A 57,671-nucleotide genomic window follows, 5' to 3' on the forward strand; every position below is an offset into this window, starting at 1 on the left:
TTGACGGTAACAACCAGTAAGCCAGACCGTCAATCAGCTCCTCAGAGTGCGCCATTGCCTACATTCCCGTTCACCGAAGCGGATCCAATCCAACATCCTGGTCCTCCGCCGAAGACTTCGGAGGTGGTGATCGTCGGTGGCGGTGTCATAGGCGTAACGACGGCCCTCTTCCTTGCCTCCCGCAACATTCCGGTGACGCTGTTGGAAAAAGGCCGCGTTGCCGCCGAACAGTCCTCGCGAAACTGGGGCTGGATCAGAAAGCAGGGACGAGACGCGGATGAGCTGCCGATCGTCATTGAGGCGTCCCGTCTGTGGCGGCAACTGGCCGATGAATGCGGCGAAGACATCGGGCTGAACCAGACAGGCGTGACCTACCTGGCGAACTCCGACAAGGACATGGCCAAGTTCGAAGAATTCATGAAGATCGCCGCGATCCATAAGCTCGACACCCGCCTTTTGGACGCCGACGAAACCGCAAAACTCATCAGCGGCATGTCGCGCAGGTTCAAGGGCGCGATGACGACGCCCTCCGACATGCGCGCCGAGCCCTGGTTGGCGGTGCGGGCGCTGGCCAGGCTTGCCGTGCGAAAAGGCGCCAGGATCGTCGAGAATTGCGCGGCGCGCACTCTCGAAATCTCGGCCGGAAGGATCAAGGGCGTGTGGACCGAAGCGGGATATATCGGGGCCTCCAGCGTGCTGGTCGCGGGCGGCGCCTGGTCATCCCTCTTCTTGCGAAGACACGGCGTGGCCATCCCCCAGCTCAGCGTCAGGGTGACCACAGCTGCGACAGAACCCATGCCTGAGGTCTATTCAGGTGCGGCGGCCGACGACCATATCGCTTTCCGGCGCAGACAGGATGGCGGATACACGCTCGCCGCGGGCGGCAGCCACTTGCTTTACCTTGGGCCTGACGCATTCCGGCACGCCACCCAGTATCTTCCCGCCCTCAGGGACAATCCGTTCGGAACGCGCTATTTCCCCTTCGCTCCATCGGGCTACCCCGATGGCTGGTCGACGCCGCGCGATTGGGCGCCGGATTCAGAAAGTCCTTTCGAGAGAATGCGCGTGCTCAACCCGGCCCCCGAGCCGGCAAAGCTTCGCTCGATCCAGCGCAATTTCACACAGCTTTTCCCCCGGTTCGAGACGGTTCGCCTGAAGGTCGGCTGGGGCGGTATGATCGACGCCATGCCCGATGTCGTCCCCGTCGTCGATCAGGTGCAAGCAATCGGCGGTCTTTTCGTCGCGACGGGAATGAGCGGCCACGGATTCGGCATCGGACCTGGTATCGGCCGCGTCGTCTCCGACATGATCCAGGGAAATGAAACCGGGCACGATCTCAGCCGTTTCCGGCTGTCGCGTTTCTATGATGGAAGCCCTGTCCGGCTAGGTCCGGCTCTTTAAATGGGCAACCGTTTGTTCGCATCTCGGCAATCAGCATAGCCGACTGCCTGGACTCACTCCTTCGCTGCTCCGGCCGCCTTGATGTCCAGCAAACCATAGCCGAAGTCATTGTCGCGCCCCTTAGGCCCGAGATCCTTGGCCGTGGCCGCCAGCGCTTTCTCGATATCGTCGGCCGTGCGGTCGGGCGCGGCGTGGATCAGATTGGCGATGGCGCCGGACACGATTGCGGCGGCGAAGGACGTGCCGGTCACCACACCCGACCCCGCGCCGCTTGGCGCCACCATCTCGACGCCCGGCGCCGAGATGAAGACATAGGCGCCGCGATTGGCCTGCGGCATCAGCCCGTCCTTGGCGTCGGTGGCGGTCACCGCGATCACGCCGTCAAAGGCGGCCGGATAGCCATAGGGCGCCTTCGGTCCATTGTTGCCGGCGGCAGCCACCAGCACCATGCCGAGTGCCCGGGCATTGCGGCAGGCGGCGCCGAGCAGGTCGTTCTTCGGCCCGACGAAGCTCATATTGATGATGCGCACATGCTGCTCGGCCGCCCAGTCGAGCGCCGAGAGGATGACGTCCATGGTCGACTTGCCGCCTTCGAAGGCGCGCGCGTGATAGATCCTGGCGCCCGGCGCCATGCCTTCCAGCGGACCGACGCCGGCGATCAGCCCGTCGACAGAGGTGCCGTGGTCGCGCTTCTCGATCGGCACATTGGGCATGGCGTCGTATTGGCCGGCAATCACGCTGGCGAGCGCGGGATTGGTGTCGTCGATGCCGGTGTCGATGACGGCGATGCGCACATTCTCGCCGCTCGCCTCTTTCGAATCGAGCGCGATGCGGTCGAAGGCATAGTTCACGATGCCGGCCGCCTGCTGCAGCGTGTAGATATGGTTGGGCTCGCGGCGCCGCGTGCGGCCGTCGGCGGCAAGCTGCGCCAGCACCACGCCGACAGGCCGCCCGTCGGTGATGCCGAAGCGCACCAAAGTGGTGCCGAGCAGCCACGACTGGCGCTGCGAGCGCACCTGCAGGCCGAAGGAATTGGCGATCTGCTGCACGACGCCAGCGCCGCCGTCGACCGTCACCAGCACCTCGTCGGGCACGAACTCGCCGGCGATCGCGCGCGGCGGCTCCGCCAGGTTGAGACCTTGCGGCACTGTGACCGGCCCGCTTGGCGCCGGAGCGGGTGGCGGCGTGTTGTTCGAACCTTCCGACGACGATGTTCCGTTGGACGGTGCCGGCGTTTGCGGGGCCGTGGGCGCCGGCGAGTTCGGAAAGAGATCGACGATCAGCGCCGGCAGGAACACCGCGCCGCCCGTGGCCGGGCCCGGCGTCCCGGCGCCGTTCTTGGTGCCGCCATCCTTATCGCAGCCGCCGCCGGTCGCCTTTAGGCAATCGAGCTGTTTTTGCGTCAGATTGGGGTCGTTGGTCTGTGCGAATGCGGGCGCGGCGACAAAGGCCGCCGCGAGGATCACAGCATGAAGAATGACTCTCGGCCTCGACGCAATTCCGGGCGGAAGGCTACGGCGAAGTCGCCGAGCCCGACCGCGGCGCACGTTTCCTGTAAGCGGGTTAGCCGCCATCGGCCGGTTTCCTTCCCTGCACCACAGCCTCCGCGAAAGGCTGGGCGGCAATAAGGCCGACAAGCTTGTCGTAATCGGCCGCCGTGCTGGCGGGGATCGTCAGGTGGAACACGCCGTCGGCGGTCGGGCCGCCGGCGATCTTCAACCCGTTCTGGCCGAGGAAGGCGGCGATATCGGCCATCTTCGCATCCGGCTTGAACTTCACCAGCGCGAAAGGCAGCTTCGCCAGATCGTCCTGGGCGCCGGCGACTTCGAAGTCGTTGCCCTTGCCGCCCGGCTGTTCGAAGGACTGCACGATGACCAGCGCAAGCAGCGCCGCGGCAGCCGCCCAGGCGACGCCGGCAGGCATTGCCGTCACCCGGCCGAAGACTTTTGCCAGCCAGGATTGGCCGGGCGCGCGCACCGGCCCGGCCTCGGCGTCGAGCGCCCTGGTAAAACGGCTGAGCGCATCGGCGGGCGGGCGGATCGCTTCATTGGCGGCGGCGGTGCCGGAGAACTCGGCCTCGGCCTCGCCAAGGGCGGCAAGCGCCGCTGGATCGGTGGCCAGCCATTCCTCGACGGCCTCCAGCTCGGCGCCTTCCAGCGAGCCGTTCAGATAGAACGGCAGCAGCGTCTCCATCGCGTCGCGGCGCGACATCTTTTCAGCGGCGCTCATGGCCAACCCCTGTCGTAACCGGCGGCCTTGAGGGCTTCGCCGAGTTTCTTGCGGGCGTAGAACATCCTGGTCTTGACGGTGGCGACCGGAATGCCGAGCACCTCGCCGATCTCGCTCACCGACTGACCGTGGTAATAGGCAAGGTCGATCACCGTGCGGTGTTCCTCGGCCAAGGCATCGACGAAGCGGCGCAAGGCTGCGGCTTTGTCTTCCTTCATGGTGACGACTTCGGGCGTGTCGGCGCCGTCGGGAACCTGGGCCGCATCGTCGTCGTCGATCCAGTCTTCCTTCCTCTTGCGCAGCATGGAGAGCGCCTTGAAGCGGGCGATGCCGAGCAGCCATGTCGAGACTTCGGAGCGGCCCTCGAAGCCGGGCGCCTGTTTCCACAGTTCGAGAAAAACCTCGTTCGCGATATCGTCGGCCATCATTTCCGATCCCGTCTGGCGCGCCACGAAGCGGTAGATCCGCGCGTGGTGACGCATGAACAGGAGCCGAACGGCAGCCCGGTCGCCCTTCGCGACCCGGTCGACGAGCGCGCGATCGGTTTCCGTCGTCGCATTCATGGCCGGTCGAGCCGCCTGGCTCCTCGAAGCTCTGTCGCTGATCGGTCCAAAAAGGTTCACCCTCCGCCAAGGATTTCTTGGAGGCTAACTGAAGAAAGTGAGTGTTGCCAGAGGGCAGGGTTTCTCCTTCTCCCCTTGTTGTGGGAGAAGGTGGATCGGCGCGATAGCGCCGAGACGATGAGGGGTGTTCCAGCGGAGTGAGACGTCGGCTTTCCCTGGAGCCCCCTCATCCGTCGCCTTCGGCGACACCTTCTCCCACAACAAGGGGAGAAGGCAAGGCCGCGCCTCACCCCAAAAACGCCTTGGCCCCCATCGTCTCCGGTATCGTCACCCCAAGCCGGCTCAGCACTGTCGGTGCGAGCTGCAGCTGGTCGAGCAGCGTGTCGGCCTCAGGCCCCTTCGCGGGTCCGAAATAATAGAGCGCGAAATCCTGCATCTCATCGTCATGGCCGCCATGGTGGCCACGATCGGTCTGGCCATGGTCGGCCGTCACGATCACTTCATAGCCGGCTTGGCGCCATTGCGGCAGGAAGGCGGCGAGCATGCCGTCCATCGCGTAGCAGGCATGATCCATCTCGTGGCAGTCATGGCCGAAGCGATGGCCCATCGAGTCCAGCGTGCAGGTGTGCAGGATGCCGTAATCGATGCCATGGCGTTTGTTCAGCATCGTCAGCGTCGCGAACAGGTCGACGTCGCTTGGCGTCATCTGGTTCTTGAGATTGTAGCCGGTCATGGTGTGGAAGCGGCCATGCGTGATCGGCCCGCCCGGCTCGTCGAACTCCATGTCCTCGATAAGGTCGAACGGATACGAACGGAAGAATTCCGACCAGTAGGAATGGGTCACGGCGCCTGTCTTGCCGCCGGCCTTGCTCACTTCCGAAAAAATGTCCGGCTGCGTGACGCGAAAGCGGTTCTCGTTGGTAAGAATGCCGTGCACCTGAGGCGTGACACCGGTGTGAATCGAGGCGTAGCAGCAGGCGGACGTCGACGGCAGCACGGAGCGCATCTTCCACACCTGCGCCTCGCCCGACTGCGCCCAGCCCTCCAGATTGCCCATCAGGCGGCGCCAGTTCCGGTAGGGCACGCCGTCGAGGATGATGAGCAGCAGTTTGGATTTGAGCGGCACGGGACGTCCCTGTGGTTGTTTTTCGAAACGGAAGCGCCGTGCATCGCGCGGACACCCGGCGCTGCTTTGGATAGCCTGATATCAGGCGTTCAGCCAGCACTCGCAGAGCGCGTAGCCGTCCGTCATCTCGCCATTGGGGTTCTTCACCCAGCCACCCACCTTCTTGGTGTTAGCGGCGACGCTCCTCCGTGCGGAAAGCCGCTTAACAGTTCTGCGGGAATTCAGTCAGTTTCCAGCGCTTTCCATGCGCCGTCCCTTGATGGCCTTCTCCAGCCAGCCGATCTCCATTTCGGGAACGGAGGACAACAGAAGGTCGGTGTAAGCGTCGAAGGGCGGCGTCAGAACCTTGCTCTTGGAGCCGTAGCGCACCACCTCGCCGCGATACATCACCGCGATCGAATCGGCGATCGACTTCACTGTCGCGAGGTCGTGGGTGATGAAGAGGTAGGCCACCTTCTCGATCTGCTGCAAGTTGAGCAAGAGCTTGAGGATGCCGTGGGCGACCAGCGGATCGAGCGCCGAGGTCACCTCGTCGCAGATGATCAGCTTCGGCTTGGCGGCGAGCGAGCGGGCGATGCAGACGCGCTGCTTCTGGCCGCCGGAAAGCTCGGCCGGATAGCGATCGATGAAACCCTTGCCCATCTCGATTTCGTCGAGCAGCTCAGCGACGCGCTTGTCGCGTTCGCGGCCCCTCATTCCGAAATAGAACTCCAGCGGCCGGCCGATGATGGTGCCCACCGTCTGGCGCGGATTCATCGCCACGTCGGCCATCTGGTAGATCATCTGCAGCTGGCGCAGATCCTCCTTCGGTCGGTCGGCGAGCCTGTTGGCAAGCGTGCGGCCGTCGAAGACGACGCCACCTTGCTCGGGCGGCAAGAGACCGGTGATGGCGCGCGCCAGCGTCGATTTGCCGGAACCGCTCTCGCCGACCACGGCCAGCGTCTGGCCCGGAAAGATGTCGACCGAAACGTTCTTCAGCACCTTGACGTGGCCGCCGCCATAGGCGGCCGTCACGTTCTTCACCGACAGCATCGGCGCCGTGCCCGGCTGCTGTTCCTGGTGTTCGATCTCATGCACCGAGACCAGGGCGTTGGTGTATTCCTGGCGCGGCTCCTTGATGATCTGGCGGGTGCCGCCCCATTCGACCAGCCGCCCGTGACGCAGCACCATGATCTCGTCGGACACCTGCGCCACGACGGCCAGGTCGTGGGTGATGTAAAGGGCCGCGACATGCGTGTCGCGGATGGCATCCTTGATCGCTGACAGCACGTCGATCTGCGTCGTCACGTCGAGGGCCGTCGTCGGCTCGTCGAAGACGATCAGGTCCGGCTCCGAGCACAGCGCCATCGCCGTCATCACACGCTGCAGCTGGCCGCCCGACACCTGGTGCGGGAAGCGTTGGCCGATCGTTTCGGGATTGGGCAGGCTGAGCTTCCTGAACAGGGCGACGGCGCGTTTCTCGGCCTCGGCGCGGGTCGCGGTGCCGTGCAGGAGCGTAGCCTCCACCACCTGGTCCATCAGCCGGTGCGCCGGATTGAAGGCCGCCGCAGCCGACTGGGCGACATAACAGACTTCGCGGCCGCGCAGCTTGCGCAGGCCTTCCTTGCCGCCTTTCAGTATGTCGCGGCCGTTGAGGATGACCTCGCCGCCGGTAATCCGAACGCCGCCGCGGCCATAGCCCATCGACGACAGGCCGATGGTCGACTTGCCGGCGCCGGACTCGCCGATCAGCCCAAGCACCTTCCCCTTTTCCAGCGTCAGCGAGACGTCGTGGACAAGCGTAATGGTCCTCGGTGCTTCACCCGGCGGATAGACCGTCGCTTCGATGCGCAGGTTGCGGATGTCGAGGAGAGGACCGGACTTTGCTTTGCCGTCAACCATCAGCCGCGTCCTCCCTTCAGGCTTGTCGTGCGATTGAGCACCCAGTCGGCGACGAGATTGACCGAGATCGCAAGTGCCGCGATCGCCGCCGCCGGGATGAGCGCCGCCGGAATGCCGAACACGATGCCGTCCTTGTTCTCCTTGACCATGCCGCCCCAGTCGGCATCCGGCGGCTGCACGCCGAGGCCGAGGAAGGACAGTGTCGACAGGAACAGCACGGCATAAATGAAGCGCAGTCCGAGTTCCGAGACCAGCGGCGACAGCGCATTGGGCAGGATCTCGCGGAAGATGATCCAGCCGCTGCCTTCGCCACGCAGCTTCGCCGCCTCGACATAGTCCATGACGTTGATATCGACGGCGACCGCGCGCGACAGTCGGTAGACGCGGGTCGAATCGAGGATGCCCATGACCAGGATCAGCGTCACCAGGTTCGACGGCAGCACCGAAAGCACGACGAGGCCCATGATCAGCGTCGGAATCGACATGAGGAGGTCGACGAGCCGCGACAGGATCGTGTCGTACCAGCCGCCGAATACCGCCGCCGAAAAGCCGAGAATGGCGCCGAGCGAGAAAGACAGTGCCGTCGCCAGCACCGCGATGAACAGCGTGATGCGGGCGCCGTAGATCATGCGCGACAACAGATCGCGGCCGAGATTGTCGGTGCCCAGCCAGTGCGCGGCCGACATCGGCTCCCACACGTCGCCGACGATCTCGGCGTTGCCGTGCGGCGCGATCAAGGGCGCGAAGATTGCCGCCAGCACGAACAGCGCGGTCAGCACCAGGCCGGCCAGCGATGGCAGGGGGATGCGTCTGATATCGAGCATATCGGCCGCCCCCTACCTCGGATGCCTGAGTCGCGGATTGGCGACGATCGCCGCAATGTCCGCGACGATGTTGAGGGTGATATAAACGGCGGCGAAGATCAGGCCGACCGCCTGGACGACCGGCACGTCGCGCTTGGTGACGTGGTCGACCAGATATTGCCCCATGCCTGGATAGACAAAGATCACCTCGACCACGACGACGCCGACCACCAGATAGGCAAGGTTGAGCATGACGACATTGATGATCGGCGCGATCGCGTTCGGGAAGGCATGCTTGCGGATAACGGCAGCGGCCGACAGCCCCTTGAGTTCCGCCGTCTCGACATAGGCCGACTGCATGACGTTCAGGATCGCCGCGCGCGTCATGCGCATCATGTGGGCGAGCACCACCAGAGTCAGCGCCGCCGCAGGCAGCGCGATGGCCTGCAGGCGCTCACCCAAAGACATTCCGTCATAGACGGTCGAGATGGCCGGGAACCACTGGTGCTGGACCGCGAAGTAGAAGACGAGCAGATAGCCGATGAAGAACTCCGGGAAGGAGGTCGAGGCAAGCGCCACGCCGGAGATCAGCTTGTCGACCCAGCCATTGCGGTAGCGCACCGCGATCAGCCCAAACGTGATCGCCAGCGGGATAGCCACGATGGCCGCCCAGAAGGCCAGGAACAGCGTGTTCCACAGCCGTTCCTTGATCGATGTCGCGATGTCCTGGCCGCTCGACATGGCTGTGCCGAGGTCGCCGGTCAGCACGCCGCCCAGCCAGTGGAAGTAACGGATATAGGCAGGCTGGTTGAGCCCGAGCTGCTCGCGCAGATTGGCCAGCGACTCCGGGGTCGCCGATTGTCCAAGGATGGCTTGCGCGACGTCGCCGGGCAGAATCTGCGTGCCGGCGAAGATCAGGACCGAAACGGCCAGCAGAAGGAGGATGCCCAGCGCAATGCGCTGGGCCACCAGTTTCACGATGGGTGAGGACATCTCCGCAAGGCCGTGCTCAGGCTTCGAGCCAGCACTTCGCCAGCGCGTAGCCGTTGCAAAGCTCCTGATGCGGATCCTCCACCCAGCCCGCCACCTTGGGGCCTGTCGCGTCGATGAACTGATTGAACATCGGCAGGATCAGGCCGCCTTCGTCGCGCACCATGACGGCCATGTCGTGGTACATTGCCTTGCGCTTGGCCTCGTCGAGCTCGGCGCGCGCGGCCAGCACCATCTTGTCGAAGTCCGGGCGCTTGAAACGCGTGTCGTTCCAGTCGGCGGTCGACAGATAGGCGGTCGAGTACATCTGGTCCTGTGTAGACCGGCCGCCCCAATAGGAGGCGCAGAAGGGCTGCTTGTTCCAGACTTCGTTCCAATAGCCGTCGCCGGGCTCTCGCTTGAGCTCGATCTTGATGCCGGCTTTGGCGGCGCTCTGCTGGAAAAGCTGGGATGCATCGACAGCGCCGGGGAAGGCGACATCCGAGGTCCTGAGCAGCACGGCGCCGTCATGGCCGGACTTCTTGTAGTGGAATTTGGCCTTGTCCGGATCGTACTTGCGCTGCTCGATCTCGGTGAATAGCGGGTACGAGGCATTGATCGGGAAATCGTTGCCGAGCGAGCCGTAGCCGCGCAGCACTTTTTTCAACATCTCCTCGCGGTCGATCGCCAGCTTCAACGCCATCCTGAGATCGTTGTTGTCGAACGGTGCCGTGTTGCAATGCATGATGAACACGTAATGGCCCGGACCGGAGTGGTTGCGGATGGTGACGCCAGGCACGCGCTTGATCAGATCGACGATCTTCGGCTCGACGCGGTTGATCATGTTGACCTGGCCGCCCTGCAGGGCCGCCGTGCGCGCCGTCGCATCGTTGATGACGATGATTTCGATCTGGTCGGCGTGGCCCATCTTGTCGCCCTGCCAGTAATTGGCGAAGCGTTCGCCGCCATGGCGCACGCCGGGCTCATTGACCTTGACCTTGTACGGACCGGCGCCGATGCCCGCATCGGCCTTGTCCTTGCCGCCGTTCGGCTGCACGATCAGGTGATAGTCGCTGAGGAGGTAGGGGAGGTCGGCGTTGGGCTCCTTCAGCGTCAGCACGACTTCCTTGCCGTTGACCTTGATGGTGTCGATGCCCTTCATGTAGCCCAGCGCTCCGGACTTGGACTTCTCGTCCGAATGGCGCTCGAGCGTGGCAGCGACGTCTTGTGCGGTAACGGTCTTGCCGTTGTGGAATTCGATGCCGTCGCGGATTTTCAGCGTCCAGACCTTGGCGTCGTCCGAAGAGCCGATCTCCTCGGCGATGCGGTTCTCCAGCTTGCCGTCGGGCGAGAGCTCCACGATCAATTCGCCCCACATCTTGCCGAAAGCAAAGGGCACCTGGGTCATGAACAGGGCCGGATCGAGGCTGTTGGTGGATTCACCGCCGACCAGGCCGGCCTTCAGCGTGCCGCCCTTGACCGGGCCGGCGGCGCGCACGGCGCTGGAGAGCAGCGAGTTGGCAAAGGTGGCGGTAACGCCGAGCGCGGCGGCGCGACCGAGGAAGTCGCGACGGCTAAGTTTTCCGGCCGCGACTCGCCGGCTGAGATAGTCGAGTTCGTTAGACATTATGGTTCCTCACTCTGGGTATCCGACCTTATGGTCGTTTCTTGCTATTGGAGGAGATAATGACCGTAAGGGAAAGCGGCAGGCAAGACCGAATGCGACATACCGTGGCGTAAATCGTACGTCGCAATTGGACCAATCTTGCTTCGGCTCAAACCATGGAGCGGGGAATCGTCTGCTCGAAGTCGCGTTCGAAGACCAGCTTTTCGCCCTCATAGGCCTCGATTCTGGCGCTGACGATGAAGTTTGCGGCGTCCGATCGCATCCCGGCAAAGGTTTCGGTCCGCACCGACCATTCATTGCGCGACAATGTTTGCGTCCAATGCGTGGCCCCGGTGGCCGACAGCGGGTCGTCGGGATGGATCGTCCATGTCTCGCGCACGATGCTGCCATTGACCAGTCCGTGGTCGAGGTCACGCACCGCGCCGAAATCGTCGGTTATGGAAAGCGTGACCAGGCCGGTCTTCTCGTCGCGGTCGACATGGCGTTCGGAATTCGCCGGCCGGATCGTCTCGGTCGCCCACGGCGTCGCGCCTTCCGGCTCTGGGAACGAAGCTTCATTGCCTTTCGCCGGTGGGCGCAGCGGCAGCTTTAGCGTCGCCTGCGCGAGATCAAGCCGCACCGGCTCCGGCGAAGGCCAGATCATCGGCCAGTAGGCGGTCGAAACGGCGACGCGCAATTTGTGGCCGGCCGGCACCCGGTAGGCGCACTGGTCGAGCACGACGCGCGCCGAAACCGACTCGCCGGGAACCAACGGTTCGGGAAATTCGTGCGAGCTGCGGTGGGTCAGATTGAGCACGCCATAGGAGATCAGCTCCGAGGCACCGTCCGGATGCACGTCGCAAAGCCGCACCGCGACGTTGGCCTGCGGCCGATCGGAGGCAAGCCGGACCTCGATCTCCGGCGCCCCGACGATGTCGATCGCCTCGCCGAGCTGTTGGTCGAAGCACACCGACAGCGCATCGTCGGGGCGCTGGTCGCCCGGCAGTTCCGGCCCGAAGGTGAAGGGAAAATATTCGCCGCCGGCAAGGCCGCAGGTCTGCGGTGAAGCGACGATCGAGGGCTTGGCGCCGTCGGGAATGAGTCCGATCGCCTCGATCTTGACGTTCGGCGACGGCCATTGCTGCTCCGCCACCCAGCGGCCCGGCCGTTCCGGGTGCCAGCGCGCCGGCCGCACGCTGTCCATGACATAGGCGCGGTAATCCGGATCGGCCTCGACGCCGGTCTCCGCCCCCTTCAGCCAGCGGTCCCACCAGCGCAGCGCCTCCTGCAGGAAGCCGATCGCCGGCTTGGGTCCGGCGTAGTGCGGGTATTTGTGGATCCAGGGACCGACGATACCTTTGACTGGCGACTGGATGTTGGTGACCAGATTGGAAATCGTGTTGCGGTAGCCGTCATGCCAGCCGCCGATCGACAGCACGGCCGCTTTCACCGCCGAAAAATCCTCGCAGATCGAGCCGCGTTTCCAATAGACGTCGCGATGCTGGTGGTTGAGCCAGAGCGGCAGAAGGAAGGGCTGGTTCTCCAGCCGGCTAAGCCACAGGTCCCGCCAGCGATTGCCGCCGGCGATCGCGGGATCCGGCGGCCGCGACGAATAGGACAGCATCGTCGAGGCCCAGCCGAAATTTTCCAAGAGCAGGCAGCCGCCCTTATAATGGATGTCGTCGGCATAGCGGTCGACCGTCGAGCACAGGCTGATCACCGCCTTCAGTGCCGGCGGCTGCTTCGCCGCCACCTGCAGGCAGTTGAAGCCACCCCAGGAAATGCCCATCATGCCGACGTTGCCGTTGCACCAGGGCTGCGCGGCCGCCCAGGCGATGACGTCGCAGGCGTCCTGCAATTCCTGCTCGGAATATTCGTCGTCCATCAGCCCTTCGGAATCGCCGTTGCCGCGCATGTCTACGCGGATCGAGGCGTAGCCGTGGCCGGCGAAATAGGGATGGGTGAGCTGATCGCGAAAGATGGTGCCGTCGCGCTTGCGATAAGGCAGGTGCTCGAGGATCGCGGGTACCGGATCGTCGGTGGCGTCCTCCGGCATCCACACGCGCGCCGACAGCCGGCAACCGTCCGGCATGACGATGCCCATATCCGGAAACTCGACGACTTTGCGGGGAAATTCGGTGATGGTTTTCATGGGTCGCATAACGCTCCGCGGCGTCGCGACTTTCAATCGCCATTCGCGACTGGAGCATCAAAAAATGCGACCTGGGTCGTTAGCGCAATTCGTCGAGCAATTCGGGATGTTTCTCGAGCAGCGTCATCAACTGAATGGTCGGCCCACTCGGCTCGATGAGGCCTCTTTCATATTTGTCAAAAGCATTCTCTCCGACCTTGAACAGGGAACCCGCCTCGCGCTGCGACAGCTTTAGCTTTGCGCGCATGCGCCGGATAGTTTCTGGCGCCGGCACGCCGTCGATCTTTTCCTTGAGAATGCGCAGAGCGGCATCGACGGCAGCCATGTCGTCCCCGACATGCACGCTCTCGCCATCCGAAGCTGGATAATAGCCGGGCAGGTCGACCGTCATGCTCTCGCCCTTGTAGGTCACGGCGAATGGACGAACCCCGCGCGTCAGCGTCTCTCCCGTTTCCGGGGAGGTCATCGTTTCAGGCCTCTCTTTTCTTGCCATGGCTATTTCTCCTTGAATGCCACAACCGTGAATTCAGTCACGACATCCGCCTGAAATTTCACATAGAGGATCAGATCGCGCGCTGGGACATGGTAAACATCTTGCCAGACCCGATGATCCGCGAACGTCGTCATCGATTTTACGAACATCTTTGGTGTCATGGTGCCAATCACCTCGACGACACTCGTGCGATCGAAGCCGAGACCAATGGCATCGCGCAGCGCTGATATCGTGATCGCCAGCGTGTCGGCAGACCCAAACGTCGTCTTGATCGCACCAAGATCGTAAGTGGGCCTGCGTTTCTCCATAACCCAATATGCCACCATAAAGGTGGCAATTCAAGATCGGGAAAGCCGCGTCAGTTCAGCGGGATGTCGTTGTCGGCCTTGCTTGCCTGATAGGCATCCGACAGCTCGTCATAACGCGCCGCAATCCTGCCGATCCTCGCCTCCAGCCGCTTGCGCTCAGCCTCGGGCAAAGCCCTGACCAGCCGGCGTATGGAAAAGCTCTTCCAATAGGCGTTCTCGGCATTGTAGCCGCCTGGATCCAGGGTGAAGACCTCTTTCAGGATTTTCAGATCATGCGGGATGGCAAAACTGTCGCGCGAATCCTCGTGGCTGAAGAGATAGTAGAAATTGTCGAAACCGGTCCAGGTGATCGCCGACAGGCAGAGCGAGCAGGGCTCGTGCGTGGCGACGAACAGCGCATCCTTGGTGTCGACGCGCTCCGCCTTGGGCATCTCGTAGAAGCGCTTCAGGCAGTGCACCTCGCCATGCCAGAGCGGATTTTCCATCTCGTTGTTCGTCTCGGCCAGCACCAGCGCCCGGTCGTCCTTCCTGAGGATCGCGGCGCCGAACAGCTTGTTGCCATGGGCAACGCCTTGCACCGTCTTCGGCACGATGTCGTGCTCAATCACATCGAGCAGGCGGTCGATCATTGAAATGTCAGTCATGGGAATCGCGAGCTTTCAGGGAAGGTGGATCTCGTAAGGATGCGAGAAATAAAACTCTTCGAGATTGGAGCCGTCGCCGCCGCGGTCGACGATGAGGAAATCCTGTTCCTCGCCGATCGGCGTCAGCACGCCGTGCCACAGGTTGCGGCGGTAGTTGATGCCTTGTCCGGGGCCGGCGAGAAAGGCATGCGGTTCACTCGGGCCGTCATTCGTGTCATGGCAGACGACCACCAGGAACGGCCGCGGCGACAGCGGGATGAAGGCCTGGCTGCCGAGCGGATGGCGCTCGACCATGGTGAGCTTCAGCGGCATCTCGTAGGGCGTGCCGCGCACCATCGAGATCAGCACGCGCGCGTTCTGGCCCGCAGCCTCGGCGGTGGCGAGGTCGTGATAGCGCATCGCCTTGCCGCCATTGATCGGGTAGCGGTTGTCGCCGCCCATGTCGATGACATCGCCGAACGGCGCGAAGTTCTCACGGGTCAGCGGTCGGGCGACGATGCGGCTCACCGCGCCTTGCCCCCAAGATAGCCGCCAAGCCTGGCATGCCTGTTGACGTCCTTATAGAGCAGGTAGCGGAAATTGCCGGGGCCGCCGGCATAGCAGGCCTGCGGGCAGAAGGCGCGCAGCCACATGAAATCGCCGGCCTCGACCTCGACCCAGTCCTGGTTGAGGCGGTAGACCGCCTTGCCTTCCAGCACATAGAGCCCGTGCTCCATGACATGGGTCTCTGCGAACGGGATGACCGCACCGGGCTTCAGCGTCACGATGGTGACATGCATGTCGTGGCGCATATCGGCTGGGTCGACGAAGCGCGTCGTTGCCCAGCGCCCTTCGGTGCCCGGCATCGGGCTTGGCGCCACGTCCTGGTCGCTCGAGAAGAAGGCTTCCGGCGCGTCGAGGCCGTCGACAGCCTCATAGGCCTTGCGGATCCAGTGGAAGCGAACGGTGCTGCCGCTCTCGTTGCGCACCGTCCAGCCGTTCGACGGCGGCAGGAAGGCAAAGCCGCCGGGGGCAAGCACATATTTTTTGCCGGCAAACGAAACGGTGAGCTCGCCCTCGACGACGAACAGCACGCCCTCGGCGCCGGCGTCGAGTTCGGGCCGGTCGCTGCCGCCCCCGGGCAGGACCTCGACTACATATTGCGAGAAGGTCTCGGCGAACCCCGAGAGCGGCCTTGCGATGATCCAGGCCCTCGTCTTGTCCCAGAAGGGCAGCGGGCTGGTGACGATGTCCTGCATCACGCCCTTGGGAATGATCGCATAGGCCTCGGTGAAGACGGCGCGGCCGGTCAACAGCTCGTTCTGGCCGGGATGGCCGCCCTGCGGCGCGTAATAGGTTCGCTCGGCGGTCTTGATCATATCCATGGGGATCCCTGGCGTTATTGCGGGAGCATGTCTTTCAGGCGAAGCAGCGCGATGCGTTCGACCTGTTTGCAGGCGGTTTCCAACTCGGTGCCGCGGCTGTTGCCGATCCGCGCCTCGAACTCCGCCAGGATTTCGTCCTTGGTCTTGCCCTTGACCGCGATGATGAAGGGGAAGCCGAAGGTGGTGACATAGGCGGCGTTGAGTTTCGAGAACAGCTCGCGCTCCTTGTCGGTCAGCGCGTCGAGCCCGGCGGAAGCCTGCTCCTTCGCCGATTCCGGCGTCAGCCGCTTGGCCGCCGCCAGCTTGCCGGCGAGGTCCGGATGGGCGTTGAGCACGGAAAGCCGTTCGGCCTCCGTCGCCGCGCGGAAGACGCGGCAGAGCGCGTTATGCAGGCCGCCGGCGCTGTCATGCGCGGGTCCAAGCTCCAGCTCGTAGGCGCGCTCGGCGATCCAGGGCGAATGCTCGAACACGCCGCCGAAGGCATGCACGAATTCCTCGAACCCCATCCGCGACGGCCGCAGCGCCGGTGCCTCGTAGGGGTGCGTTTCGCGCCAGTGTTTGGCGATGTCGATGCGCCGTGTCAGCCACACCTTGTCGTGCGATTTCACATAGTCGACGAAGCGCTTCAATGCCGCCACTCGTCCAGGACGGCCGACCAGTCGGCAATGCAGGCCGATATTCATCATGCGCGGCCGCCCTGCCTTGCCCTCGGCGTAGAGCGTGTCGAAGCTGTCCTTCAGATAGGCGAAGAACTGGTCGCCGGAGTTGAAGCCTTGCGGCGTCGCGAAGCGCATGTCGTTGGCGTCGAGCGTGTAAGGGATGATGAGCTGCGGCTTCTCCAGTCCGTCGCGGTCGAACCAGTAGGGCAGCTCGTCGTCATAGGTGTCGGAAACGTAGTCGAAGCCGCCTTCCTCGGCGACGAGCCGCACGGTGTTCACCGAAGTGCGGCCGGTATACCAGCCGGTCGGCCGCGCGCCGGTCACTTCGTAATGCAGCTTGATGGTCTCTTCGAGATCGCGCTTCTCGTCTTCGGCCGCGTGGTCGCGATAATCGATCCATTTCAGGCCATGCGAGGCGATTTCCCAGCCGGCCTCCTGCATCGCCGCGACCTGGTCGGGCGAACGCGCGAGTGCGGTGGCGACGCCATAGCAGGTCACCGGCACCTGTGCTTCGGTGAACAGCCGATAGAGCCGCCAGAAGCCGGCCCGGGCGCCGTATTCGTAGATCGATTCCATGTTCCAGTGGCGCTGACCGACCCATGGCGCCGCGCCGACGATCTCCGACAGGAAGGCCTCTGAAGCCTTGTCGCCATGCAGCACGCAGTTCTCGCCGCCTTCTTCGTAATTGACGACGAACTGCACCGCGACATGCGCGCCGCCGGGCCATTTCGGATCCGGCGGATTGGCCCCGTAACCGCGCATGTCTCGTTCGTAACGCATTGCCGCTCCTGCCCGATTGCTGCATCGAAGATATCGAAAGGAGTGCTGCTGCATTCCCCCGAAAATTTTTGAAAGTGCTTTTTGCCGCACTCCGCTCGACCCGGGCTTATGCATCGCCTTTAATTGGCGCACAATTGACCTGAAACTGAACCGGGATGGGAGGCGGCCAGTGGCAGAAACGTCGAAAGCCGATGGCGGGCGCCTGACGACCCATGTGCTGGACACCGCGACCGGTCTGCCGGCAAAGGGTCTGTCGATCGGGCTTTTCCGCATCGAGGGCCAGAGCCGCACGCATCTCAAGACCGTCGCCACCAACGACGATGGCCGCTGCGATGCGCCGCTGCTTGCCGGCGCCGATTTCCGCACCGGCGAGTATGAGCTGGTCTTCGCCGCCGGCGATTATCTGCGCGGCCAGGGCATCAAACTGCCTGAGCCCGCTTTCCTGGACATCGTGCCGATCCGCTTCGGCATGGCGGAAGCGCGGCACTACCATGTCCCGCTCTTGATTTCGCCCTATGGCTACTCGACCTATCGGGGGAGCTGAGACATGCCAGAGATCCGCAACGAGATACGCTTCATCCTGAACGGCGCCGACGTGGCGCTGACCGATGTCGCGCCCGATGCGACCCTGCTCGACTGGCTGCGGCTCAACCGCTCGCTGCGCGGCACCAAGGAAGGTTGCGCAGAGGGCGACTGCGGCGCCTGCACGGTGCTGGTAGGCAAGCTCTCCGCCGAAGGTCTCGTCTATGAGACCGTGAATGCCTGCATCCGCTTCATGGGCTCGCTCGACGGCACCCATGTCGTCACGGTGGAGCATCTGGGCGGCGACGGCGAAAAACTGCATCCGGTGCAGCAGGCGATGGTCGATTACCACGGCTCGCAATGCGGCTTCTGCACGCCGGGCTTCATCATGTCGCTCTACGGTCTTTGGATGAGGACGCCCAATCCGTCGAACGCGGCGATCGAAAAGGCGCTGCAGGGCAATCTCTGCCGCTGCACCGGCTATGAGGCGATCATGCGCGCCGCGCATGCCATTTCGAGCTATGGCAAGGCGGCTGAGGATCCGCTGGCCGCGGAGCGCGAGGACATCACCGCACGGCTGAAGGCGTTGCGCGATGGCGCCAGGGTCGAGATCGGGTCGGGCAAGGCGCGACTGATCGTGCCGGCCGACGTCGACGATTTCGCCGCTTTGCTTGAAAAGGAGCCGGGCGCCACTATCGTCGCCGGTTCTACCGATGTCGGTCTCTGGGTTACCAAGCATATGCGCGACATCTCGCCGGCGATCTTCATCGGCGGCCTCGACGGCCTGCGCGCTATGTCGGAGAAAGACGGCGTGATCACGATCGGCGCCGGCGTCACCTACACCGAGGCCTTCGAGACGCTGTCGAAGAGCATCCCGGCATTGGGACCGCTGGTCGACCGCATCGGCGGCGAGCAGGTGCGCAACATGGGCACGATCGGCGGCAACATCGCCAACGGCTCGCCGATCGGCGACACTCCGCCACCGCTGATCGCGCTCGGCGCTCGGCTCACCCTGCGCAAGGGCAAAGAGCGCCGCACCATCCCGCTCGAAACCTTCTTCATCGCCTATGGCAAGCAGGATCGTCAGCCGGGCGAATTCGTTGAAGCAGTGCATGTTCCGGTGCCGGCGAGCGGCGAAAAGTTTGCCGTATACAAGGTCACCAAGCGGCGCGACGAAGACATCACGGCGACGCTCGGGGCATTCTATTTGACCTTGGCCAAGGACGGCAAGGTTGCCGACATCCGCATCGCCTATGGCGGCATGGCGGCGACGCCGAAGCGCGCCGCGGCGGTCGAGAAGGCGCTCATCGGCAAGGTCTGGAACGAAGCGACGGTGAAGGCCGCGATGGCCGAATATGCCAGGCATTTCACCCCGCTGACCGACATGCGCGCGACCGCCGAATACCGGGCGCTGGCGGCGAGGAACCTTCTGCTGCGCTTCTATATCGAGACGACGGGAACGAAGGCGCCGTTCCAGGTCTCGCGCAACGAGGCCGCCTGATGCGCCAGCAATCCAACATATCAAGGCAAAGCGCCGGACCGTCGCGGGTAGTCCCCTTCTCCCCCTTCACGGGGAGAAGATGCCGGCAGGCAGATGAGGGGCAGCGCCGTCGCCGATCGTTTTTCGCAAGTTCGTCAATATCGGCGCTGCCCCTCATCCGACCCTTCGGGCCACCTTCTCCCCGTGAACGGGGAGAAGGGAAGGAGGCTAAATGAACAAGCACGCCACTCCCAATCTTAAGGCGGAAAAGATCGTCGGAGGTGTCGCCACCGACCAGCGGCACGATTCCGCGCACAAGCATGTCAGCGGCGCCGCCGTCTATATCGACGACATGCCGGAGCCTGCCGGCACGCTGCATATCGGCCTCGGCCTCTCCACGGTCGCGCATGGCGCGTTGAAAAGCATCGACCTGTCGGCGGTGCGGTCGGCGCCGGGCGTGGTGGATGTGCTGACCTATGCCGATGTGCCCGGCGAGAACGATGTTTCGCCGAGCAACATGCATGATGATCCGGTGCTTGCCGAAGGCAAGGTCGAGTTCTACGGCCAGCCGATCTTCGCCGTGGTTGCCGAGACGCGCGAGGAAGCGCGCCGCGCCGCGCGGCTCGCCAAGATCGAATATGACGAGCTTCCGGCCGTCATCGACATCTGGAACCTCGACCCGGTCAACGACAAGCAGGTCACCACGCCGCTCATCCTGAAGCGCGGCGATGCGGCTGCGGCGATTGCCGCCGCGCCGCGCCGCATCAAGAACCGCATGTGGCTCGGCGGCCAGGACCATTTCTATCTCGAAGGCCAGGTCTCGCTGGCGATCCCCGGCGAGGACGACGAAGTGATCGTCTATTGCTCGACGCAGGGGCCGAGCGAGACGCAGCATCTGGTCGCCCATGCGCTCGGCGTGCCGAGCCATGCGGTCACGGTCGAAGTGCGCCGCATGGGCGGCGGCTTCGGCGGCAAGGAAACCCAGGCCAACCAGTGCGCCGCGATCGCCGCCATTGCCGCCAAGAAGCTCAAGCGTGCGGTAAAGATCCGGCTCGACCGCGACGAGGACATGACCGCCACCGGCAAGCGGCATGACTTCGCCATCGACTACGAGGTCGGCTTCGACGACGAAGGCAACATCCTGGGCGTAGACTTCACCTACGCGCTGCGCTGCGGCTTCTCGGCCGACCTATCGGGTCCGGTCGGCGACCGCGCGCTGTTCCACTGCGACAACGCTTATTTCTATCCGGCGGTGCATGCGAAATCGGCGCCGCTCTACACCAACACCGTCTCCAACACCGCCTTCCGCGGCTTCGGCGGGCCGCAGGGCATGGTCGGTGCGGAGCGCGTCATTGACGAGGTGGCCTTCGCCGTCGGCAAGGATCCGCTCGAAATCCGCAAGCTCAATTTCTACGATCCGATGGAGGCGGTCGGCGAGCGCAGCGTCACGCCGTACCACCAGAAGGTCGAGGATTGCATCATCCAGCGCATCGTGGCCGAGTTGGAGGAAAGCGCGAATTATGCGCGACGCCGCCGTGAGATCAGCGCCTTCAACAATAACAGCCGCTTCATCAAGCGCGGCCTGGCGCTGACGCCGGTGAAGTTCGGCATTTCCTTCACCAAGACGGAGGCCAATCAGGCCGGCGCGCTGGTGCATGTCTATGCCGACGGCTCGGTGCATATGAACCACGGCGGCACCGAGATGGGCCAGGGCCTGCATCTCAAGGTGGCGCAGGTCGTGGCCGAAGAGTTCCAGATCGACCTCGACCGGGTCAAGATCACCGCCACCACCACCGCCAAGGTGCCGAACACCTCGCCGACGGCCGCGTCTTCCGGCGCCGACCTCAACGGCATGGCGGCGCAGGACGCCGCCCGCCAGATCCGCAAGCGGCTTGCCGATTTCGCCGCCGACAAATATCAGGTGCCGCATGACCAGGTCGTGTTCCTGCCCAACCGGGTGCGCATCGGCAATCAGGAAGTGGCTTTCAACGACTTGGTCAAGCAGGCCTATATCAACCGTATCCAGCTCTCGGCGGCCGGCTTCTACAAGACGCCGAAGATCCATTGGGACCGCAGCAAGGGCCGCGGCCATGCCTTCTACTATTACGCCTATGGCGCAGCCTGCTCGGAGGTCTCGGTCGACACGCTGACCGGCGAATATGTCGTCGAGCGCACCGATATCCTGCACGACGCCGGCCGTTCGCTGAATCGGGCGATCGACCTCGGCCAGGTCGAGGGCGGCTTCATCCAGGGCATGGGCTGGCTGACGACGGAGGAGCTGTGGTGGGACAATAGCGGCCGGCTGCGCACGCATGCGCCGTCGACCTACAAGATCCCGCTCGCGTCTGACCGGCCAAAGATCTTCAACGTCAAGCTGACCGACTGGTCGTCGGCCTATGAGCCGACCATCCACCGCTCCAAGGCTGTCGGCGAGCCGCCGCTGCCCCACGGCATGTCGGTGCTGCATGCGCTGTCGGACGCGGTTGCGAGCGTCGCGGATCACAAGATCTGTCCACGTCTCGATGCTCCGGCGACGCCGGAACGCGTGCTGATGGCGATCGAGCGATTGAAGCGGGAAGCGGTGAAGCCGGCGTAAAACGTGCAATTCGGGCCGAAAAACACTATATTTCGGCGCTAGAGCATGATCCCGAAAAGTGGGAACCGGGTTTCGGAGAAAGATCTCGCTCCAATAAAGAGTTAGATCGTGAGGGCGATTCAACGAAACGCCATCACGATCTGGGAATGCAGACGATGGACTCGAACGCGCAAAGCCTGAAGGCATTTCTCGGCCAAACTGGCCGGGTCGCTCTCGTCGAAGTGGCGGCCACCAAGGGCTCGACTCCGCGAGAGGCCGGCGCCTTCATGCTTGTCTCGGCATCGGCCATTTTCGGCACGATCGGCGGCGGCCAGCTCGAATACATGGCGACCGACAAGGCGCGGCAGATGCTCTCCCCCCGTGAGGGGGAGATGGCCGCGAAGCGGCCAGAGGGGGACGCCACAGAAGGCACCGCCAAAGCGCGGAGTACTGCGCGGGCGACCCCACCCGGCGGCTCCGCCGCCACCCTCCCCTCGAGGGGGAGGGGAGCCGGCATCGAGGTTGATGAAGTCTGCGCCAGGCTTGACGTCCCGCTCGGGCCAGAAATCGGCCAATGCTGCGGCGGCCGCGTCGAGGTGCTGATCCGCCTCATCGATGCTTCGCTGGAGCAGCAACTGATCGCCAAGGCTGAATCGGAAGAAGCGCATCTGCCGCATGCCTATCTCTTCGGCGGCGGCCATGTCGGCCAGGCGCTGGCCGCGTCGCTGGCGCTCCTGCCCATCCACGTCGTCGTGGTCGAGACCCGATCCGAAGCGCTGGAAGGTATGCCGGAAACGGTCGAGACGCGGCTGACGCCAATGCCCGAGGCCGCGGTGCGCGAGGCGCCGGCCGGATCGGCCTTCGCTATCCTGACCCATGATCATGCGCTGGATTTCCTGATCGTCGCCGAGGCGCTGAAGCGCGACGACAGCGCCTATGTCGGCATGATCGGCTCGAAGACCAAAAAGGCAACCTTCAGGAACTGGTTCCTGAAATCCGCCGAGGGCAGCGAAGCGCAGTTCGGCCGGCTTATCTCGCCGATCGGCGGCAATGCGGTGAAGGACAAGCGCCCGCCGGTGATCGCAGCACTTGCTGCCGCCGAGATCATGACGGCGCTGGTGTCGCACGCCGCGGAAGCGCCAAGCTCAGCCAGCGCTGACAAGGCGATGGCCGGCTGATTCAACCGGCCGGGCAAGGAAAGCCTGGCTATTCCTTTTCCTGCGTGTGCGCCTCGAGGAACCACAGTAATTTGTCGAGCGAGCGCGAATAGGCGGTAAAGATGTCCGCTGTATCGCGATCGCCGGCGTCGTCGGCTTCGTCGATCGCTTCGCGGGTCAGCTTGGCGGCCGTGGCATAGCGGTCGATCAGCGCCGCGAGATGATCCTTGGTCTTGTGGATGTCGGTCGGATAAGGCTTCAGCCTCGTCGCCTTCGACACCTCCTGCGAGGTGCCATGCGCGGTGCCGCCGAGCTGCACGGCGCGTTCTGCGATGATGTCGACATGGCCATCGATCTCCTCGCGGAATTCGTCCAGCATCTCATGGATGGCGATGAACTGCGGGCCCTTGACGTTCCAATGCGCCTGCTTGATGATCAGCGCCAGGTCGATGGCGTCGGCAAGCCTGGCGTTGAGCAGATCGATCGATTCCTTCTTGGCATCAGATTTGAGGTCGTTCTTGGTGGCGATGGCGTCCATGGTCGGCTCCTGTCGCGGCTGCATCGATTGGCTGAGAGCTGAAGGCGGCCCGAACGACCGCCAACCGTCAGAACGGCGATCGGTCGAATTTCGTTCCCCATCGGATTGAATAGCATCATCCTGATGCAGGTGTGACTGGCGCTCACCGCTGCTCGCCGCTTTCTTCATTTCCCAAAGCGGCCCGAAACGTGTTTGTTGCGCCTCACGGGACAACGAGGCCAGGAACATGGACGTATTCAGGAGCGCAGCCTTTTCGGACGGGAACACCGGCGGCAACCCCGCCGGCGTGGTGATCGGCGAGACGCTGCCCGACGCCGCCGACATGCAGCGCGTCGCGGCTGAAGTCGGCTTTTCCGAAACCGCCTTCGCGGCGCCCGAGGGCGACAGCTGGCGCGTGCGTTACTTTTCGCCGGAGTCGGAAGTGCCGTTCTGCGGCCATGCCACGATCGCGCTCGGCGCGGCGCTGGTCGGAAAATTCGGCGATGGCATCTTCAAGCTGGCCCTCAACCAGGCCGACATTACCGTCGAGGGGTTTCGCGATGGCGCCAACTTTGCCGCCGCCCTGCAGTCGCCACCGACGCGCAGCAAGCCCGCTTCGTCGAAACTGGTCGGCGAAGTGCTCGCCTTGTTCGGTTATCAGCGGAGCGATCTCGATCCCGCCATTCCACCGGCGCTCATCCATGGCGGCGCCGATCATCTCGTGCTGGCGCTGAAGTCGCGCGCGGCGTTGGCCGCCATGGCCTATGACTTGAAGCAAGGCCAGTCCTTCATGCGGCGCGAAGGCCTGGTCACCATCCTGCTTGCCTATGCAGAGACACCGCGCCTCTTTCACACGCGCAATCCCTTCGCGTCCGGCGGTGTCTATGAGGACCCGGCGACGGGTGCCGCGACCGCTGCCTTTGCGGGCTATCTGCGTGATCTCGGCTGGCCCCATGGCGGCGCCATCGACATCGTCCAGGGCGAGGATATGGGGATGCGCTCGCGCCTTCATGCCGATATTCCACCGGCGCCCGGCAGCTCGATCAGGGTGTCGGGCACGGCGCGGCTGATGGATTGATCCGAAGCCATTCCAGGAAAAGTGCGGCTAGACTCGGCGCCTCCGCCGTAGCCTTCCGCCCGGAATTGCGAAAACCAAACTCTAGACGGGCGGCTTCCTCGGCCTGCGCTCCGCTTCGCGTCGCTCGCCCGTGGATGACGACGTTACGGAGACTTCGGCCGATCCCGCCGCAACGCTGGTACCCCTTACTTCCCAGCCAAGATATCCTTGATCAGCCGCTGGCAGCGCTCGGCCATGAAGTCGAGCAGCAGCCGCACCTTCGGGTCCTGCAGCTTCTTGTGCGGATAAACGGCGGCGAATTGCACCGGTGTCGGCGGCGCCTGGGGCAGGATCACCTTCAGCCGCCGGTCGCGGATGAAGGGCTCGACCTCGAAGCGCGGCTTGTTGATGATGCCGCGCCCCGACAGCGCCCAACCGGTCAGCACGTCGCCGTCGTCGGTGTCGTAAGGGCCATGCACCTCGAATTTCTGCACGCCACCGGGCGTCTGCAGCGTCCAGACGAATTCGCGCGCGCCGGCATAGCGCAGCATCAGGCAGTCATGCTTCTTGCCGACCAGCTCCTGCGGCTCCGCCGGTTCGCCGCGCGATTCCAGATATTTCGGCGCCGCCACCAGCACGCGCTCGCATTCCATGATGCCGCGCATCCTGAGGCTGGAATCCTCGATGATGCCGAGCCGGAAGGCGACGTCGATGCCTTCCTTCATGATGTCGACATTGTGGTCGGAGAGTCTCAGCCGCACCTCGATATCGGGGTATTTGTCATGGAAATCCGGAATGCCGGAAGCGATCAGGCGGCGGCCGAGGCCGAGCGGTGCCGTAACCCTGATCGTGCCGCGCGGTTGGCCGGAAAGTGCTGCAACCGCGGCTTCCGCCTCGGTGATCGCATCCAGCACCTGCTTGGCGCCGGTGTAGAACACCGTGCCGTGCTCGGTCGGCATCAACTGACGGGTCGTGCGGTTGAACAACCTGACGCCCAGATGCTTTTCCAACTCCTTGATGCGGTTGGAGGCGACCGCCGGCGAAATGCGCATGTCGCGCCCCGCGGCCGACAGATTGCCGAGCTCGACGACACGGACGAAGACGGCAATGTTGTCGAGATAGGCCATGCGGTTTCGTGGCTCTTAGATGGCTGCGCGGAGGTGCTTGGAGATCCAGGTGATGGCCTGCAAACGCCGGGGCTCCTGCGCTTCCGGTGCTCGCGTATTTCAAATACGCTCCGCTCCGGTTGTCGAAACCCGTGTTTTCGGCTCGGCCTGACCTGAATCCACACACACCTTAGGCAACCCTAGTATTTTCCATTTTTTTTTGAAAGTCATCGCGCACCTCGCCTCTTTTCGTTTGCGCGCCAGACCGTAAAGTCGCTCTCATCGGCAGGGACGAGTGCAATGACGGATTTCGCGATTTTCTGGGACTGGCTGAGCTTCGCCGTCCGCTGGCTGCATGTCATCACCGGCATCGCCTGGATCGGCTCGTCCTTCTATTTCGTCGCCCTCGACCTCGGCCTGCGACAGCGTCCCGGCCTGCCCGCCGGCGCCTTCGGCGAGGAGTGGCAGGTGCATGGCGGCGGCTTCTACCATATCCAGAAATATCTGGTCGCTCCGGCCGAGATGCCCGAGCACCTCACCTGGTTCAAATGGGAATCCTATGCCACCTGGCTGTCAGGCTTCGCCATGCTCTGCGTGGTCTATTACGCCGGGGCCGACCTCTTCCTGATCGATCCCAACGTGCTCAACATCTCGGTGCCGGTCGGCATTCTCTTGTCGCTGGCCACCATCGGCGTCGGCTGGATCGTCTATGACCTGCTCTGCCGCTCGTCGCTCGGCAAAAGCGACACCGGGCTGATGCTGGTGCTCTATTGCGTGCTGGTGTTCATCGCCTGGGGGCTGACGCATCTCTTCACCGGCCGCGCCGCCTTCCTGCATCTCGGCGCCATCACCGCCACGATCATGTCGGCCAATGTCTTCATGGTCATCATCCCCAACCAGAAGATCGTCGTCGCCGACCTGATCGCCGGCCGCAAGCCGGACCCGAAATACGGCAAGATTGCCAAGCAGCGCTCGCTGCATAACAACTACCTGACCTTGCCGGTCCTGTTCCTGATGCTGTCGAACCACTATCCGCTGGCCTTCGGCACCCAGTTCAACTGGGTCATTGCTTCGCTGGTCTTCATCATCGGCGTTCTGATCCGGCACTATTTCAACACCGTGCATGCAAGGAAGGGTAACCCGACCTGGACCTGGCTCGGCGCCGCCGTGCTGTTCATGATCATCATCTGGCTGTCGACCGTGCCGAAGGTGCTGACCGGCGAGCCGAAGACCTCCGCCGCCTCCGCCGCAGCGCAGGTCTACATCGCCTCGGCGCATTTCCCGGCCGTGCGCGACACCGTGCTCGGCCGCTGCTCGATGTGCCACACGCAAGAGCCGGTCTATGAAGGCATCTACCATGCGCCGAAGGGCGTGCTGCTCGACACCGACGAGCGCATCGCCGAGCATGCGCGCGAGATCTATATCCAGGCCGGCCGGGCGCATGCCATGCCGCCCGCCAACGTCACCCAGATCACCGACCAGGAAAGGGCCCTTCTGGTCGCCTGGTTCGAAGGCGCCGGAAAGTAAGCATGACAGCGAAAATTCTGCGCGGCCGCACGCTCTCCTTCCTGCGTTGGCCCGAAGCGGTCGACGACCATTCCGCCTGGCGCTACGAGGATGATGGCGGACTGCTGATCGACAACGGCAAGATCGCCGCAACCGGCTCCTATGCCGAGGTCTCGAAGAAGGCGGCCGCCGGCGTCGAGACGATCGACCATCGTCCGCATCTGATCCTGCCGGGTTTCCTCGACGCGCACGTTCATGTGCCGCAGATGCAGATCATCGCCTCCTACGGCGCCGAGCTGCTCGACTGGCTGAACAAATACACCTTTCCGGAAGAGTCGAAATTCCAGAACGCGCAGCATGGCCGCCGCATCGCCAGGGTCTTCCTCGACGAGATGCTGCGCCAGGGCACGACGACCGTCGTTGCCTATTGCTCGGTGCACAAGTCTTCAGCCGAGGCTTTCTTCGCCGAGTCGCATGAGCGCAACATGCTCAACATCGCCGGCAAGGTGATGATGGACCGCAACGCGCCGGACGGCGTGCTCGACACGCCGCAGACAGGCTATGACGATACCAAGGCGCTGATCGCCGAATGGCACGGCAAGGGCCGCCAGCTCTATGCCATTACGCCGCGATTCGCCATCACCTCTACGCCCGAGCAGATGGAGGTGGCCGGCGTGCTCTGCCGTGAGCATCCCGATCTCCACATGCAGACGCATCTGTCGGAAAACCACGCCGAGATCGCTTTCACCCAGGAGCTTTACCCCTGGTCGCGCGACTACGCCGATGTCTATGAGCATTACGGCCTGCTCGGCAAGAAGAGCCTGTTCGGCCATTGCATCCATCTGTCGGAACGCGAGGCGGATGCGCTGTCGCAATCGGGCTCGGTCGCGGTGTTTTGCCCGACTTCCAATCTCTTCCTCGGCTCCGGCCTGTTCGACTATCAGCGCTACCGCCGGCGCGAAAAGCCGCTCAGGATCGCCGCCGCGACCGATGTCGGCGGCGGCACCAACTATTCGATGCTGCGCACCATGGACGAGGGCTACAAGGTGATCGCGCTGAACGGCGAGAAGCTCAACCCGTTCCAGTCCTTCTGGCAGCTGACGCGCGGCAATGCCGAGGCGCTTTCCGTGGCCGACAGGGTCGGCACGCTGGAGGAAGGCACCGATGCCGACATCGTCGTGCTCGATGCTCATGCGACGCCGGGGATGCGGCTCAGGATGGAGACCGTGGAGACGCTGGCGGAAGAGCTCTTCCTGCTGCAAACGCTGGGCGACGACCGCGCCGTGCGCGAGGTCTATGTGGCCGGGCGGCCGGCAAAGAGCGCGATTGTGGCTGGGTGACCCCCTCACCCGGATTGCTGACCGAATTGCGAACGGCAATTCGGGACAATCCGACCTCTCCCCGAGGGGAGAGGAGGGCCGCCGAGCCTGGCGCCCATCTCTTCACCCGACCGGGGAGAAGGTGGCCGCGAAGCGGCCGGATGAGGGGGCCTCCGCGACGAATGCTTGACCGGACAGAGGTTGTCGTACAAACGACGGTGTCGATTTTCGGAGAACGAGACATGGCCACCGCCGACGACATCGCTCTGATCAAGAAACAGGAAGCCACGCTGGTCTTTGCGGCTTTCGATGAGGCCGTCGCCTTCAAGATAGGTTCCGCCATCAGGGACCGGGCGCTGAGGGAAAACCTGCCGATCATCGTCGACATCAGGACCTTCGACCGGCCGCTCTTCTATGCCGCAATGCCGGGTTCCAATGCGTCAAATCCCGATTGGGCGCGGCGCAAGATCAACGTCGTGAAGCGCTATCTGAGAAGCACCTATCGCCTGGTGCTGGAGCAGCAGCGCCCGGACCGCACGTTCAAGGTCGGCGAAGCGCTCGACATTGCCGATTATGTGCTGGCCGGCGGCGGCTTTCCGGTCACGGTGAAGGGCGCCGGCGTGATCGGCGTCATCGCGGTCTCCGGCTTGCCGGAGCGCGAGGACCATGGCGTCGTGGTCGACGCGCTGTGCGCCCATCTTGGCATCGATGCGTGCGGGCTTGCGCTGCCGCCGGAAGAAAAATGACCGACCCGAAAAGCTTCCTCACATCGATCTTCAACGCCGCCGTCGCCGCCGCCGACCCGGAAAAGACGATCCGCAATCATTTGCCGGCGAAGCCGAAGGGCCGCACCGTCGTCATCGGCGCGGGAAAGGGCTCGGCGCAGATGGCCGCCGCCTTCGAGAAGGTCTGGGATGGCCCCATCGATGGGCTAGTCGTCACCCGCTACGGCTATGGCGCCAGATGCGAGCGCATCGAGATCATCGAAGCGGCGCACCCGGTGCCGGATGCCGCCGGTCTCGAGGCGTCGCGCCGGCTGCTGGAGAAAGTGCGTGGGCTGACTTCGGACGACCTGGTCGTGGCGCTGATTTCCGGCGGCGGCTCGGCCCTGCTGCCGTCGCCGGCTCCGGGGCTGACGCTTGCCGACGAGATCGCCGTCAACGAGGCGCTGCTTGCCTCCGGCGCGCCAATCGCGGCGATGAACACCATCCGCAAGCATGTCTCGACCATCAAGGGTGGACGCCTGGCCGCCGCCGCTCATCCGGCCCGGGTCGTATCGCTGGTCGTGTCCGATATCCCGGGCGACAATCCGGCGCTGGTCGCATCAGGACCGACCGTTCCCGACACCGGCAGCCGCGCGGATGCGCTGGCCTCGATCGCCGCCTACGGCATGAAGCTGCCGGCCTCGGTCATGGCGCATATCCAGTCTCCGGCCGCGGACGCGCCGCGCCTCGACGATCCACGCTTCGGCGGCAACGAAGTGCACCTGACCGCCTCGGCCGGCGTCTCTCTGGAAGCCGCCGCCGCCGAAGCGAAGCGGCAAGGCATCGAGGCCGCCATCCTTTCGGATGCCATCGAAGGCGAAGCGCGTGAGGTCGGCGGCGTGCACGCCGCGATCGCCCGCGAGGTGGCGACGCGCAATCGCCCCTTCGCCAAGCCGGTGCTGATCCTGTCCGGCGGCGAGACGACGGTGACATTGCGGGCAAAGGGCAAAGGCGGCCGCAATTCCGAATTCCTGCTCGCCTTCGCCATCGGCATCGACGGCGTGAATGGCATCGATGCCTTGGCTGCCGACACCGATGGCATCGACGGCTCGGAGAACAATGCCGGCGCCTTCGCGGACGGCTCGACCGTGGCGCGCATGCGCGCAGCAGGCGTCGACGCCAAGGCGATGCTTGCCGGCAACAATGCCTGGACGGCCTTCAGTGCCGTCGGGGATCTGTTCGTGCCCGGGCCAACAGGCACGAATGTGAATGATCTGAGGGCGATTCTAGTCCGTTAGACGACGACGCCGTGTCATCTACGCGAGCGTAGGCGCTGCCCCCTCATCCGCCCTGTGGGCACCTTCTCCCCGTGAACGCGAGAAGGCGATAGCCGCGCCGCGCTGGCGATTGGCGAAGCGCTGCGCGACAGCTTTTTCTCCCTGTCACTGTACGGGGAGAAATGCCCGGCAGGGCAATGAGGGGCAGCGCGAACGATCGCCGCTTAATCGGCATGGCATGAGTGATCGAAAGAGAAGCGGCTAGCACTCCCCCATCAAGCAGCCATCAGCTGCTTCACCTTCCGCATATCCTGCAAAAACCGCTCCTTCTCGGCCTCCTTGTCCTCCCGATCGCGGATGCGCAGGATGAAGGACGGGTGGATGGTCACGAACACGCGCAAGCCATCCTCGCGCTCGATCACATCGCCGCGCATCTTGGTGATCGGCACCGCCTTGCCGAGCAGCGACTGCGCCGCCGTCGCGCCGAGCGCCACCACGAGGTTCGGCTTGACGAGATCGAGCTCCTTGTCCAGCCACCAGCGGCAGGCCTGGATTTCGCCGGCATTGGGCTTCGAATGGATGCGCCGCTTGCCGCGCGGTTCGAATTTGAAGTGCTTCACCGCATTGGTCACATAGACCTTGCGGCGATCGATCTCGGCGTCGCCCAGTATGCTGTCGAACACCTTGCCTGCCGGCCCGACGAACGGCTTGCCGGCCAGATCCTCCTGGTCGCCCGGCTGCTCACCGACGAAGATCACATCGGCATTCTCCGGTCCCTCGCCCAAGACGGTCTGCGTTGCGTCATGCCAAAGCGGGCAGCGGCGGCAGCCTTTCGCCTCTTCGCGCAACTCCGGAATATCGTCGGCTTCAGGCGCCACCACATCGGCCGGCTCGGGCGTCGGCCAATGCTTGGCCTTCACCTTGGCATGGTGCGGTGCTGGGGTGGTTGGCATCCGGTCGATCATCTCTGACGCGGCTCTGTCTGCTCCTGCTATCCAATCTGGAATGAGCGAGGCCTCGGGAAGGTTCCGCCAATATTTCTTCGGCGTCCGATGTCGGCAAAACGTGATCGTCCCGCCTGCCGGGCGCTGCCTCAAACCTCGTGCAGGTAGAGATGATAGTCCAACTCGCTGACGGTCCGCGCGACGCGCAGATATTCAGCCTGCTTGATCGCCACGAAGGTCCGGTGCAGGTCGGGGCCGAGCGCCGACTTCAGGAAATCGGAGCCTCTGGCCGCCTCGATCGCAGCGCGCCAGTCGGCCGGCATGCTCGACTTCTCCGCTGCCTGCTCGTAGCCGTTGCCGGTCGTCTCGGGGCCAGAGTCCAGACCCTCATCCAGGCCTTTGACGATCCCGGCCAGAACCGTTGCGGCGACAAGGTAGGGGTTGGCGTCAACGCCCGACGGCCGATGCTCGATGCGGCGGTTCTTGGCGTCGCCCGCCGGTACACGCAGCGCCACCGAGCGGTTGTTGACGCCCCAACTGGGCGCGACGGGCGCGTAGGATTGCGAGACGAAGCGGCGCCATGAATTGGCGTGCGGCGCAAACACCAGCATCGATTCCGCCATGGTGTGGATCAGGCCGCCAAGCGCGTTGAGCAGCTTTGGCGACCATTTCTCGCCGGCGCCCTCGGTGAAGACATTGCGGCCGGCATCGTCCTGCAGCGAGACGTGGAAATGCATGCCGGAGCCCGCATAGGCCTCGATGGGCTTGGCCATGAAGCAGGCGGTGACACCGTGCCGGCGCGCCTGCGCCCTGACGAGCCGCTTCAGCATGACGAGGTCGTCGGCCGCCCGCATCACGTCCTTGCGGTAGTTCAGCGTCAGCTCGTATTGGCCGGGCGCGTATTCGGAAATCACGGTTTCGGCCGGAATGCCTTGCGCCTTGGCCGCGGCGTAGATGTCGGAAAACAGCGGCTCCATGCCATGCAGATGGTCGACCGAATAGACCTCGGTCTTGGCCGAGCGGCGGCCGTCGAGCACCGCGCGGGCAGGCTGAACCTTGCCATCCGCATCGCGCTCGTTGGACAGCAGGAAAAACTCAAGCTCGAAAGCGCCCGCCGGATGCAGGCCGCGCGCCGCCAGCAATTCCACCTGCCTTGCTAGCACCAGCCGCGGGTCGGAGGTCATTGGCTGGCCGTCGAGATGGTGCATCGACATCAGCACCTGGCCGCGCGGCGGCTTGGTGCCGAAGAGCGGCACAAGGGTGCCGGGGATCGGCCATGCCCTGAGGTCGCCGTCGCCGGTGTCCCACACCAGTCCGGTTTCGTGCACATCCTCGCCGGTGATGTCGAGGCCGAGGATCGAGATCGGCAGGTGCCGGCCGTTCTCGAAAATGCCCATCAACTCGTGCCGGCGCACGATCTTGCCGCGGCCGATTCCGTTGGCGTCGGTGAGCACGATGTCGAACGCCTCGATCTCGGGATGTGCGTCGAGAAAGGCTCTCGCCTCGGCGGGCTTCGAGCCGGAAGGCGAGTTTGTTACAGCGCTTGGGTTGTCCATGTTTGCCAATCTTTCAACTACTTGTCTCACGCCGCAAGCTTGCCCGCAACCGCGGCGAAAGCGGCGATCAGCCGGCTCACTTGCGCTGAAGTCGTTGCCGGCGAGATCAGCATCATGTTGTGGAACGGCGCGATCAGCACGCCGCGATTGACCAGCGCGACGTGGATGGCGGCTTCGAGCTCCGGCGCATGCGCCTTCTCCGCCTCGCCGCCATTCCCGAGCGGCCCGGGCGCGCAGATGAATTCGACGCGCGCGCCGACCCGCGCGACATGCCAGGGCAGCTTCTTTCGCTGGATGACGGCGGAGAGTCCCGCATCGAGGCGGCGCGCCAGCCGGTCCATATGGGCGTAGGCCTCCTCCGTCATCACCTCTTCCAGCGTGGCGCGCATTGCCGCGAATTGCAGCGGATTGGCCGACAGCGTCGTGCCCATGCCGGAATAGCCGGGCTCCTTCGCCCGGTTGTAGGCGCCGTAACGCGTGGCGACCTCTTCGCTCATGCCCCAGATGCTTGCCGGCACGCCACCCGCAACCGGCTTGCCAAGCACGAACAGGTCCGGGGCCAGCCCGTGCTTCTTGGTATAGCCGCCGGGGCCGGTGGAGATGGTGTGCGTTTCGTCGATCAGAAGCAGCGTGCCGGCCGCGCGGGTCAGGCGCCGCAGCGCGTCGTGGAAGCCGGGTTCCGGCAGCACCATGCAGGAATTGGTCAGCACCGGCTCGGTGATGACGCAGGCGACGTCGCGGTCAGCCAGCGCTGCTTCCAATGCGGCAATATCGTTGAACTCGACGATCTTCGTTGCTCGCGTCAGGTCGCGGAATTCGCCGGCCAGCCCAGGCCGGTTCACCGGTTTGCCGTCGATCAGACGCACCATCGTGTCGTCGACCGAGCCATGATAGCAGCCGTTGAAGACCAGAATCTTCTCGCGCCCGGTCACAGCGCGGGCGACTCGCAGCGCGAAGCGGTTGGCGTCGGTGGCAGTGGTTGCGATCTGCCAGTAGGGCAGCCCGAACCGCTGCTGCAGCAGCGTTCCGATCGCCAGCGCATCCTCGCTGGGTAGCATGTAGGTCAGACCCCGGGCAGCTTGCCGGCGGATGGCGCGGGCGACAGCTGGCGGCGAATGACCGAGCATCGAGCCGGTATCGCCAAGGCAGAAATCGTCGAGCTTGTTGCCGTCTATGTCGGTGATGGTGGCGCCCTTGGCGCCGTCGACCAGGATCGGGAACGGCGTCGGCCAGTCCGTCATCCAGTGCATCGGCACACCGCCGAGAAAGCCGGCAATGCCGTTGCCCAGCTTCGCCTCGGATTTCGGCCGCGCCCTGCGGAAGGCGGCCGCTTCCGCTTCGCGCAACTCGGCGATTCGGGCGATCTCGATGCCGCCGATGGAAGTCCGGTGGATTGAATGCATGAAGTCCCCTCAGACGGTAGGCAGTAGGGCAGTAGGGCAGTAGGGCAGTAGGGCAGTAGGGCAGTAGGGCAGTAGGGTGGCTTTCAAGCGCTATTTCCCTACTGCCTTACTGCCCTTAAGCCGTGATATCGATCACGCCGCAATCGCCGGCGGCGCTGCCGAACACGACGCGGCGTTCCTCCCTGTCCCACATCATCGACGTGATGGCGCCCTTGCCGGGGCGGCGCAGCAGCACTTCCTTGGCGTCGGCGAAGCGCGCCGCAATCACCATGCCATCCTCATACCCGATGGCCGTGACATCCTGACTGGGATGGCAGGCGACGCAGGTCACCATGGTGTTGCCGCGCGTGCCGAGCTCCAGCGGCGCCTTGCCCATCGGCCCGTCTTTGCTGGCGAACGGCCACACGATCGCCGCCGGCGCGCCGGAACTCGCCAGCCATTTGCCCTTCACGCTCCAGGACAGGCTCTTCACCTTGCCGGGATAGCCGCTCATGCGCATGTGCTTGCCGTCGGCGAGCTTCCAGCCATGCAGCGCGTTTTCCTGCATGGTGGTGACCAGAAAGGCGCCGTCCGGCGAAAAGGTGATGCCGGTATGAGCGCCGGCCCATTCGAGTTCCACCGGTTTGCCTTCGGCGGCCGGGAAATGCAGTGTCGCGCCATTGTAGCGGGCGACGCCGAAGCGCATGCCCTTGGGCGAGAAGGCGAGCCCTTCCACCGAACGCGGATGGGCAAATTCCTTGATCTTGCCGTCGGCGAAACGCACGAAGGCGGTCTTGCCCGAAGCATAGGCGACCGCGCCCTGCGGTCCGGCAGTGACGCTGGTCACCCATTTCCTGCCGGCGCTGGCCAGTTCGCTCACCTCGCCGCCGGCCTTCACGGCAAACACCTTGCCGTCCTCGCCGCCGGTGATCAGCCGGTCCTTCGCCGCGTCGTGGAAGGCGGCGAGCAGGCCGTCATTGGCCTGCGCGGTCTTATACCCATTGTCGAGCCGGTGGATCGTGCCGTCAGCCAAAGCGAAATGCGGCACCTCATTGAGAAAGACGGCGGCGACGCAATGGCCTTCGAGGTCAAGTGGGGCGACTGTGGGCATGCAAACGATCCGTTCGAGATTAGCCGGCGCGGCTAGATGTGGCTCCCCCTTCTCCCCTTGTGGGAGAAGGTGGATTGGCGCGCAGCGCCAAGACGGATGAGGGGTGTTGGACGGATTGCCTTCCTTGCCAAGCTGGAGCACCCCTCATCCGACCTCGCTTCGCGAGGCCACCTTCTCCCACAAGGGGAGAAGGACGAAGGGGCAGCGCTAGCGCCTGAAAGTCAGGAAATCAAGCCGCCTGGCAGGCCTCAAAACTCTTCCTGAGCCGCTCGGCGTCGAGGTCGCGGCCGATGAAGACCAGCCGGCTCTCGTGTTTTTCACCGTCCTTCCAGGCGCGCTGGTGATCGCCCTCGAGGATCATGTGCACGCCCTGCAGCACGTAACGGTCCTCGTCGCCCTTGAGCGCGATGATGCCCTTCAGCCGCAGGATGTTGGGTCCCTCCATCTGGGTCACCTTCTCGATCCAGGGGAAGAACTTCTTCGGGTCCATCTCGCCGCCGCGCAGCGACACCGACTTCACCGTCACGTCATGGATGTCGGACGGATGGTCGTGATGATTGTGGTCGTGACCGTCATGATCGTGGTGGTCGTGATCATGGTGGTCATGATCGTGGTCGTGCGCGTCGAGGAAATGCGGATCGTTTTCCAGCGCGCGCGACAGGTCGAAAGCGCCGCGGTCGAGCACTTCGGTGAGCGGTACGCCGGAACGCTGGGTGCGATGGATTTTGGCGGCCGGGTTGATGGCGCGGATCGTTGCCTCGACTTTTTCCAGCTCTTCCGGAGTGACGAGGTCGGTCTTGTTCAGAACCACCACGTCGGCAAAGGCGATCTGGTCCTCAGCTTCCTTGGAATCCTTCAAGCGCAGCGGCAGGTGCTTGGCGTCGACCAGCGCCACCACCGCATCGAGCTTGGTCTTGGTGCGCACGTCGTCGTCCATGAAGAAGGTCTGCGCCACCGGCACCGGATCGGCAAGACCCGTGGTCTCGACGACGATGGCGTCGAAGCGGCCAGGGCGTTTCATGAGGCCCTCGACGACGCGGATCAGGTCGCCCCGCACCGTGCAGCACACGCAGCCATTGTTCATCTCGTAGATTTCCTCGTCGGATTCGACGATCAGGTCGTTGTCGATCCCGATCTCGCCGAACTCGTTGACGATGACGGCGTAGCGCTTGCCGTGGTTCTCCGACAGGATGCGGTTGAGTAGCGTCGTCTTGCCCGCGCCGAGATAGCCGGTGAGAACGGTTACGGGAATTTGCGTCTGTGCATCGCTCATGGTTTGCCTCGAAAGTCTTGGCTCGAAAATCCTGGATTGTCGGCCTCATATAGGATGGGTGCCGCGCTTTTGCACCCGCCAAACCGATGGGCCAGGCGGACCCTTTAAGCGGGATGGCGCCAAGCGCGGGTCAGGGCGGCTGAGGCAGGCCAGACGCAAGACCCGCACGGGCGCCCAATGGCCTTCACCAGCGTTCGCGGTGAATCTCGCCGGCGCAAAAGTCGTTTGTCATCTAACTGAAATAAACATCTGGCATCACCTGCGCGGGCACAGCAATGCTTGCCGGCAAAGCGTTCCGCAAGCCGGATTCTTAGAGATCGTCATTTGCCAACCGTCGGGCAGCCTCTATGCTGGACGCGTCGGTTCGGCCGAAGAGGGAATGGCCATGGCCAAGGCGGACAAGGCAGCGACAATGAGCCGGCTGCATTCGGCGGCAAGGCTGGCGCGCACGGCGCTGGCGGCGCGGCTTCTGGCGCATGGTTTTTACGCCGGCCAGGACCAGATCATGCTGGCGCTCGACCGCGAGGACGGCCAGACCCCCGGCAATCTCGCCGGCAAGCTCGGCGTGCGCCCGCCGACCATCACCAAGACCATTAACCGGCTGCAGGCGCAGGGTTTCCTCGAAAAGCGCGCCTCCAACGCCGATGCCCGCCAAGCCCATATCTTCCTCACCGAATCCGGCCGTGAAACCATTCGCGCCATTGAGAAGTCGGTCAAGAAGACCGAGAAACAGGCGCTGAGAGGCCTCGACAAGAAGGACCAGAAGGCGCTGTTCAAGCTGCTGGCCCGCATTGAGGCCAATCTGTCGAACGAAGATCTGGTGCTGATCGACGACGACGCGGAGTTGGATGAGGCGTGACGCGCAGCGTCATCGCTCAGCCGCGAGACGTTGGTGACAGACGCGCGATGCGTAGCATGGTCGCGCAACGCGAGAACGTTTCCATTAACGAGCGACGCGCAGGCGTCGTCTCGAGTAACGCAAGCGCGATGCGCAGCATCGTCGCGCAACCGCGGACCAAAGCATCGCCGGTTTAGCGGAACGGCGACGATGCTGCGCATCGCGCCTGAACGCCATCACCGGACGCCTCGCCCTTGAGCGACGACGCTACGCGTCGCGCACCAGCGCCGCCCAGCGCCCCGGTGTCATGCCGAATGCCTTCTTGAAATGGCGGTTGAAATGGCTCTGGTCGCTGAAGCCGGCGCCGGCGGCGATTTCCGCCAGTGGCTCGCCCTCGGCGATCATGCGCCGCGCCTTTTGCAGCCGGCGCATCAACAGGAAGCGATGCGGGCTGGTCGAATAAGTGGCGCGAAAATGGCGCGACAGCGCGTAGCGGTCGAGGCCGGTAACGGCCTCCAGCTCATCGGAATGCACCGCCCGTTCGGCATTCTCCTCCAGATAGTCGCGGGCAAGCGCCGCCGCCCGCCATGCGGTCTTGCCCGTGGATTTTGCCGGCTGTCCGGAATGGCGTTTCAGCTGTTGCGCCAGTTGCGCAACGAAATCCGCCATGAAAAGGTCGCCGAGTTCTTCGTCCAGCGGCCCCAGCGCCGAGAGCAGCGTGTCCCGCAGCGCCGGATCGTCGACCACGGCGTCGCGCACGAAAGGCAGCGCTTCGCCATCAAGGCAGTCGAGCAGCAGGGACGGCTCCAGGTAAAGGATCCGGTAGCGCAGCCCGTCTTCCGTTCCGGCGCCGCCATCGTGCAATTCGTCGGGGTGCAGCACGATCACCTTGCCCGGCAGGCTGTGTTGCAGCGCGCCGCGATAATGGAAGCGCTGCACGCCATGCAAGGTCACGCCGATCGCGTAGGTGTCGTGCCGGTGGAGCTCGAAGGCGTTGCCGCGGAATCGAGCTTCGATGCGTTCGAGGCCAAGCCCGCCCGGCGCCGAAACGATGCGATCGCCATCGGCCGCATCCGCGCACGAACGTTCAAGACCTTCCTGCGCTTCCGCGCCTAGAGCCTGCGCCATCGCCTTGTTCCGCCCGTCATGGGCCATTTCGGAGTCTCAATCTTGGTGTTCGATACGAAAATTGCAATTGTCCTCAGAGAGGATCTGCCGGTGTGGCAGAAGCTCAACGTCACCGCGTTCCTGACCAGCGGCATCGTCGCGCAGTTCCCCGAGATCATCGGCGAGCCGTATCGCGACCGCGCCGGCAACCGCTACAACCCGATGTCGATCCAGCCGGTCATCGTCCTGTCGGCCGACGCCGCGACGCTGGGCACGATCCATCGCCGGGCATTGGAGCGCGGCGTCACGACGTCCGCCTATATCGAGGAGATGTTTTCGACCGGGCACGACCTCGCCAACCGCGCCGTCTTCGCCGAATTCGCGCCGGACGATGCCAGGGTCGTCGGGATCGCTATGCGCGGCGAGAAAAAGCTCGTCGACAAGATCACCAAGGGCGCTCGCATGCATGGCTGATTTTATACCATCTTGAACGTTCGAGATTGGCAGCTACCTCGCCAACTTCGTCATCCTTGGGCGTAGCGACGCGAAGCGGAGCGAAGACCCAAGGATCCATGCCGTGACCTTCGCCGAAGTTTGCAACGGAGCAGAATTTGCACCGTTGGTGGAGCGTCGATGTAACGGCATGGATCCTCGGGTCTGCGCCGCGTCGCTTCGCTCCCTGCTCCGCCCGTGGATGACGACCCGCGAGAACCGTTCAAGCCAATCGCCGACGGCAATCCGCTTTAAGCCTGTCCGAAGCGCTTGTTGGGCCAGTCGCTTTTGGCTTGCTGGCAAGCGGCGATTGCCGCAGAAGGGTAACGTCTATCTTCCTTCGGCCCGACCTTGAGCATTCCCAAAAACAACGAAGACAGCGCAACGCCGCCCGCGGCGATGCTTCTGATGCTCTGCGTCTATGTCTGCTTCACCTTTCTTGACACCTCCAGCAAATATCTGGTGCTGGCCGGCGTCTCGGCGCTGATCGTCGCCTGGGCCCGCTTCGCGGTCCATGTCCTGCTGGTCGGCCTCTTCCTGCGCGGCTGGCGCGAGCCGGCGCGTTTTCGCGCCAACAACCTGCCGGCGCATATATTGCGCGGCTGCATGCTTTTCGGCTCGACCATGTTCAACATCCTGGCGCTGAGGACGCTGCAGCTCGCCGAGACCACCTCGATCTATTTCTTTGGCCCGATGGTCATCACCGCGCTTGCCGGCCCGCTGCTCGGCGAATGGGCCGGCTGGCGGCGCTGGCTCGCGATCCTCACCGGCTTTGTCGGCGTGCTCATCATCACCCGGCCGGGCGTCGGCGTGTTCGGCATCGGCCATCTCTTCGCGCTGGGCTCGATGCTGTCGAACAGCTTTTACGTCATCATGACGCGGCGCATGTCCTCGACGGAGACATCCGAGAGCCTGATATTGTTCTCGGCGCTGGCGCCGTCGGTGCTGCTGGCCCCGATGCTTGCCTTCGCGCCCGCGCTGCCCCACGGCGGCTTTCAATGGTTCGTCGTCTTGATGCTGGGCGTCTTCGGCGCCGGCGGCCACTATCTGCTGGTCCGGGCCTATCGCCTGGCAACCACGACGCAGTTGGCGCCTTTCCCCTATTCGCAGATGGTGTGGATGATCATCTCCGGCTGGCTGATCTTCCACCAATTCCCCGACCGCTGGACCTTGCTGGGCGCTGTGATCATCGTTGCGAGCGGGCTCTACATCATCCACCGCGAGCACCGGCTTCGCGTCCGCAACTCCGCCTCGCTCGACACCGAGGCCGAGGCGCTGGCGAAAAAACTTTGATTTGCTCCCGATCGATGGCATAAGGCCGAATTTAAACAATTTAAAGACCCTGGGGAGCGAAGGGCGCTGGCACAGAAGATCAAGCTTTCGACGATCGCGGATGCGCTCGGCGTCTCCACGGCAACGGTATCGCTGGCGCTGCGCGACAGCCCGCTGGTCGCAGGCTCCACGCGCGAGCGCATCAAGGAGCATGCCCGCGTCATCGGCTATATCTACAACCGCCGCGCCGCCTCGTTGCGCACCTCGCGCTCCGGCATTGTCGGCGTCGTCGTGCACGACATCATGAACCCCTTCTTCGCCGAGATCCTGCGCTCGATCGAAAGCGAGCTCGACCGCAGCCGCCAGACCTTCATTCTCTCCAACCATTACGACCAGCTGGAAAAGCAGCGCACCTTCATCGACACGCTGCTGCAGCTCGGCGCCGACGGCGTCATCATGTCGCCGGCCATCGGCACGCCGGCCAAGGACATCATCATGGCCGAGGAAAACGGCCTGCCGGCGGTGCTGATCGCGCGCACCGTCGCCGGCGCCGACGTGCCGGTGTTCCGCGGCGACGATGCTTATGGCACCGCGCTTGCCACCAACCACCTGATCTCGCTCGGCCACAAGCGCATCGCCATGGTCGGCGGCACCGACCAGACCTCGACCGGCCGAGACCGCTACCAGGGCTATCTCAACGCGATGGAGACGGCCGGCCTGGAGGTGAAGCCGTCCTGGCGCATTCCCGGGCCGCGCACCAAGCAGGCAGGGTTCGAGGCTGCGGGACAGTTTCTGGCGCTGAAGGACAAGCCCACCGCCGCCTGCTGCTGGAACGACCTGGTCGCGATCGGGCTGATGAACGGCATCGCCCGCGCCGGCCTCGTGCCGGGCGTCGATATCTCCGTGACCGGCTATGACGATCTCGAGGAGGCGGCAATCGCGACACCGGCCCTGACCACGGTCTGGAACGGTCAGCGCGAGGTCGGCCGCCGCGCCGCGAGCGCCCTGCTCGACAAATTGAACGGGCAGGCGGTGCGGCCCTCGCAGGAGCTGATCAAGCCGGAGCTGCATGTGCGGCAGTCGACCGGCAAGCCGGTGGAGCGTGCATGACCAGGGCCGAAGGAAAATTGTCGGTCGCCATCCTGGTGCCGGGCGATTTCAACGACCATGCCGTCGGCCGCATCGACAAGGCGTTCAAGCTTGTGCGGATCGAACGCGCCGACCCTGCGCTGGTCACGGACGAGATGCGCGCGACGGTGCGCGGCATTGCTTCCTACGCAGGCATCAGCGCGGCGATGATCGACGCGCTGCCCAATCTCGAGATCATCGCCAGTTTCGGCGTCGGCTACGATTCGGTCGACGCCAATCACGCGGCCAAGCGCGGCGTCATAGTCACCAACACGCCCGACGTTTTGACCGAGGAGGTCGCCGACACCGCTATCGGTCTTTTGATCAACACCGTGCGCGAGCTCTATGCCGCCGAGAAATGGCTGCGCGATGGCGACTGGGTGGAGAAGGGCAATTATCGCCTGAGCCGGCTTACCTTGCGCGGCCGCAGCGTCGGCATTTTCGGCATGGGCCGCATCGGCCGTGCCGTCGCCCGCCGCATCGAGGCCTTCGGCTTGCCGATCGCCTATCACAACCGCCGCAAGGTCGAAGGCCTGGCTTACGAATATCATGCCACTTTGAAGGGGCTTGCCGAAGCCGTCGACACGCTGATCTGCATTGCCCCGGGCGGCGCCTCCACCGAGAAGGCGATCAACGCCGAGGTCCTGTCGGCGCTGGGCTCGAACGGCGTCTTGGTCAATATCGGCCGCGGCTCGACGGTGGACGAGGCAGCGCTGGCCGGCGCTCTTAAGAGCGGTGCCATCGCCGCCGCCGGCCTCGACGTCTTTGCCGACGAGCCGAAGGTGCCGCAGTCCCTGCTCGACGCGCCCAACGCCTCGCTTCTGCCGCATGTCGGCTCGGCGTCGGTCCACACCCGCCGCGCCATGGCCGATCTCTGCGTCGACAATCTCGTCGCCTGGTTCACCGAGCGCCGGCCGCTGACGCCGGTGACGGAGACGATCAACGTCAAGGCGCGCAGCTAGAGCAATTCGAGGGAAGGTTTCAAACGGGTGTTCCGTCCATGGGAGGTTGAACCGCTCCAGGCGCTTTCGCCACATTTGTTAAGGCTTCAACAGCCTCATTAACTCCCACTTAACTCTCTGAAATGATTTTCATGCTGGTTGAGTGTGGAGAAGCGGCGTGAAGCTGGTTGCCGGATTGGTTGCGTCGGTTGCGTTGCTCGGAGGCGCGCATGTTCTCTATGACGGCGAGGGCCAAGGCGCGGCTGTCGAGACCGCCTCCTCGAGCAGCTATCGCCAATGCGATGAAGCCGCCTGCGCCGTGCAGCGCGGAGCTCCGGTCTCGACGGCCTGTCGCGTGTCGACGTCGCGCCGAACTGCCGCAAGCTGATGCCCGGCATCGAGCGGGTTAAATTCTGGCACGAGCAGGCGGACGGCTCGGTCGCTTTCAGCGAGAACGGCGTCGATCCGATCGTCACCTTCGGTGTCGCCGATGGCGACGGCTACGAATCCTATGCGCCGGCCACGCCGCTTCTGGCGTTGACAGGTGACGGCCAGTGATCCCAAGGCGTGGTCTTTTTGCAACTTCGGATAGGAATGTATCCCCGATGTGCTCGCCTGTCTTGCAATGCAGCCAAAGCCGAATAGGTTCGTCGTAGCTTTGGGGTGCTTAAATGAAGTCCTTTCTTCTTGCTTCGACCATTATCGCCTTGTTTCCGGCCAGCGCCTTCGCCGCTGACGCGCTTTCTCCTGCTGTTCCTGCAGCGTATGAGTGGAGCGGCTTTTATGGCGGCGTCCAACTCGGCTATGGCTGGGGCAAAGTAAAGAGTCACGATTCTGAGATAGGCACTGGCGTTTCCGACTGGGCCGACTCCTGGAAAAGCGATGGAGTCCTGGGCGGTATTCATATTGGCTACAACCAGGCTTACGATCAATTCGTTCTTGGCGCCGAAGCCGACATTGAAGCCTCGGGAATGAGCGGTTCGGTTGACTCGGAATTTGCCGGCACGATCAAAACCAAGATCGATGTGCAAGGCTCCCTGCGCGCGCGCCTCGGCTATGCGGTAGGGCCAGCCCTGCTCTACGCCACAGGCGGTTTGGCGGTTGCTCATTTCGATACCCACTATGACGAGGGCGGAACGAGCGACAGCTCTTCGCATACGAAAGCTGGCTGGACGGTGGGCGCTGGCGTCGAATATGCATTCGCACCGAATTGGACGACGCGCGTCGAGTATCGCTACAGCGATTTCGGCAAATTCACTGACAATCCGGCAACCGACGGCGGGTTTCTTTACCCCACCGACGTAACGACCCAGGCCGTGCGTGTCGGCTTCAGCTACAAGTTCTGATCTGAGTGGCGAAAGGCGGCGCTTGAAGCGCCCCTATTTCTATTCCGCCGCGGCGCGGACACCTGTTTTCGCGGCCGCGTGCAGCCGCACGGCATCGCCGAAGGCCTTGAAGATCTTGGCGGAGTTGCTGTCCGACTTCACCCAGTATTCGGGGTGCCACTGCACGCCGACCGCGAAGGCCCGCGCATCCTTGACCGAGACTGCCTCGATCGTGCCGTCGGTGGCCAGGGCCTCGACCTGAAGCCTGGAGCCCAGCAGGTCGATCGCTTGGCGGTGCAGCGAATTCACCTTGATCTCGCCGGCACCGAACACGCCGGCAAGGCAACTGCCCGGCTTGATCGAGATCGTCTGATGGATAGCGAAGCGCCCATCCTGATTGTCGCTCACCGGCGCGCGGTGGTCGAGCGAGCCTTCGCGCTCCTGGATTTCGGTGCCCAGCGTGCCGCCGAGCGCAACGTTCAATTCCTGGATACCGCGGCAGATGGCAAGCAGCGGCACGCCGCGCTCGATCGCCTTGCGGACCAGCGGCAGCGTCGTGGCGTCACGCGCCGGATCGTAAGGGCCGTTGGCCTCGCTCGGGTCGCCGCCATAAAGCGAGGGATGGACGTTGGACTTCGAACCCGTCAGCATGACGCCGTCGACAGACGACAGCAATTCGTCGAGGTCGAGCCGGTCGCCGAAGGACGGCACCAGCAGCGGGAACACGCCGGCGCCCGCGACCGCCGCTTCCAAATATTGCTGGGGTGCCGCGTGCCACGTGTAGTTGTCGAACTGGCGGACGTCGGACGAGACTGCGACGAGCGGTTGCTGCATTTCGGGTTTGGATTCCTTCGAGAGCTAAGGAGTTAATCTGCCTACTAAATAGGCGATCTGAAGGCAGTTTGCCATGGTGAGTTTCGCTGCCTTGCATGGGCCAGCGGCAGGTTCGTTAGACTATAGTTGCACGCGGCGCCGGAATGGCGGCAACCCTTGCCCGCAACGCTGGACTCGACCCTTTGCCTGTGTATGTTTCTTCCCCAACTGATGCGGGCAACGAGGATGCCCTGACGTCGGTCAGCTGATCCGCAAGGGAGGAAACTTAATGGATCGTCGTTCTTTCATTCGCAAGGCCGGTGCGTCCGGCGTGGGCGCAGCCGCAGCAGCCGCGGCACTCGCCACGCCGGCCATTGCCCAGTCCAATCCGAAAGTGACCTGGCGGCTTGCGTCGTCCTTCCCGAAGTCGCTCGACACGATCTATGGCGGCGCCGAAGTCTTCTCCAAGATGCTGTCGGAAGCGACCGACGGCAATTTCCAGATCCAGGTCTTCGCGTCGGGCGAACTGGTGCCCGGCCTGCAGGCGGCCGATGCCGCCGCCGCCGGCACCGTCGAAGCGGCCCACACCGTGGCCTATTATTACTGGGGCAAGGATCCCACCTGGGCTCTCGGCGCCGCCGTCCCCTTCTCGCTCAATGCACGCGGCATGAACGCCTGGCATTACCATGGTGGCGGCATCGACCTGTTCAACGAATTCCTTGGGGCGCAAGGATTGTTCGGCCTGCCCGGCGGCAACACCGGCGTCCAGATGGGCGGCTGGTTCCGCAAGGAAATCAACAGCGTCGCCGATCTGTCGGGTCTCAAGATGCGCATCGGCGGCTTTGCCGGTAAGGTCGTCGAGAGGCTCGGCGTGGTTCCGCAGCAGATTGCCGGCGGCGACATCTACCCGGCGCTGGAAAAGGGCACCATCGACGCCGCCGAATGGGTCGGACCCTATGATGACGAGAAGCTCGGCTTCTACAAGGTCGCGCCCTATTACTACTATCCCGGCTGGTGGGAAGGCGGCCCGACCGTTCATCTCTTGTTCAACAAGGCGAAATACGAAGAACTTTCGCCGACTTACAAATCGCTGGTGCGCACCGCGGCGCAGGCCGCGGACGCCAACATGCTGCAGAAATACGACTATGTGAATCCGCCGGCGGTGCGGCGGCTGGTGGCTGGCGGCGCCAAGCTCAGGCCGTTCAGCCAGGAGATCATGGCCGCCTGTTTCGAGAAGGCCAACGAGGTCTATGCCGAGATGGAATCCAACAACGCGCCGTTCAAGAAGATCTGGGAATCGATCAAGGCGTTCCGCAAGGAGCACTATCTCTGGGCCCAGATCGCCGAATACAACTACGACACCTTCATGATGGTGCAGCAGCGCAACGGCAAACTGTAGGAAGATTAGCCCCTTCTCCCCGTCACTATACGGGGAGAAGGTCCCGGCAGGGGAATGAGGGGCAGCGCCAGCTTCGGCGATTGAATCGCCTAGAGCCGCGATCTGGGTCTCACCTTACACATCCGACGTCGGCGCCGCCCCTCACCTGCCTGCCGGCACCCTCTCCCGCATAGGGACGGGGAGAGGGGCGCCGTCATCGGCGGTTTCGCCAATCGCCAACGTTTCAAGGCAAAGGGCCGTGGGTCAGCCTTGGCCCGGCACCACCAGCACCTTGACCTCACCCGGCGCCGGCGGGTTGGCGATTACGTCGGGCGCCTCCTCCAGGCTCACTCGCCTTGAGATCAGTCGGTCGACCTCGATCGCGCCGGAGGCGATCAGCTGCGCCGCCCTTGCATGCGTGAACGGATTGAGGAAGGAGCCGAGCACCTTCAGTTCGCGAAACAAGAGATCGAACGGCTCGATTTCCACCTTCATGCCTTGCGGCACGACGCCGACGATCACAACCGTGCCGCCCGCCTTTGCCATCCGCATCGATTGCTCGACCGTGTCGCGCACGCCGGCGCATTCCAGCACCACGTCGACGCCGCCGGGGGCCAGGCCGTTCGGCCCGGCGACGGCCGCGATCGGGTCGACGGTGCTTGGGTCGATTGTCGCGGTCGCGCCGAGCTCCGCGGCGAGCGCGCGGCGCGAAGCCTGCCGGGTCGACAGGATGATGATCGCTGCGCCAGCGAGCTTGGCCAGCTGCACGACGAGCAGACAGATGACGCCGCCGCCCAGCACCACCACCGACGCGCCCGGCCGGATCGCGGCAAGGTCGACGCCGTGCAGGCAGCAGGCGAGCGGCTCGCAGAAAGCGCCATGCGTCGGCTTGAGGTCTGGGGGCAGCCGGAAGGCTTGCTTGTGCGGCATCAGCACATAGTCGGCGAAACCGCCGTCGCGGTGGATGCCGATGGCGCTCAGATTGCTGCAGAGATTGACGCGGCCGGCATGGCAATGGGCGCAGCGCCCGCAGGCGATGTTCGGATCGCCGGTGACGCGGTCGCCGATGGCAATGCCCGACACCGCCTGGCCGATCGCTTCGACGATGCCGGAGAATTCATGGCCGAGCGTCACCGGCGGCGCGCAGGGAAACTCGCCATGGAAAAGGTGCCGGTCGGTGCCGCAGACGCCGCAGGCCTCGATGCGCACCAGAACATCCCCCGGTCCCGGCGAAGGCTTGTCCACCTCGCGAAGCGCGATGCTGCCGATTGCTTCCAGCCGGACGGCTCTCATGACGCGGTCACCTCAATTGAAACTCGGCGGCTTAGAAAGGTCGGGCGCCGGCGCCGCCGGCTTGGCCGGCGCATCGCCGAAGCTCGGCGGCTGCGACAGGTCGGGCGTGCCGGGAGCCGCCGGGGCGCCGCCATTGGCCGGCGCCGCGCCGTTGTTGTTCGCCGGGGCTGTGCCGAGCGGCGACAGCGACGGCATGTCCGGCAGCTTGAGGTCGATGGTGCTGGGCTCCACCGCGGCGCCCTTGTAGCGCATGACCATCTGCGGGAAGGCGATGGTGAGCCCGATCATGATCACCTGGATACAAACGAACGGCACGGCGCCCCAATAGATCTGCCCGGTGCTGACCGGCGCGATCTGCTTGCCTGTGATCCTGTCGAGATAGGGCACGCGGGCCGCGACCGAGCGCAGGTAGAACAGCGCGAAGCCGAAGGGCGGATGCATGAAGCTGGTCTGCATGTTGACGCCGAGCAGCACGCCGAACCAGATCAGGTCGATGCCGAGCTTGTCGGCGGCCGGCGCCAGGAGCGGCACGATGATGAAGGCGAGCTCGAAGAAATCGAGGAAGAAGGCAAGCACGAAGACCAGGATGTTGACGCCGATCAGGAAGCCGGTCTCGCCGCCGGGAAGCGAGGTCAACAGATGCTCGACCCAGACATGGCCGTTGACGCCGTAGAAGGTGAGCGAAAAGACGCGTGCACCGATCAGGATGAACAGCACGAATGAGGAAAGCCTGGTTGTCGAGGCCAGGGCCTGGTTGATGACGTCCCTCGTCAAGCGGCCCTTCATCGCCGCCATGATGAGCGCGCCGACGGCGCCCATGGCGCCGCCTTCGGTCGGCGTGGCGATGCCGAGGAAGATCGTGCCCAGCACCAGGAAGATCAGCGCCAGCGGCGGGATCAGCACGATCACGACCTGTTGCGCCAGTTTCGACATCATGTTGATACGCAGGCGCTGGTCGAGGATGGCGACCACATAGATGACGATGACGCCGACGGCGAAACCGAGGATATCGGCATTGTCGCCCCGCGTCGGGGCAAGGTAGCGATAGGCGCCGTAGGAGATGGCGCCGGTGACCAGCAGCGCCACGATCAGCGACAACACGCCGTGACCGAGCGTGCGGGCTTCGAGCGGCAGCGCCGGCATCGATTTCGGCCGGACGATCGACATGATCAGGATGTAGAGCATGTAGATGCCGGTCAGCACGATGCCGGGGATCAACGCGCCGGCGTACATGTCGCCGACCGAGCGTCCCAGCTGGTCGGCGAGCACGATCAGCACCAGCGACGGCGGGATGATCTGGGCGAGGGTGCCGGACGCGGCGATGACGCCGGAAGCCACCCTGCGGTCATAGCCGTAGCGCAGCATGATCGGCAGCGAGATCAGGCCCATGGCGATGACGGAGGCCGCCACCACGCCGGTCGTTGCGGCAAGCAGCGCGCCGACGAAGATCACCGCATAGGCAAGCCCGCCGCGGATCGGCCCGAACAACTGGCCGATCGTGTCGAGCAGGTCCTCGGCCATGCCTGATCGTTCAAGCACGATGCCCATGAAGGTGAAGAAGGGGATCGCCAGCAGCGTGTCGTTGGACATCACCCTGGTGCCGTAGAAATTGTCCGGCAGCGCGTGCAGCAGCGGCCAGGCGAGGTTGATCGACCCGCCGGAGTAGGGCGAGACCAGCACGCCGATGAAGAAGAACAGCAGGCCGTTGGCGGCGAGCGAGAAAGCGACGGGGTAGCCGATCAACAGGAAGATGATCAGCGACGCGAACATGATCGGCGCCATGTTCTGCGCGATGAATTCGATCATGAGCGGACCTCGCCCGCGAGCGCCTTGGCTTCCTCGGCCAGCGCCTTGGCCTCGAGCTCGGCCTGCTCATGCGCCGAGATGAAGGGAGTGGGATCGTCCATGTCGCCGCGCATGATGGCGATCTTCTTGATGATCTCGGAAACCCCTTGCAGCGCGAGCAGGAAGAAGCCGACGAGCAGGATGGCCTTGGCCGGCCAGACGATCAGCCCGCCGGCATTGGTCGACATCTCGCCGCTGCGGAAGGACAGCGACACGTAAGGTACGAAATAGATCACCATCAGCATGACGAAGGGCATCAGGAAAAAGAGATGGCCGAAGAGGTCGATCCGGTGCTGCACGCGGCGCGAGAACATGCCGTAGACGATGTCGATGCGGATATGGTCGTTCTGCTTCAGCGTGTAGGCGGCGGCCAGCATGAAGGCGGCGCCGAACAGGTACCATTGCAGCTCCAGCCAAGCGTTGGAGGAGGTGTCGAACACCTTGCGGATGACGGCATTGCCGGCGCTCACCAGGATCGCGAGCAGGATCAGCCACGAGACCCAGCGGCCGATGAACTCGTTGATGCGGTCGATCGTCCTGGATAGAGCGAGCAGCCCAGCCATGCATAGTCCTCCCTCGTGCATCGGGCCCGAAAATCACGTTCGATTTTCGGAAAGCACGATGCGTAGACTCAAAGTGCCATGCGGCGCGCCCGATACCCCCTCCGGCGTCGCGCCGCCTAGCCCAACGATATGCAGTGCGTGGTCCGGCAGGTCAACATGACAAAGCCGCGGCAAACAGATCGGTAAGCCGCGCAGGGGCGGAATGCCGCCGCGTGACGCGACGTCATGCAACGAAAGTCTGGGAGCTTAGGCGATCTTGGCCTGGTCGCGCCCGGCGCCGATCAGAACCAGCATGACGACGAGGAAGAGATAGATCCAGGCGTCGCGCCATTCGAGCGGGAAATAGCCGGCCCAGAGCGATTCCGCCATGCCGAAGGTCGCGGCGCCAAGCGCTGCCTTGAGCGGCGACAGATAACCGCCGACCGCCGTCACGAACAGGATTTTGAGACCGTAGACCAGTCCGGTGCCAAAGGAGACATTGCCGTAATAGAGGCCGGCAAGGACGCCGGCCAAGGCGGCGCAAAAGCCGCCGAACAGCACAGCGCGGCGGAACACGGCGGTGACGTCGACGCCGCACATCGCCGCCGCTTTCGGATCGTCGGAGACGGCGCGCCAGGCGCGGCCGAAGCGCGAATGCGAAAACAGCCAGGCCGCCAGCGCCACCACGCCGATGACACAAGCGCAGTCGAGCAGCTGGATGACGGTGAGCGTGACCTTGAAGCCGTTACCCTGGGCAAAGGTGACGGGATTCGCGAGCATCGGCGGCAGCCACAGGTCATGCGTGTCGGCGGCGATGCGGCTCGCCTCCGACAGGAAGACGAGAATGCCGAGCGTCGTCACCACGATGGCGTTGGGCGAGCGATCGGCGAGCCTCTCGAAGACACTGCGCGACAGGACGTGGCTGATCAGCGCCGCATAGAGAATGGCAGCGGCCACCCCGAGCGTCACCGCGGCGGCGAGCGTCAGCCACAGCGCCTGATAGCCGAAGGCGGCGGTCAGGATCATCGTCTGGCCGCAGAAGGCGAACAGCGCGCCATAAGCCAGGTTCGTGCGATGCAGGATGCCATTGGTCAGCACATAGCCGAAGGCGAGCAGCGCATAGAGCGCGCCGGAATGCAGCCCGTTCAGCACCTGCTGGAAGAAATAGAGCATGCGGCGTCCTCGGGTCCTGCACCCTGACCTCCATCTGGACCGTTGCATCCAGAATCTAACTTGTCAAACACGTTTTATCGGTTAGATTTCTGTCATGACGGTTTCCTGGACCCCGCACCGCTTCACCGGCGGCTTCCTTGCGCTCGATACGGCGAACACGGTCGTGCTGCGCAACGACCCGGAAAAGTCCTTCGACCGTTTCGACGACCCGGCCGAGATCGCCCGCTTCGCCGAGGCGGCGAGCAGCTTTCGCGCCGCCGAGCTCGGCGGCCGGCGGCTGCAGGCGCCGGAACCGGGCGAGATAAAGCCGACCGTCATCTCGATCCGCGAAGCGACCGATCGCCTGTTTCGCCATGCCGTGTCGAACGGCGCGGTGGCGACCAGCCACCTGCCGGACTTCCTCACGGCCTGCGCCAGCGGGCTGTCCGGCAGCGCGACCGAGATCGGGAGGCCGGGCCAGCCTTTCGGCGATCCGCAATCGCCGATCGCCTTCGAGGCGGCTTTGGCCGTCTCGGCGCTGTCGCTGTTGCGCGACGAAACGGTGGCAAGGCTTAGGATCTGTCCCAATTGCAGCTGGCTGTTTGTCGACCGCAGCCGCAACGCCAGCCGCCTCTGGTGCGACATGGCCGTTTGCGGCAACCGCCAGAAGGCAAACCGCTATTACCGCCGCCGTACAGCGGCGAGGGAGGCTCCCAATGCTTAGGAAATTGTCGCATTCGATCGTCCTCGGCGCTGCCCTGGTCGCCGCTGTCACGCTCGGCGCCTGCCGCGACGCCGGCAACGACCAGCTCTTTGCCATCTCCGGCAAGCTGTTCGAGTTCAATTACCGGCTCGCCATCGCCACCTATGTCATCACGCTGAAGCCGCTGCGCCCGATGGTCGACGGCCAGGTCGCGGTCGTGAGCTTCCAAAACCCGGCCGGCGGCGACCCGCTCGTCGTCAACCAGAAGATCTGGCCGAAGCTGCCCCATATCACGCTGACCAGTCCGCCGCTCTCCTGCGTGGTCAAGGACAAGCCCTACAAAGTCTCGATCCGCATCGAGGATGCCAGCGGCACATTGCTGCAAAGCATCGACACCACCATGACCTCGTCGGAGGATCAGACCATGCTGCCGGATCGGCCGTTGGTGATCGGACCGAAATACGAGCTCAATCCTGACCTTGCCGGCCATCCTGACGGCAGGCTGCCCGATGCGCAGAAGCCGGATTGCTCGAAAGCGACCTGAAACGCCCAGCGCTCACGAAATTTTTGTTCCTCCGGAAGTGGTTAGCATGCTCTTGCGTGCGCGGCTTGCCACTCGCCAGACCGTTTGTTGCGTGTTATTTGGCCTCTGCGATTTTGTTTGACCTCACCGCCAAGGGAAGAAAGACTGCGGCGTCCCACTCCGACGTTGGCTGCCTGATTTGAGGCGCCTCCGCAGAGGAAATACCTGATGACGCTGCACGACGTCGCGCTCGACGACAAGTTCAACCTTGGCAAGGAGCGCGTCTTCCTGTCCGGCGCGCAGGCGGTCGTGCGCATGCTTCTGATGCAGCGCGAGCGCGACCGCCGGGCCGGCCTCAACACGGCGGGCTTCGTCTCCGGCTATCGCGGCTCGCCGCTGGGTGGTCTCGACATGCAGCTGTGGCGGGCCAAGAAGCAGCTTGCGGCCGCCGACATTGTCTTCCAGCCCGGCCTAAACGAGGAACTCGCCGCCACCGCATGCTGGGGCTCGCAGCAGACCGAATTGCTGGGCGAGGGCACGCATGACGGCGTCTTTTCCGTCTGGTACGGCAAGGGGCCGGGCGTCGACCGTTCCGGCGACGTCTTCCGCCACGCCAATCTGGCCGGCTCGTCCAAGCATGGCGGCGTGCTCGCCCTGATGGGCGACGACCATATGGCCGAATCCTCGACCAATGCGCATGCCACCGAATTCCTCTTTGTCGACACCATGGTGCCAATCCTCAATCCGGCCGGCGTCCAGGAGATCATCGACTACGGCCTTTACGGCTTTGCCATGTCGCGCTTCGCCGGCACCTGGGCGGCGATCAAATGCGTCAAGGACAACATCGAATCGACGGCCTCGGTCGACGCCTCGATCGAGCGTCTCAGCATCGTCATTCCCGAGTTCGACATGCCGCCGGGCGGCCTGAACATCCGCCATGAGATCGACATGCTCGGCCAGGAGGAGCGGCTGCATGAATATAAGCGCGCCGCCGCTTCCGCCTTTATCCAGGCCAATGGTCTGAACCGCATCGTCTATTCCGGCGGGCGCAATCCCAAGCTCGGCGTCATCACCATCGGCAAAAGCTATCTCGATGTCCGCCAGGCCTTGGAGGATATCGGCATCGACGAGGCGGCCGCCAACCGCATCGGCATCCGCCTGTTCAAGGTCGGCTGCCCTTGGCCGCTCGATTTCCAGCACATCGCCGAGTTCGCCCGCGGCCTCGACACCATCGTCGTCGTCGAGGAAAAACGCTCGTTGATCGAGGTGCAGCTGCGCGAGAACCTCTACGGCACCGCCATCCAGCCGGTGATCGTCGGCAAGAAGGACGAGCGCGGCGATTGGCTGTTCCCGGCCAAGGGCGCGCTCGACCCGAACGAGATCGCCATCGCGCTCGGCGAGCGGATCCTGCGCACCATCGGCCCGTCGGAAGAGATCGCCGCGCGGGTGGCGAAGTTGCGCCAGTTCCAGGCGATGCTTGCCGACACCGTAGATATCGGCTCGCGCACGCCTTTCTTCTGCTCGGGCTGCCCGCACAATTCATCCACCAAGATACCGGACGGCTCGATCGCCGCCGCCGGCATAGGCTGCCATTTCATGGCGCTGTGGATGGACAGGAACACGGTCGGCTTCACCGCCATGGGCGGCGAGGGCGCGCAATGGGTCGGACAGGCGCCGTTCTCGAAGCGCGACCACATCTTCCAGAATCTCGGCGACGGCACCTACAACCACTCCGGCGTGCTGGCGATCCGCTTCGCGCTGTCCTCCGGCGCCAACATCACCTACAAGATCCTCTACAACGATGCGGTGGCGATGACCGGCGGTCAGCCGCATGAGGGCGGCCTGACCGTCGACATGATCGCGAGACAGGTGCGCGCCGAGGGCGTCGAGCGCATCGCCGTCGTCACCGACGAGCCCGACAAATATGCCGGCAAGGCCGATTTCCCGGCCGGCATCAGCATCCATCACCGCGACGACCTCGATCTCGTCCAGCGCGAGTTGCGTGGGCTCAAAGGCGTTTCCGTTCTCATCTACGATCAGACCTGTGCCGCCGAGAAACGCCGGCGCCGCAAGCGCGGCACCTTCCCCGATCCGGACAAGCGCGTCTTCATCAACGAACTGGTCTGCGAAGGCTGCGGCGATTGCGGCGTGCGGTCGAACTGCGTCTCCATCCAGCCGGTCGAGACCGAATTCGGCCGCAAGCGCCGGATCGACCAGTCGAGTTGCAACAAGGATTTCTCCTGCCTCAACGGTTTCTGCCCGTCTTTCGTCACCGTACATGGCGGCAAGATCAGGAAAGCTGAAGGCATTGCCGGCAGGGCCGATCCTCTCGACGGCGTGCCGGCGCCGGCTGAGTTCCGCATGGGCAACCAGGGCTGGGCGGCGATTATCGACGGGGTCGGCGGCACCGGCGTCGTCACCATCGGCGCGGTGCTCGGCATGGCGGCGCATCTCGAAGGCAAGGGCTGCGGCATGATCGACATGGCGGGCCTTGCCCAGAAGGGCGGCTCGGTCTTTACCCATGTCCGCATCGCCCCTACACCCGACGACATCCACGCCATCCGCGTTTCGGCGGGCAAGGCCGACCTTGTGCTCGGCTGCGATCTCGTCGTCTCCGGCGCCAAGAAGGTGCTGGGCGCAGTGCGCGAGGGCCATACGATCTTCCTCGCCAACACCGCCGAGATCATGCCCGGCGAGTTCACCCGTTCCGCCGACTTCTCGCTGCCGGTCGAGCGGCTGAAGAAGGCGATCCGGGCGGCTGCCGGCGACGACAAGGCGCATTTCTTCGACGCCACCCGCACGGCGAGCGCTCTGTTCGGCAATTCGCTCGGCGCCAACATGTTCATGCTGGGCTTCGCCTTCCAGCATGGCGGCCTGCCGCTTTCGGCCGAAGCCGTTGAAAAGGCGATAGAATTGAACGGCGAAGCGGTAGCGATGAATATCGCGGCCTTCCGCTGGGGCCGTCGTGCGGCGCACCAGCCCGACTTCGTGCGCGGCCTGGTCGCCCAAACCGGCAAGCCGGCGTCGAAACCCGCCGAGACTCTGGACGATGTCATCGCCCGCCGCGTCGCCTTCCTCACCGCCTATCAGAACGCCGCCTACGCCAAGCGCTACGCCGACCGTGTGGCGACATTGGGCGTCGCCGAAGCCAAGGCCGTGCCCGGCTCGACCGCGGTGACCGAAGCCGTCGCCAAAAACCTCTTCAAGCTGATGGCGATCAAGGACGAGTATGAGGTGGCGCGCCTCTACACCGACGGCACCTTCGCCGCCGACCTCGCCCAGCAGTTCCAGAGCTATGACAAGCTTGAATTCCACCTCGCGCCGCCGATCCTTGGGCGGCGCGGCAATGACGGCAAGCCCCGCAAATCGAGCTTCGGCCCGTGGATGATGAAGGGCTTTCGGCTGCTGGCGGCGATGAAGGGCCTGCGCGGAACCGCCTTCGACCTTTTCGGCTACACGGCCGAGCGGCGCATGGAGCGGCAGCTGCTGAGAGAGTATGAGGCCGATCTCGACCTCATCGCCGGCGCGCTGGCGCCTGGCAGGGTGGAGGCCGCGACGGCTCTGGCCTCCGTGCCGGCGCTGATCCGCGGCTACGGCCATGTCCGACAGGCCAGCGCCGACAAGGCGGCGGGCGAGCGTGCGCGGCTGATCGAGCGTCTGGCCCAGGCTCCGGCGGAGCCGGCACTCCGGGCGGCGGAGTGATCGCACCAGCCGGCCGATTGTTTGCCGAAGGATTGAATTCTCTGATCTGCCTGCGGTTTCGTAACTTCGGCAACCGAAGTCAAGCCGCTGTCTAAGCCTTTCTTAAGGCGGGCGTGGCATTAGAGGGCGTAGTGTTGGGCCAGCGACATGGGCAGAACAAAGACCGAGAACATCCCGGCGGATGTCTATATCCAGTTCGTGCGGGCATTGTTCGACAACGCCGGCATGGTGGCGATCGGCGGCGTATGCTACTGGATTCTCGGTTTCATGGTCTACCTGCGCACGCAGGATCTGCTTTATTTGGCGTTGGCTTTCGTTCTGCTATCGGCCAGCCTCTGGCGGTACTTCAGCATCCAAGGCTTCCATAGAGCGGGCGGCACCATAGCAAGTGTCGCAGAGGCAGAAGCGATAGAGCGCAATTACATTCTCAAAGGCAGCGCGCAGGGCCTCGCATTGGGGTCATTCTGCTTCGTGTCGATCTATCTGCGTCCTGATCAATTTGCTGAACTGGCGTCGGTATCGTTGTCGTTGACGACCCTGGTAACGGTTGTCGGACGAAGCTACGGGTCCATGCGCATGGTCCAGATTTTTTCCTTGACCCTCGTCGGGCCTGCGGCTCTTGCGCTCATCCTGCGCTTGGATATGCCTTCTGTCGTCCTCGGCTTGATGATCATCCCGCTGACGTTCGTCACCATCAGCAGCGCCGACCATGTCCGCAACGTGCTCTTCTCCGCGGTCATCGGCCACAAGCAGGCCAGGAAACTGACGCGCCGGTTCGATCGCGCGCTCAACACCATGTCGCATGGCCTGGTCATGCTGGGACCCGACGGGCGCGTCGCGGTGGCCAATGCCGAAGCCGCCCGCCTGATGTCGCTGAAATCGGGCGATGCCTTGCTCGGACGCTCGATCCACGGCCTTTTGATGCGCGGTGTCGCCGGCGGCATGCTGGCGCCGAAAGACTGCCGCTACATCGAGGCGCAGCTGACGCGCGCCTTACGGGAGGGCCGCGACCGCAAGGTGCTGGTCTCTCTCGCTAATGGCCAGCACTACGAATTCTCCGCCCGCGAAGGCAGCCAGGAACTGGGCGTCATCACCTTCGAGGATGTGACGGCCCGCGTCGAGGCGGAGGAAAAGATCCGCTTCATGGCGCGCTACGACAATTTAACCGGCCTGCCGAACCGCGCCTATTTCCACGAGCTGGTCGGCGAGGCCATGGCCTCCGGCGACCAGGACCGCCTGTGCGGCCTCGCGGTGCTCGACCTCGACGACTTCAAGAGCGTCAACGACACGCTCGGCCATCCCGTCGGCGACGGGCTGATCTATGCCGTCGCCGAGCGCCTCGCGGCGATTGCCGGACCGGGCATCACCGTCAGCCGCTTCGGCGGCGACGAGTTCATGATCTTCTTCGATCGCGTCGAGGACGAGAGCCATCTCAGCACCCTGCTCGACCAGATCTTCGCAGATCTGCAGGGCGAGGTGGACGTCGCCGGCCACGGCTTGCGCATCCAGAGCAGCGGCGGCGCGGTGCTTTCCAGGGTCAAGGACACCGACGCGGACGCCATGATCGTCAAGGCGGACCTTGCCCTCTACAAGGCCAAGGAACTCGGCAAGAACAGCTGGCGGCTGTTCGAGGCGGCCATGGATGCCGCCTTCCGCAATCGCCAGCTGATGAAGGCCGACCTGCGCAATGCCGTGCAGGCCAGGGAATTGCGCGTCGTCTACCAGCCGATCGTGGCTGTCAGCACCATGCGCATCGCCAGTTGCGAGGCGCTCTGCCGCTGGGATCATCCCGACCTCGGCCCAATCTCGCCCAGCGTCTTCATCCCGCTCGCCGAGGAGATGGGCATCGTTTCCGAGATCAGTACTTTCGTGCTGGAGGCCGCGTGCGCCGAATGCGCCAAATGGCCGGCCCAGACCAGCGTGTCGGTCAATCTATCGGCCAAGGACTTCCGCAATCGCGATATCGTCCAGAAGGTCAGCGCCGCCTTGGCCAAGTCGGGCCTTGCAGCGCATCGGCTCGAAATCGAGGTCACCGAGACCGCGTTGCTGGACGACAAGTCGCTGACGCGCGAGTCGATCGAGGAACTGAAGGCGCTCGGCGCGCGGATCGCGCTCGACGATTTCGGCACCGGCTATTCCAGCCTCAGCTATTT

At 64.1% G+C, this 57,671-nt stretch carries 50 protein-coding genes and 1 pseudogene (1 of these 51 cut by a window edge); 23 read left to right on the forward strand and 28 right to left on the reverse strand.

The annotated features are described in order from the left end of the window. Positions 1–54: 54 nt before the first annotated feature. Positions 55–1,401, forward strand: coding sequence for an NAD(P)/FAD-dependent oxidoreductase (locus LB528_RS02705; protein WP_224713745.1), 1,347 nt, complete (start codon positions 55–57; stop codon positions 1,399–1,401). A 53-nt stretch (positions 1,402–1,454) separates the two neighbouring features. Here LB528_RS02705 and LB528_RS02710 read toward each other — a convergent pair whose 3' ends face one another. The 15 genes from LB528_RS02710 to puuE all read right to left on the reverse strand — a co-directional run bounded on the left by LB528_RS02710 (position 1,455) and on the right by puuE (position 16,978). Continuing rightward, positions 1,455–2,867, reverse strand: coding sequence for a S8 family serine peptidase (locus tag LB528_RS02710; RefSeq protein WP_224713746.1), 1,413 nt, complete (start codon positions 2,865–2,867; stop codon positions 1,455–1,457). A gap of 97 nt (positions 2,868–2,964) precedes the next feature. After that, complete coding sequence (locus LB528_RS02715) at positions 2,965–3,630, reverse strand: anti-sigma factor (protein ID WP_224713747.1); 666 nt, start codon at positions 3,628–3,630, stop codon at positions 2,965–2,967. Next, positions 3,627–4,193, reverse strand: coding sequence for a sigma-70 family RNA polymerase sigma factor (locus LB528_RS02720; protein ID WP_224511778.1), 567 nt, complete (start codon positions 4,191–4,193; stop codon positions 3,627–3,629). The genes LB528_RS02715 and LB528_RS02720 overlap by 4 nt, the downstream gene beginning before the upstream one ends. Before the next feature lie 286 nt (positions 4,194–4,479). Further along, entirely contained in the window at positions 4,480–5,319 is an 840-nt protein-coding gene (locus LB528_RS02725) for an alkaline phosphatase family protein (RefSeq protein ID WP_224511776.1), read from the reverse strand. 225 nt (positions 5,320–5,544) lie between these two features. Then, positions 5,545–7,200, reverse strand: coding sequence for an ABC transporter ATP-binding protein (locus LB528_RS02730; RefSeq protein WP_224713748.1), 1,656 nt, complete (start codon positions 7,198–7,200; stop codon positions 5,545–5,547). After that, entirely contained in the window at positions 7,200–8,024 is an 825-nt protein-coding gene (locus tag LB528_RS02735) for an ABC transporter permease (RefSeq protein ID WP_224511772.1), read from the reverse strand. Before LB528_RS02735 ends, LB528_RS02730 begins: the two co-directional genes overlap by 1 nt. 12 nt (positions 8,025–8,036) lie before the next feature. Then, on the reverse strand, positions 8,037–8,996 hold the full coding sequence (locus LB528_RS02740; protein WP_224713749.1) for an ABC transporter permease: 960 nt from the start codon (positions 8,994–8,996) through the stop codon (positions 8,037–8,039). Between the two features lie 16 nt (positions 8,997–9,012). Beyond that, on the reverse strand, positions 9,013–10,599 hold the full coding sequence (locus LB528_RS02745) for an ABC transporter substrate-binding protein (RefSeq protein ID WP_224713750.1): 1,587 nt from the start codon (positions 10,597–10,599) through the stop codon (positions 9,013–9,015). A gap of 148 nt (positions 10,600–10,747) precedes the next feature. Continuing rightward, complete coding sequence (locus LB528_RS02750) at positions 10,748–12,730, reverse strand: CocE/NonD family hydrolase (RefSeq protein ID WP_224713751.1); 1,983 nt, start codon at positions 12,728–12,730, stop codon at positions 10,748–10,750. A gap of 79 nt (positions 12,731–12,809) precedes the next feature. After that, complete coding sequence (locus tag LB528_RS02755; protein ID WP_224713752.1) at positions 12,810–13,223, reverse strand: type II toxin-antitoxin system MqsA family antitoxin; 414 nt, start codon at positions 13,221–13,223, stop codon at positions 12,810–12,812. 2 nt (positions 13,224–13,225) lie between these two features. Then, on the reverse strand, positions 13,226–13,531 hold the full coding sequence (locus LB528_RS02760; RefSeq protein ID WP_095769411.1) for a type II toxin-antitoxin system MqsR family toxin: 306 nt from the start codon (positions 13,529–13,531) through the stop codon (positions 13,226–13,228). 50 nt (positions 13,532–13,581) lie between these two features. After that, a complete protein-coding gene (locus LB528_RS02765) occupies positions 13,582–14,175 on the reverse strand; it encodes a nucleoside deaminase (protein WP_224713753.1) in 594 nt (197 codons plus the stop codon). A gap of 15 nt (positions 14,176–14,190) precedes the next feature. Continuing rightward, positions 14,191–14,682 (reverse strand): ureidoglycolate lyase, encoded by a 492-nt coding sequence (locus tag LB528_RS02770; RefSeq protein ID WP_224713754.1) that lies wholly within the window; start codon positions 14,680–14,682, stop codon positions 14,191–14,193. After that, positions 14,679–15,539, reverse strand: coding sequence for a bifunctional allantoicase/(S)-ureidoglycine aminohydrolase (locus LB528_RS02775; RefSeq protein ID WP_224713755.1), 861 nt, complete (start codon positions 15,537–15,539; stop codon positions 14,679–14,681). Before LB528_RS02775 ends, LB528_RS02770 begins: the two co-directional genes overlap by 4 nt. 14 nt (positions 15,540–15,553) lie before the next feature. Then, positions 15,554–16,978 (reverse strand): allantoinase PuuE, encoded by a 1,425-nt coding sequence (gene puuE, locus LB528_RS02780; RefSeq protein WP_224713756.1) that lies wholly within the window; start codon positions 16,976–16,978, stop codon positions 15,554–15,556. A 169-nt stretch (positions 16,979–17,147) separates the two neighbouring features. On the opposite strand from puuE, the gene uraH reads away from it, so the two are divergent. From uraH to xdhC, 4 genes are all read left to right on the forward strand, one after another. Continuing rightward, entirely contained in the window at positions 17,148–17,522 is a 375-nt protein-coding gene (gene uraH, locus LB528_RS02785; RefSeq protein ID WP_224713757.1) for a hydroxyisourate hydrolase, read from the forward strand. Positions 17,523–17,525: 3 nt separating this feature from the next. Further along, positions 17,526–19,001 (forward strand): xanthine dehydrogenase small subunit, encoded by a 1,476-nt coding sequence (xdhA, locus tag LB528_RS02790; protein WP_224713758.1) that lies wholly within the window; start codon positions 17,526–17,528, stop codon positions 18,999–19,001. A 211-nt stretch (positions 19,002–19,212) separates the two neighbouring features. Beyond that, entirely contained in the window at positions 19,213–21,576 is a 2,364-nt protein-coding gene (xdhB, locus tag LB528_RS02795; RefSeq protein WP_224713759.1) for a xanthine dehydrogenase molybdopterin binding subunit, read from the forward strand. A gap of 155 nt (positions 21,577–21,731) precedes the next feature. Continuing rightward, on the forward strand, positions 21,732–22,733 hold the full coding sequence (gene xdhC / locus LB528_RS02800) for a xanthine dehydrogenase accessory protein XdhC (RefSeq protein WP_224713796.1): 1,002 nt from the start codon (positions 21,732–21,734) through the stop codon (positions 22,731–22,733). Between the two features lie 28 nt (positions 22,734–22,761). On the opposite strand, the gene dps is transcribed toward xdhC, so the two are convergent. Beyond that, positions 22,762–23,250 carry a DNA starvation/stationary phase protection protein Dps gene (dps, locus tag LB528_RS02805; RefSeq protein ID WP_224713760.1) on the reverse strand — a complete coding sequence of 163 codons (489 nt, stop codon included), beginning with the start codon at positions 23,248–23,250 and terminating at the stop codon, positions 22,762–22,764. A 226-nt stretch (positions 23,251–23,476) separates the two neighbouring features. Here dps and LB528_RS02810 point away from each other — a divergent pair, with 226 nt between their 5' ends. After that, a complete protein-coding gene (locus LB528_RS02810) occupies positions 23,477–24,307 on the forward strand; it encodes a PhzF family phenazine biosynthesis protein (protein WP_224713761.1) in 831 nt (276 codons plus the stop codon). Positions 24,308–24,492: 185 nt separating this feature from the next. Here the strand turns inward: LB528_RS02810 and LB528_RS02815 are convergent, their stop codons facing one another. Further along, positions 24,493–25,413 carry a LysR family transcriptional regulator gene (locus LB528_RS02815; RefSeq protein ID WP_224713762.1) on the reverse strand — a complete coding sequence of 307 codons (921 nt, stop codon included), beginning with the start codon at positions 25,411–25,413 and terminating at the stop codon, positions 24,493–24,495. Positions 25,414–25,692: 279 nt separating this feature from the next. Here LB528_RS02815 and LB528_RS02820 point away from each other — a divergent pair, with 279 nt between their 5' ends. From LB528_RS02820 to LB528_RS02835, 4 genes are all read left to right on the forward strand, one after another. After that, positions 25,693–26,919, forward strand: a complete 1,227-nt coding sequence (locus LB528_RS02820; protein WP_224713763.1) for a urate hydroxylase PuuD — start codon at positions 25,693–25,695, stop codon at positions 26,917–26,919. A 2-nt stretch (positions 26,920–26,921) separates the two neighbouring features. Beyond that, positions 26,922–28,238 (forward strand): guanine deaminase, encoded by a 1,317-nt coding sequence (guaD, locus tag LB528_RS02825; RefSeq protein ID WP_224713764.1) that lies wholly within the window; start codon positions 26,922–26,924, stop codon positions 28,236–28,238. A gap of 221 nt (positions 28,239–28,459) precedes the next feature. Then, positions 28,460–28,963, forward strand: coding sequence for a heme-degrading domain-containing protein (locus LB528_RS02830; protein ID WP_224713765.1), 504 nt, complete (start codon positions 28,460–28,462; stop codon positions 28,961–28,963). Beyond that, positions 28,960–30,219 carry a glycerate kinase gene (locus LB528_RS02835; RefSeq protein WP_224713766.1) on the forward strand — a complete coding sequence of 420 codons (1,260 nt, stop codon included), beginning with the start codon at positions 28,960–28,962 and terminating at the stop codon, positions 30,217–30,219. Before LB528_RS02830 ends, LB528_RS02835 begins: the two co-directional genes overlap by 4 nt. Before the next feature lie 254 nt (positions 30,220–30,473). Here the strand turns inward: LB528_RS02835 and LB528_RS02840 are convergent, their stop codons facing one another. The 5 genes from LB528_RS02840 to LB528_RS02860 form a co-directional block, all read right to left on the reverse strand. Further along, positions 30,474–31,295 carry a UdgX family uracil-DNA binding protein gene (locus LB528_RS02840; RefSeq protein ID WP_224713767.1) on the reverse strand — a complete coding sequence of 274 codons (822 nt, stop codon included), beginning with the start codon at positions 31,293–31,295 and terminating at the stop codon, positions 30,474–30,476. Then, positions 31,292–32,698, reverse strand: coding sequence for a glutamine synthetase family protein (locus LB528_RS02845; RefSeq protein ID WP_224713768.1), 1,407 nt, complete (start codon positions 32,696–32,698; stop codon positions 31,292–31,294). Before LB528_RS02845 ends, LB528_RS02840 begins: the two co-directional genes overlap by 4 nt. A gap of 26 nt (positions 32,699–32,724) precedes the next feature. Beyond that, positions 32,725–34,101: an aspartate aminotransferase family protein gene (locus tag LB528_RS02850; protein WP_224713769.1), complete on the reverse strand. Its 1,377-nt coding sequence runs from the start codon at positions 34,099–34,101 to the stop codon at positions 32,725–32,727. A 115-nt stretch (positions 34,102–34,216) separates the two neighbouring features. Continuing rightward, positions 34,217–35,191, reverse strand: coding sequence for a WD40 repeat domain-containing protein (locus tag LB528_RS02855; protein WP_224713770.1), 975 nt, complete (start codon positions 35,189–35,191; stop codon positions 34,217–34,219). Between the two features lie 229 nt (positions 35,192–35,420). After that, on the reverse strand, positions 35,421–36,464 hold the full coding sequence (locus tag LB528_RS02860; RefSeq protein ID WP_224713771.1) for a CobW family GTP-binding protein: 1,044 nt from the start codon (positions 36,462–36,464) through the stop codon (positions 35,421–35,423). Between the two features lie 385 nt (positions 36,465–36,849). Between LB528_RS02860 and LB528_RS02865 the strand changes: the two genes are divergently transcribed. Then, the gene (locus LB528_RS02865) at positions 36,850–37,323 is read left to right on the forward strand and encodes a MarR family winged helix-turn-helix transcriptional regulator (protein ID WP_224713772.1); all 474 of its coding nucleotides are present in this window, start codon (positions 36,850–36,852) and stop codon (positions 37,321–37,323) included. A 246-nt stretch (positions 37,324–37,569) separates the two neighbouring features. Here the strand turns inward: LB528_RS02865 and LB528_RS02870 are convergent, their stop codons facing one another. Then, on the reverse strand, positions 37,570–38,430 hold the full coding sequence (locus LB528_RS02870; RefSeq protein ID WP_224713773.1) for an AraC family transcriptional regulator: 861 nt from the start codon (positions 38,428–38,430) through the stop codon (positions 37,570–37,572). A 45-nt stretch (positions 38,431–38,475) separates the two neighbouring features. Between LB528_RS02870 and LB528_RS02875 the strand changes: the two genes are divergently transcribed. From LB528_RS02875 to LB528_RS02900, 7 genes are all read left to right on the forward strand, one after another. Further along, on the forward strand, positions 38,476–38,883 hold the full coding sequence (locus LB528_RS02875; RefSeq protein ID WP_224511741.1) for a DUF2000 family protein: 408 nt from the start codon (positions 38,476–38,478) through the stop codon (positions 38,881–38,883). 426 nt (positions 38,884–39,309) lie between these two features. Then, entirely contained in the window at positions 39,310–40,194 is an 885-nt protein-coding gene (locus tag LB528_RS02880; protein ID WP_224713797.1) for a DMT family transporter, read from the forward strand. Positions 40,195–40,260: 66 nt separating this feature from the next. Then, on the forward strand, positions 40,261–41,283 hold the full coding sequence (locus LB528_RS02885; protein WP_224511869.1) for a LacI family DNA-binding transcriptional regulator: 1,023 nt from the start codon (positions 40,261–40,263) through the stop codon (positions 41,281–41,283). Further along, positions 41,280–42,263: a 2-hydroxyacid dehydrogenase gene (locus tag LB528_RS02890; protein ID WP_224713774.1), complete on the forward strand. Its 984-nt coding sequence runs from the start codon at positions 41,280–41,282 to the stop codon at positions 42,261–42,263. The genes LB528_RS02885 and LB528_RS02890 overlap by 4 nt, the downstream gene beginning before the upstream one ends. 157 nt (positions 42,264–42,420) lie before the next feature. After that, positions 42,421–42,630, forward strand: a complete 210-nt coding sequence (locus LB528_RS30375; RefSeq protein ID WP_318012267.1) for a hypothetical protein — start codon at positions 42,421–42,423, stop codon at positions 42,628–42,630. Beyond that, positions 42,630–42,800 (forward strand): hypothetical protein, encoded by a 171-nt coding sequence (locus tag LB528_RS30380; protein ID WP_318012268.1) that lies wholly within the window; start codon positions 42,630–42,632, stop codon positions 42,798–42,800. The genes LB528_RS30375 and LB528_RS30380 overlap by 1 nt, the downstream gene beginning before the upstream one ends. 113 nt (positions 42,801–42,913) lie before the next feature. Further along, positions 42,914–43,588 (forward strand): outer membrane protein, encoded by a 675-nt coding sequence (locus LB528_RS02900; RefSeq protein WP_224713775.1) that lies wholly within the window; start codon positions 42,914–42,916, stop codon positions 43,586–43,588. Positions 43,589–43,627: 39 nt separating this feature from the next. Here LB528_RS02900 and LB528_RS02905 read toward each other — a convergent pair whose 3' ends face one another. Beyond that, the gene (locus LB528_RS02905; protein ID WP_224713776.1) at positions 43,628–44,401 is read right to left on the reverse strand and encodes a gamma-glutamyl-gamma-aminobutyrate hydrolase family protein; all 774 of its coding nucleotides are present in this window, start codon (positions 44,399–44,401) and stop codon (positions 43,628–43,630) included. 268 nt (positions 44,402–44,669) lie between these two features. Between LB528_RS02905 and LB528_RS02910 the strand changes: the two genes are divergently transcribed. Next, positions 44,670–45,779 (forward strand): TRAP transporter substrate-binding protein, encoded by a 1,110-nt coding sequence (locus tag LB528_RS02910; protein ID WP_224511737.1) that lies wholly within the window; start codon positions 44,670–44,672, stop codon positions 45,777–45,779. A 243-nt stretch (positions 45,780–46,022) separates the two neighbouring features. On the opposite strand, the gene LB528_RS02915 is transcribed toward LB528_RS02910, so the two are convergent. From LB528_RS02915 to LB528_RS02930, 4 genes are all read right to left on the reverse strand, one after another. Continuing rightward, positions 46,023–47,051, reverse strand: a complete 1,029-nt coding sequence (locus LB528_RS02915) for a zinc-dependent alcohol dehydrogenase family protein (protein ID WP_224713777.1) — start codon at positions 47,049–47,051, stop codon at positions 46,023–46,025. 12 nt (positions 47,052–47,063) lie between these two features. Further along, complete coding sequence (locus tag LB528_RS02920; RefSeq protein WP_224713778.1) at positions 47,064–48,857, reverse strand: TRAP transporter large permease subunit; 1,794 nt, start codon at positions 48,855–48,857, stop codon at positions 47,064–47,066. Further along, the gene (locus tag LB528_RS02925; protein ID WP_224713779.1) at positions 48,854–49,459 is read right to left on the reverse strand and encodes a TRAP transporter small permease subunit; all 606 of its coding nucleotides are present in this window, start codon (positions 49,457–49,459) and stop codon (positions 48,854–48,856) included. The genes LB528_RS02920 and LB528_RS02925 overlap by 4 nt, the downstream gene beginning before the upstream one ends. Before the next feature lie 246 nt (positions 49,460–49,705). Next, complete coding sequence (locus LB528_RS02930; RefSeq protein ID WP_224713780.1) at positions 49,706–50,611, reverse strand: branched-chain amino acid ABC transporter permease; 906 nt, start codon at positions 50,609–50,611, stop codon at positions 49,706–49,708. Positions 50,612–50,705: 94 nt separating this feature from the next. Between LB528_RS02930 and LB528_RS02935 the strand changes: the two genes are divergently transcribed. From LB528_RS02935 to LB528_RS02950, 4 genes and pseudogenes are all read left to right on the forward strand, one after another. Next, entirely contained in the window at positions 50,706–51,314 is a 609-nt protein-coding gene (locus tag LB528_RS02935; protein WP_224713781.1) for a CGNR zinc finger domain-containing protein, read from the forward strand. Next, a complete protein-coding gene (locus tag LB528_RS02940; RefSeq protein ID WP_224713782.1) occupies positions 51,307–51,837 on the forward strand; it encodes a hypothetical protein in 531 nt (176 codons plus the stop codon). The genes LB528_RS02935 and LB528_RS02940 overlap by 8 nt, the downstream gene beginning before the upstream one ends. 195 nt (positions 51,838–52,032) lie before the next feature. Further along, positions 52,033–55,518, forward strand: a pseudogene (locus tag LB528_RS02945) (indolepyruvate ferredoxin oxidoreductase family protein); the annotation flags it as partial. 147 nt (positions 55,519–55,665) lie between these two features. Continuing rightward, on the forward strand, positions 55,666–57,671 hold the 5' portion of the coding sequence (locus LB528_RS02950; protein WP_224511729.1) for a putative bifunctional diguanylate cyclase/phosphodiesterase. It continues 310 nt past the right edge of the window; the window shows 2,006 of its 2,316 coding nt (coding positions 1–2,006); it begins with the start codon at positions 55,666–55,668; its stop codon lies beyond the right edge, outside the window.

The sequence above is a fragment of the Mesorhizobium sp. CA4 genome, assembly GCF_020165075.1.
GTDB lineage: Bacteria > Pseudomonadota > Alphaproteobacteria > Rhizobiales > Rhizobiaceae > Mesorhizobium.

Excerpts from the sequence above, each read along its gene's own strand:
- LB528_RS02935 (WP_224713781.1), top strand. The coding sequence starts at position 50,706 with ATGACGGTTTCCTGGACCCCGCACCGCTTCACCGGCGGCTTCCTTGCG.
- LB528_RS02815 (WP_224713762.1), bottom strand. The coding sequence starts at position 25,413 with ATGGCCTATCTCGACAACATTGCCGTCTTCGTCCGTGTCGTCGAGCTC.
- LB528_RS02880 (WP_224713797.1), top strand. The coding sequence starts at position 39,310 with ATGCTCTGCGTCTATGTCTGCTTCACCTTTCTTGACACCTCCAGCAAA.
- LB528_RS02740 (WP_224713749.1), bottom strand. The coding sequence starts at position 8,996 with ATGTCCTCACCCATCGTGAAACTGGTGGCCCAGCGCATTGCGCTGGGC.
- xdhA (WP_224713758.1), top strand. The coding sequence starts at position 17,526 with ATGCCAGAGATCCGCAACGAGATACGCTTCATCCTGAACGGCGCCGAC.
- LB528_RS02755 (WP_224713752.1), bottom strand. The coding sequence starts at position 13,223 with ATGGCAAGAAAAGAGAGGCCTGAAACGATGACCTCCCCGGAAACGGGA.
- LB528_RS02855 (WP_224713770.1), bottom strand. The coding sequence starts at position 35,191 with ATGCCCACAGTCGCCCCACTTGACCTCGAAGGCCATTGCGTCGCCGCC.
- LB528_RS02715 (WP_224713747.1), bottom strand. The coding sequence starts at position 3,630 with ATGAGCGCCGCTGAAAAGATGTCGCGCCGCGACGCGATGGAGACGCTG.
- LB528_RS02925 (WP_224713779.1), bottom strand. The coding sequence starts at position 49,459 with ATGGCTGGGCTGCTCGCTCTATCCAGGACGATCGACCGCATCAACGAG.
- LB528_RS02775 (WP_224713755.1), bottom strand. The coding sequence starts at position 15,539 with ATGGATATGATCAAGACCGCCGAGCGAACCTATTACGCGCCGCAGGGC.
- LB528_RS30380 (WP_318012268.1), top strand. The coding sequence starts at position 42,630 with ATGCCCGGCATCGAGCGGGTTAAATTCTGGCACGAGCAGGCGGACGGC.
- LB528_RS02835 (WP_224713766.1), top strand. The coding sequence starts at position 28,960 with ATGACCGACCCGAAAAGCTTCCTCACATCGATCTTCAACGCCGCCGTC.
- LB528_RS02905 (WP_224713776.1), bottom strand. The coding sequence starts at position 44,401 with ATGCAGCAACCGCTCGTCGCAGTCTCGTCCGACGTCCGCCAGTTCGAC.
- guaD (WP_224713764.1), top strand. The coding sequence starts at position 26,922 with ATGACAGCGAAAATTCTGCGCGGCCGCACGCTCTCCTTCCTGCGTTGG.
- LB528_RS02870 (WP_224713773.1), bottom strand. The coding sequence starts at position 38,430 with ATGGCGCAGGCTCTAGGCGCGGAAGCGCAGGAAGGTCTTGAACGTTCG.
- dps (WP_224713760.1), bottom strand. The coding sequence starts at position 23,250 with ATGGACGCCATCGCCACCAAGAACGACCTCAAATCTGATGCCAAGAAG.
- LB528_RS02850 (WP_224713769.1), bottom strand. The coding sequence starts at position 34,101 with ATGCATTCAATCCACCGGACTTCCATCGGCGGCATCGAGATCGCCCGA.
- LB528_RS02730 (WP_224713748.1), bottom strand. The coding sequence starts at position 7,200 with ATGGTTGACGGCAAAGCAAAGTCCGGTCCTCTCCTCGACATCCGCAAC.
- puuE (WP_224713756.1), bottom strand. The coding sequence starts at position 16,978 with ATGCGTTACGAACGAGACATGCGCGGTTACGGGGCCAATCCGCCGGAT.
- LB528_RS02860 (WP_224713771.1), bottom strand. The coding sequence starts at position 36,464 with ATGAGCGATGCACAGACGCAAATTCCCGTAACCGTTCTCACCGGCTAT.
- xdhC (WP_224713796.1), top strand. The coding sequence starts at position 21,732 with ATGGACTCGAACGCGCAAAGCCTGAAGGCATTTCTCGGCCAAACTGGC.
- LB528_RS02910 (WP_224511737.1), top strand. The coding sequence starts at position 44,670 with ATGGATCGTCGTTCTTTCATTCGCAAGGCCGGTGCGTCCGGCGTGGGC.
- LB528_RS02920 (WP_224713778.1), bottom strand. The coding sequence starts at position 48,857 with ATGATCGAATTCATCGCGCAGAACATGGCGCCGATCATGTTCGCGTCG.
- LB528_RS02760 (WP_095769411.1), bottom strand. The coding sequence starts at position 13,531 with ATGGAGAAACGCAGGCCCACTTACGATCTTGGTGCGATCAAGACGACG.
- LB528_RS02830 (WP_224713765.1), top strand. The coding sequence starts at position 28,460 with ATGGCCACCGCCGACGACATCGCTCTGATCAAGAAACAGGAAGCCACG.
- LB528_RS02900 (WP_224713775.1), top strand. The coding sequence starts at position 42,914 with ATGAAGTCCTTTCTTCTTGCTTCGACCATTATCGCCTTGTTTCCGGCC.
- LB528_RS02865 (WP_224713772.1), top strand. The coding sequence starts at position 36,850 with ATGGCCAAGGCGGACAAGGCAGCGACAATGAGCCGGCTGCATTCGGCG.
- LB528_RS02810 (WP_224713761.1), top strand. The coding sequence starts at position 23,477 with ATGGACGTATTCAGGAGCGCAGCCTTTTCGGACGGGAACACCGGCGGC.
- LB528_RS02745 (WP_224713750.1), bottom strand. The coding sequence starts at position 10,599 with ATGTCTAACGAACTCGACTATCTCAGCCGGCGAGTCGCGGCCGGAAAA.
- LB528_RS02735 (WP_224511772.1), bottom strand. The coding sequence starts at position 8,024 with ATGCTCGATATCAGACGCATCCCCCTGCCATCGCTGGCCGGCCTGGTG.
- LB528_RS02940 (WP_224713782.1), top strand. The coding sequence starts at position 51,307 with ATGCTTAGGAAATTGTCGCATTCGATCGTCCTCGGCGCTGCCCTGGTC.
- LB528_RS02845 (WP_224713768.1), bottom strand. The coding sequence starts at position 32,698 with ATGGACAACCCAAGCGCTGTAACAAACTCGCCTTCCGGCTCGAAGCCC.
- LB528_RS02930 (WP_224713780.1), bottom strand. The coding sequence starts at position 50,611 with ATGCTCTATTTCTTCCAGCAGGTGCTGAACGGGCTGCATTCCGGCGCG.
- LB528_RS02820 (WP_224713763.1), top strand. The coding sequence starts at position 25,693 with ATGACGGATTTCGCGATTTTCTGGGACTGGCTGAGCTTCGCCGTCCGC.
- LB528_RS02720 (WP_224511778.1), bottom strand. The coding sequence starts at position 4,193 with ATGAATGCGACGACGGAAACCGATCGCGCGCTCGTCGACCGGGTCGCG.
- LB528_RS02765 (WP_224713753.1), bottom strand. The coding sequence starts at position 14,175 with ATGACTGACATTTCAATGATCGACCGCCTGCTCGATGTGATTGAGCAC.
- LB528_RS02890 (WP_224713774.1), top strand. The coding sequence starts at position 41,280 with ATGACCAGGGCCGAAGGAAAATTGTCGGTCGCCATCCTGGTGCCGGGC.
- LB528_RS02750 (WP_224713751.1), bottom strand. The coding sequence starts at position 12,730 with ATGAAAACCATCACCGAATTTCCCCGCAAAGTCGTCGAGTTTCCGGAT.
- xdhB (WP_224713759.1), top strand. The coding sequence starts at position 19,213 with ATGAACAAGCACGCCACTCCCAATCTTAAGGCGGAAAAGATCGTCGGA.
- LB528_RS02915 (WP_224713777.1), bottom strand. The coding sequence starts at position 47,051 with ATGAGAGCCGTCCGGCTGGAAGCAATCGGCAGCATCGCGCTTCGCGAG.